The 57,671-nt window shown below is 40.6% G+C and carries 51 protein-coding genes and 2 pseudogenes (1 of these 53 running past the window's edge); 29 read left to right on the top strand and 24 right to left on the bottom strand.

The genetic code is table 11. The annotated features are described in order from the left end of the window. Positions 1-163 (top strand): annotated as a pseudogene (locus BGP78_RS05985) (integrase core domain-containing protein); the annotation flags it as partial. 32 nt (positions 164-195) lie between these two features. On the opposite strand, the gene BGP78_RS05990 reads toward BGP78_RS05985, so the two are convergent. Next, on the bottom strand, positions 196-2,022 hold the full coding sequence (locus BGP78_RS05990) for a di-heme-cytochrome C peroxidase (protein WP_119860555.1): 1,827 nt from the start codon (positions 2,020-2,022) through the stop codon (positions 196-198). Between the two features lie 173 nt (positions 2,023-2,195). Next, the gene (locus BGP78_RS05995) at positions 2,196-4,757 is read right to left on the bottom strand and encodes a TonB-dependent receptor (protein ID WP_119860556.1); all 2,562 of its coding nucleotides are present in this window, start codon (positions 4,755-4,757) and stop codon (positions 2,196-2,198) included. A 155-nt stretch (positions 4,758-4,912) separates the two neighbouring features. On the opposite strand from BGP78_RS05995, the gene BGP78_RS06000 reads away from it, so the two are divergent. Beyond that, a complete protein-coding gene (locus tag BGP78_RS06000) occupies positions 4,913-5,437 on the top strand; it encodes a YaeQ family protein (RefSeq protein WP_119860557.1) in 525 nt (174 codons plus the stop codon). Between the two features lie 41 nt (positions 5,438-5,478). Here the strand turns inward: BGP78_RS06000 and yfaE are convergent, their stop codons facing one another. The 5 genes from yfaE to ubiG form a co-directional block, all read right to left on the bottom strand. Further along, positions 5,479-5,751: a class I ribonucleotide reductase maintenance protein YfaE gene (gene yfaE, locus BGP78_RS06005; protein WP_119860558.1), complete on the bottom strand. Its 273-nt coding sequence runs from the start codon at positions 5,749-5,751 to the stop codon at positions 5,479-5,481. Continuing rightward, complete coding sequence (nrdB, locus tag BGP78_RS06010) at positions 5,751-6,881, bottom strand: class Ia ribonucleoside-diphosphate reductase subunit beta (RefSeq protein WP_119860559.1); 1,131 nt, start codon at positions 6,879-6,881, stop codon at positions 5,751-5,753. Before nrdB ends, yfaE begins: the two co-directional genes overlap by 1 nt. Positions 6,882-6,928: 47 nt before the next feature. Further along, complete coding sequence (gene nrdA / locus BGP78_RS06015; RefSeq protein WP_119860560.1) at positions 6,929-9,214, bottom strand: class 1a ribonucleoside-diphosphate reductase subunit alpha; 2,286 nt, start codon at positions 9,212-9,214, stop codon at positions 6,929-6,931. 374 nt (positions 9,215-9,588) lie between these two features. Then, entirely contained in the window at positions 9,589-10,236 is a 648-nt protein-coding gene (locus BGP78_RS06020) for an HAD family hydrolase (RefSeq protein ID WP_119860561.1), read from the bottom strand. Further along, the gene (gene ubiG, locus BGP78_RS06025) at positions 10,233-10,943 is read right to left on the bottom strand and encodes a bifunctional 2-polyprenyl-6-hydroxyphenol methylase/3-demethylubiquinol 3-O-methyltransferase UbiG (protein WP_119860562.1); all 711 of its coding nucleotides are present in this window, start codon (positions 10,941-10,943) and stop codon (positions 10,233-10,235) included. The genes BGP78_RS06020 and ubiG overlap by 4 nt, the downstream gene beginning before the upstream one ends. A gap of 194 nt (positions 10,944-11,137) precedes the next feature. Here ubiG and gyrA point away from each other — a divergent pair, with 194 nt between their 5' ends. The 9 genes from gyrA to pyrF all read left to right on the top strand — a co-directional run bounded on the left by gyrA (position 11,138) and on the right by pyrF (position 21,457). Next, positions 11,138-13,831, top strand: a complete 2,694-nt coding sequence (gyrA, locus tag BGP78_RS06030; protein ID WP_119860563.1) for a DNA gyrase subunit A — start codon at positions 11,138-11,140, stop codon at positions 13,829-13,831. A 68-nt stretch (positions 13,832-13,899) separates the two neighbouring features. Then, positions 13,900-14,982: a 3-phosphoserine/phosphohydroxythreonine transaminase gene (serC, locus tag BGP78_RS06035; RefSeq protein WP_119860564.1), complete on the top strand. Its 1,083-nt coding sequence runs from the start codon at positions 13,900-13,902 to the stop codon at positions 14,980-14,982. Next, positions 14,982-16,262: a 3-phosphoshikimate 1-carboxyvinyltransferase gene (gene aroA / locus BGP78_RS06040; protein ID WP_119860565.1), complete on the top strand. Its 1,281-nt coding sequence runs from the start codon at positions 14,982-14,984 to the stop codon at positions 16,260-16,262. The genes serC and aroA overlap by 1 nt, the downstream gene beginning before the upstream one ends. A gap of 161 nt (positions 16,263-16,423) precedes the next feature. Continuing rightward, entirely contained in the window at positions 16,424-17,137 is a 714-nt protein-coding gene (cmk, locus tag BGP78_RS06045; RefSeq protein WP_119860566.1) for a (d)CMP kinase, read from the top strand. A 93-nt stretch (positions 17,138-17,230) separates the two neighbouring features. Next, positions 17,231-18,898, top strand: coding sequence for a 30S ribosomal protein S1 (rpsA, locus tag BGP78_RS06050; RefSeq protein ID WP_119860567.1), 1,668 nt, complete (start codon positions 17,231-17,233; stop codon positions 18,896-18,898). 60 nt (positions 18,899-18,958) lie between these two features. Next, on the top strand, positions 18,959-19,249 hold the full coding sequence (gene ihfB / locus BGP78_RS06055) for an integration host factor subunit beta (RefSeq protein WP_010362991.1): 291 nt from the start codon (positions 18,959-18,961) through the stop codon (positions 19,247-19,249). Between the two features lie 27 nt (positions 19,250-19,276). Beyond that, the gene (locus tag BGP78_RS06060; protein WP_119860568.1) at positions 19,277-19,540 is read left to right on the top strand and encodes a lipopolysaccharide assembly protein LapA domain-containing protein; all 264 of its coding nucleotides are present in this window, start codon (positions 19,277-19,279) and stop codon (positions 19,538-19,540) included. A gap of 2 nt (positions 19,541-19,542) precedes the next feature. Next, the gene (locus BGP78_RS06065) at positions 19,543-20,679 is read left to right on the top strand and encodes a lipopolysaccharide assembly protein LapB (RefSeq protein WP_119860569.1); all 1,137 of its coding nucleotides are present in this window, start codon (positions 19,543-19,545) and stop codon (positions 20,677-20,679) included. A 73-nt stretch (positions 20,680-20,752) separates the two neighbouring features. Then, a complete protein-coding gene (pyrF, locus tag BGP78_RS06070) occupies positions 20,753-21,457 on the top strand; it encodes an orotidine-5'-phosphate decarboxylase (RefSeq protein ID WP_119860570.1) in 705 nt (234 codons plus the stop codon). A gap of 246 nt (positions 21,458-21,703) precedes the next feature. On the opposite strand, the gene BGP78_RS06075 is transcribed toward pyrF, so the two are convergent. From BGP78_RS06075 to BGP78_RS06085, 3 genes are all read right to left on the bottom strand, one after another. Next, a complete protein-coding gene (locus tag BGP78_RS06075; RefSeq protein WP_119860571.1) occupies positions 21,704-22,759 on the bottom strand; it encodes a metallophosphoesterase in 1,056 nt (351 codons plus the stop codon). Positions 22,760-22,929: 170 nt separating this feature from the next. After that, complete coding sequence (sbcB, locus tag BGP78_RS06080; RefSeq protein ID WP_119860572.1) at positions 22,930-24,399, bottom strand: exodeoxyribonuclease I; 1,470 nt, start codon at positions 24,397-24,399, stop codon at positions 22,930-22,932. 581 nt (positions 24,400-24,980) lie between these two features. Next, positions 24,981-26,234, bottom strand: coding sequence for a hypothetical protein (locus BGP78_RS06085; RefSeq protein WP_119860573.1), 1,254 nt, complete (start codon positions 26,232-26,234; stop codon positions 24,981-24,983). A gap of 107 nt (positions 26,235-26,341) precedes the next feature. Between BGP78_RS06085 and BGP78_RS22615 the strand changes: the two genes are divergently transcribed. Further along, positions 26,342-26,509 carry a hypothetical protein gene (locus BGP78_RS22615; protein WP_182912233.1) on the top strand — a complete coding sequence of 56 codons (168 nt, stop codon included), beginning with the start codon at positions 26,342-26,344 and terminating at the stop codon, positions 26,507-26,509. A 543-nt stretch (positions 26,510-27,052) separates the two neighbouring features. Here BGP78_RS22615 and BGP78_RS22620 read toward each other — a convergent pair. Both BGP78_RS22620 and BGP78_RS06090 read right to left on the bottom strand, forming a co-directional pair. Then, entirely contained in the window at positions 27,053-27,217 is a 165-nt protein-coding gene (locus BGP78_RS22620; RefSeq protein ID WP_182912234.1) for a hypothetical protein, read from the bottom strand. Between the two features lie 197 nt (positions 27,218-27,414). Beyond that, positions 27,415-28,179, bottom strand: coding sequence for a hypothetical protein (locus BGP78_RS06090; protein WP_119860574.1), 765 nt, complete (start codon positions 28,177-28,179; stop codon positions 27,415-27,417). 993 nt (positions 28,180-29,172) lie between these two features. Between BGP78_RS06090 and BGP78_RS06095 the strand changes: the two are divergent. The 6 genes and pseudogenes from BGP78_RS06095 to BGP78_RS06120 all read left to right on the top strand — a co-directional run bounded on the left by BGP78_RS06095 (position 29,173) and on the right by BGP78_RS06120 (position 35,291). Then, a pseudogene (locus tag BGP78_RS06095) lies at positions 29,173-30,209 on the top strand (IS110 family transposase). 823 nt (positions 30,210-31,032) lie between these two features. Further along, entirely contained in the window at positions 31,033-32,514 is a 1,482-nt protein-coding gene (locus BGP78_RS06100) for a S8 family serine peptidase (RefSeq protein WP_119860575.1), read from the top strand. Between the two features lie 74 nt (positions 32,515-32,588). Beyond that, positions 32,589-33,719, top strand: a complete 1,131-nt coding sequence (locus tag BGP78_RS06105) for a hypothetical protein (RefSeq protein ID WP_119860576.1) — start codon at positions 32,589-32,591, stop codon at positions 33,717-33,719. A 321-nt stretch (positions 33,720-34,040) separates the two neighbouring features. Further along, positions 34,041-34,205 carry an HAD family hydrolase gene (locus BGP78_RS23045; RefSeq protein WP_119860577.1) on the top strand — a complete coding sequence of 55 codons (165 nt, stop codon included), beginning with the start codon at positions 34,041-34,043 and terminating at the stop codon, positions 34,203-34,205. 105 nt (positions 34,206-34,310) lie between these two features. Then, a complete protein-coding gene (locus BGP78_RS06115; protein ID WP_119860578.1) occupies positions 34,311-34,892 on the top strand; it encodes a YdcF family protein in 582 nt (193 codons plus the stop codon). Between the two features lie 123 nt (positions 34,893-35,015). After that, positions 35,016-35,291 carry a hypothetical protein gene (locus BGP78_RS06120; RefSeq protein WP_182912235.1) on the top strand — a complete coding sequence of 92 codons (276 nt, stop codon included), beginning with the start codon at positions 35,016-35,018 and terminating at the stop codon, positions 35,289-35,291. Positions 35,292-35,513: 222 nt separating this feature from the next. Here BGP78_RS06120 and asnS read toward each other — a convergent pair whose 3' ends face one another. After that, positions 35,514-36,911, bottom strand: coding sequence for an asparagine--tRNA ligase (asnS, locus tag BGP78_RS06125; RefSeq protein WP_119860580.1), 1,398 nt, complete (start codon positions 36,909-36,911; stop codon positions 35,514-35,516). Positions 36,912-37,220: 309 nt separating this feature from the next. On the opposite strand from asnS, the gene BGP78_RS06130 reads away from it, so the two are divergent. Next, positions 37,221-37,655 carry an AAA family ATPase gene (locus BGP78_RS06130; protein ID WP_119860581.1) on the top strand — a complete coding sequence of 145 codons (435 nt, stop codon included), beginning with the start codon at positions 37,221-37,223 and terminating at the stop codon, positions 37,653-37,655. A gap of 89 nt (positions 37,656-37,744) precedes the next feature. Here BGP78_RS06130 and BGP78_RS06135 read toward each other — a convergent pair whose 3' ends face one another. The 3 genes from BGP78_RS06135 to BGP78_RS06145 form a co-directional block, all read right to left on the bottom strand. After that, a complete protein-coding gene (locus tag BGP78_RS06135; RefSeq protein ID WP_119860582.1) occupies positions 37,745-38,530 on the bottom strand; it encodes a DUF1963 domain-containing protein in 786 nt (261 codons plus the stop codon). 200 nt (positions 38,531-38,730) lie between these two features. Next, the gene (locus tag BGP78_RS06140) at positions 38,731-38,991 is read right to left on the bottom strand and encodes a methylated-DNA--[protein]-cysteine S-methyltransferase (RefSeq protein ID WP_259386186.1); all 261 of its coding nucleotides are present in this window, start codon (positions 38,989-38,991) and stop codon (positions 38,731-38,733) included. Between the two features lie 183 nt (positions 38,992-39,174). Further along, complete coding sequence (locus BGP78_RS06145; RefSeq protein ID WP_119860584.1) at positions 39,175-39,528, bottom strand: hypothetical protein; 354 nt, start codon at positions 39,526-39,528, stop codon at positions 39,175-39,177. A 730-nt stretch (positions 39,529-40,258) separates the two neighbouring features. Here BGP78_RS06145 and BGP78_RS06150 point away from each other — a divergent pair. Together BGP78_RS06150 and BGP78_RS06155 are read left to right on the top strand one after the other, a co-directional pair. Then, on the top strand, positions 40,259-41,050 hold the full coding sequence (locus BGP78_RS06150; protein ID WP_119860585.1) for a hypothetical protein: 792 nt from the start codon (positions 40,259-40,261) through the stop codon (positions 41,048-41,050). Positions 41,051-41,237: 187 nt separating this feature from the next. Continuing rightward, positions 41,238-41,582 carry a hypothetical protein gene (locus BGP78_RS06155; protein WP_147386062.1) on the top strand — a complete coding sequence of 115 codons (345 nt, stop codon included), beginning with the start codon at positions 41,238-41,240 and terminating at the stop codon, positions 41,580-41,582. Here the strand turns inward: BGP78_RS06155 and BGP78_RS06160 are convergent. From BGP78_RS06160 to BGP78_RS06170, 3 genes are all read right to left on the bottom strand, one after another. Continuing rightward, positions 41,566-44,610, bottom strand: a complete 3,045-nt coding sequence (locus BGP78_RS06160; protein WP_259386187.1) for a hypothetical protein — start codon at positions 44,608-44,610, stop codon at positions 41,566-41,568. The two genes, BGP78_RS06155 and BGP78_RS06160, sit on opposite strands and share 17 nt — an antisense overlap. Positions 44,611-44,748: 138 nt before the next feature. Beyond that, positions 44,749-45,513 carry a hypothetical protein gene (locus BGP78_RS06165; protein ID WP_119860588.1) on the bottom strand — a complete coding sequence of 255 codons (765 nt, stop codon included), beginning with the start codon at positions 45,511-45,513 and terminating at the stop codon, positions 44,749-44,751. A 114-nt stretch (positions 45,514-45,627) separates the two neighbouring features. Continuing rightward, positions 45,628-46,134, bottom strand: a complete 507-nt coding sequence (locus tag BGP78_RS06170; protein WP_010362972.1) for a hypothetical protein — start codon at positions 46,132-46,134, stop codon at positions 45,628-45,630. 614 nt (positions 46,135-46,748) lie between these two features. Here BGP78_RS06170 and BGP78_RS06175 point away from each other — a divergent pair. Then, on the top strand, positions 46,749-47,186 hold the full coding sequence (locus BGP78_RS06175) for a GNAT family N-acetyltransferase (RefSeq protein ID WP_119860589.1): 438 nt from the start codon (positions 46,749-46,751) through the stop codon (positions 47,184-47,186). Positions 47,187-47,265: 79 nt separating this feature from the next. Here the strand turns inward: BGP78_RS06175 and BGP78_RS06180 are convergent, their stop codons facing one another. Together BGP78_RS06180 and bioA are read right to left on the bottom strand one after the other, a co-directional pair. Then, positions 47,266-48,603, bottom strand: a complete 1,338-nt coding sequence (locus tag BGP78_RS06180) for a KamA family radical SAM protein (protein WP_119860590.1) — start codon at positions 48,601-48,603, stop codon at positions 47,266-47,268. Positions 48,604-48,754: 151 nt separating this feature from the next. Then, positions 48,755-50,044, bottom strand: a complete 1,290-nt coding sequence (gene bioA, locus BGP78_RS06185; protein ID WP_119860591.1) for an adenosylmethionine--8-amino-7-oxononanoate transaminase — start codon at positions 50,042-50,044, stop codon at positions 48,755-48,757. A gap of 122 nt (positions 50,045-50,166) precedes the next feature. On the opposite strand from bioA, the gene bioB reads away from it, so the two are divergent. From bioB to bioD, 4 genes are read left to right on the top strand one after another with little or no spacing between them, the layout of a single operon-like run. Continuing rightward, positions 50,167-51,204, top strand: coding sequence for a biotin synthase BioB (bioB, locus tag BGP78_RS06190; protein WP_404936036.1), 1,038 nt, complete (start codon positions 50,167-50,169; stop codon positions 51,202-51,204). After that, a complete protein-coding gene (locus BGP78_RS06195) occupies positions 51,204-52,337 on the top strand; it encodes an 8-amino-7-oxononanoate synthase (RefSeq protein WP_119860593.1) in 1,134 nt (377 codons plus the stop codon). The genes bioB and BGP78_RS06195 overlap by 1 nt, the downstream gene beginning before the upstream one ends. Then, the gene (locus tag BGP78_RS06200) at positions 52,334-53,116 is read left to right on the top strand and encodes a methyltransferase domain-containing protein (RefSeq protein WP_119860594.1); all 783 of its coding nucleotides are present in this window, start codon (positions 52,334-52,336) and stop codon (positions 53,114-53,116) included. Before BGP78_RS06195 ends, BGP78_RS06200 begins: the two co-directional genes overlap by 4 nt. Next, positions 53,113-53,796 carry a dethiobiotin synthase gene (gene bioD / locus BGP78_RS06205; RefSeq protein WP_119860595.1) on the top strand — a complete coding sequence of 228 codons (684 nt, stop codon included), beginning with the start codon at positions 53,113-53,115 and terminating at the stop codon, positions 53,794-53,796. The genes BGP78_RS06200 and bioD overlap by 4 nt, the downstream gene beginning before the upstream one ends. Positions 53,797-53,868: 72 nt before the next feature. Here bioD and BGP78_RS06210 read toward each other — a convergent pair whose 3' ends face one another. Both BGP78_RS06210 and BGP78_RS06215 read right to left on the bottom strand, forming a co-directional pair. Further along, positions 53,869-55,380: a Calx-beta domain-containing protein gene (locus BGP78_RS06210; protein WP_119860596.1), complete on the bottom strand. Its 1,512-nt coding sequence runs from the start codon at positions 55,378-55,380 to the stop codon at positions 53,869-53,871. Between the two features lie 203 nt (positions 55,381-55,583). Beyond that, entirely contained in the window at positions 55,584-55,784 is a 201-nt protein-coding gene (locus tag BGP78_RS06215) for a hypothetical protein (RefSeq protein WP_119860597.1), read from the bottom strand. Positions 55,785-55,860: 76 nt separating this feature from the next. Between BGP78_RS06215 and BGP78_RS06220 the strand changes: the two genes are divergently transcribed. After that, positions 55,861-56,397 carry a GNAT family N-acetyltransferase gene (locus BGP78_RS06220; RefSeq protein ID WP_119860598.1) on the top strand — a complete coding sequence of 179 codons (537 nt, stop codon included), beginning with the start codon at positions 55,861-55,863 and terminating at the stop codon, positions 56,395-56,397. 10 nt (positions 56,398-56,407) lie between these two features. On the opposite strand, the gene BGP78_RS06225 is transcribed toward BGP78_RS06220, so the two are convergent. Next, positions 56,408-56,932: a TetR/AcrR family transcriptional regulator gene (locus tag BGP78_RS06225; protein WP_119860642.1), complete on the bottom strand. Its 525-nt coding sequence runs from the start codon at positions 56,930-56,932 to the stop codon at positions 56,408-56,410. A 121-nt stretch (positions 56,933-57,053) separates the two neighbouring features. On the opposite strand from BGP78_RS06225, the gene BGP78_RS06230 reads away from it, so the two are divergent. After that, complete coding sequence (locus tag BGP78_RS06230; protein WP_119860599.1) at positions 57,054-57,266, top strand: hypothetical protein; 213 nt, start codon at positions 57,054-57,056, stop codon at positions 57,264-57,266. 81 nt (positions 57,267-57,347) lie between these two features. After that, positions 57,348-57,671, top strand: the start of a protein-coding gene (locus tag BGP78_RS06235; RefSeq protein ID WP_119860600.1) for an ABC-F family ATPase. 1,266 nt of this gene lie beyond the right edge of the window; the window shows 324 of its 1,590 coding nt (coding positions 1-324); its start codon is at positions 57,348-57,350; its stop codon lies off the right edge, out of view.

Genomic DNA, 57,671 nt, shown 5'->3' on the forward strand with positions numbered 1-57,671 from the left:
GTTTCTATTGTATAAATGTTGCAACATCGCAGAGTTAAAACAGCTCGTTGAAGAATCGATATTTATATACAATGAAATACGACCGCACTTAAGTTTGGATATGAAAACACCAAATCAAGTGCATAAAAAAGACCTGGCGCTTTCGCACCAAGTCTTTCATTAAAACCGTCAACCTATTTCAGGACGGGACATACACTATAAGGTTTTCATATACTCGACTAATTGCCATTTTTGACTATCGGTTAGGGCTGTGCCGTAGTTATGCCCGAGGTTAGAGTTGCCTTTTTGAGGTTGTCCGCTTTTATCATTGACCCGAAATAAGTTCAAACCTGTATGTGTCTCGTATCCTACATTAACAGGATCGAATTCACGGCTTCCGACCCAGAACTCAGTTAAGCGCTTTTCAGGTATTTGTAATAGCTCCCATAAATTTGCAACAGATCCGTTGTGTAAATAAGGTGCTGTCGCCCAAATGCCATTGAGAGGCCTACCTTTGTAAACACCATTGTCTAGTGTGCCATCTTTACAGTCAGTCTCAATAACCTGTGCTTTTTTATTACGCGCCGCTAAGTGTTCCGATATTAACTGTTTGAATTCTGCTAGCGCGCTGATTTTCTTGCCTTCGTCAGTTGTACGCTCTGCAATATTACCGGCTTTAAGTGCGAGTGGAATGTCCTTGAGCACTAACCCAACGACGCCATTCACTGGAATATCAATCGCATTGTCGATTTCGTCGAATTTATCACCAATCAAGATGCGTTCTTTCGTGCCTTCTAGAATATGCGTTTTTGCCATATGACATGACGCATTGTAGGCCGTCACTGGATCTGTTTTAAGCTCAGAGATAAGGGTTTGGTTTGCGATGTATCTTTTTAATTCATCTTCTCGCGGGATCACCTGATGGCAACTAGCACACTGTGTTTCATAAAGAACCGCGCCTTTCGCTGCTTTGTTATTGTCTATGGCAGGAAAATAATCTAATGGCCATTGTGGAGAGCGAAGTGTTTTGACCCAAGATTCTAAATATCCTAATCCCATAATATCAACCGTTGATGAGTAGCGTATTTCCTTGCCCCATAAACGCTGCCAAAAGGGCGCTTCTTTGATCTCAAGACTGCCAAATACTCCGACAACTTCACCTATGTTACGTACCAAGGGGCCAATTATGGGTGTGTTAGGTGCTGAGGCATTCCATTGAACAACATCAGATTGATGTGTTCCCCATAGAAATGGATAAGACACAGGACCTGTTGGCGTATTTTTGTTACTTAAGTCGTGCAGCGCAAACGCGGTGCCTGCATTTTGTATATTACCAAATGCGTCTAACCGAGCATAGCTGGTGAAGTCTTCAGGGTAACCAGACGGAAGCTGATTCACATTTTGTCTATTAGTAGAGGCGAGCGCCACATTTTGTAAGCGGTTTTTTAGCTCAGTGATGTCGCTAGCGGTACTATTTTTTCCTAATACATTTACAGCAAAGCGTTGAAACTTATCATCGTCTGCTAGTGTTTTATCCATGGCCTCTATGAGCTTTTTAAAGAAAAGTACAAAGTTACCTAAAGTAGGTGCGCCTTCAATTAATATTTTTGTGCCTTGGTAGTCTAACTGGTTAGTGTGACATGCAGCACATGTCATACCTACCCAGTTCTCACCGGTCGTTTGATTGCTATGCAGTGCGAAGCCGATGGGAAGACCACCAGGGTTCGCTTCTGAGGCTTGCATAGGCAGGTAGCGAAGCATTTCCATATGTTCTGAGTGGCGAAATAATTGTTGGCTATCGGCTTGTTCAAGCCATACAAACCAGTCATAGGGGATGATCTGCGCGCCTTGATTAGTGAACCAAAAATTTTGTCTGGTTTTTTCACTCCAGCCTTGGTCTAGCCATACTCGCTGAATGTCATCACCTTGTGCAGGGGTGATCTTAGGGGGCGAACTCGGTGCTTTAGGTGGCTGTGTGCTGCAACCAATGGCCGTGACGAGGCCAATTAAGCTGAAAGTAATAACCAAGCGTAATTTGCTCATTGCGTATTTCCTTACTTGACGAAGTTCGCAGAGCATAGAAGGGGATACTAAAATATGCCATTACAGCAAATTACAGGGTGTTAACGTTGAGGTACTTAAAAATGAAAAAGGCGTAGGAAGGAGATTTAAGAAAGCGCAAGCCAAGCATTGCTTGGCTTGCGTGTCGCGTTTATTTAAAAGTAAGCGCGTAAACCCAGTTTAAGGTTGCGACCAGGAAGAGGTGCCTGATCTTTAATAAACGAGCTGTGCACAAAACCAAGCTCATCAGTTAAGTTATCGATATTTGCATATCCTACAAAGTCTATACCTTGCGCTTCAAAATCATATTGAAGGCTGGTATCGACTAGGGTATACCCGTTAGTTTGGGTCTCATAACTGGTAATATTAGACTGACTATTGTAACGAGTAATAGTCATATTTGCCTTCCAACCTGCATGTTCAAATTCGTATTTTACACCAAACTTGTTACTAGGAATGCGCGGTAAATATTGGTCATTATCTAGTTTGGCAGTCAGTGAATCAGCAAATACTTTTACGCGATTTTTATCGTTAATTCGATAGTGCGCATCAAGTTCAATACCATACAATTCTGCATCGTTACTTACAAATTTAAAGACAGGTGACGCACCTTCATGGAAGTGGTCTGCTTCTTCTAAACCATGCTCCGCGGTATACATTAAACCAGTATTTTGCTGGTAGTAGTAGTTGGCGATATCATTGTAAAAAACATTAACGGTATAACCAAAATCGCCCATGAAACGTCTAACGCTAAAGTCGATATTTGTTGCTGTTTCTTGCTCTATGGTTTGTGGTTCAAAGTGGATTTCACCCTCTTCAATTTCATACCCTAGACCTAGTTCGTAGGTGCCAGTCGCAATGTGTGTGCCATTTGACAGTAGTTCAGCAGTTAGTGGTGCACGTTCTGAGCGAGAAAGGTTAACTGCAAAGTTATGCCCTTCAGCAAAGTTATATACGCCGCCAATTGAAGCGCTGAAGTTAGTCATGTCTAATTCATAGGCAACTGTTTCAAACTCGCCGTGGTCGTCATGATCATCGTGTCCGTGGTCGTCATGATCATCGTGTCCATGGTCGTCATGATCATCATGTCCATGGTCGTCATGATCATCGTGATGCGATTCATTTGTTACTAAGCTAGACAGCTGAAAATCTTCAATACGTGCGCCAATCTCTAGGGTAAAGTCACCAAATGTACGTTCTTCAAGTAAGAAAAGAGCGTGAGATTTAGTTTCAGTCGCTGGAGTGAATGCTTCGGCACCTTGCGCTTCATAATCACTGTCTGAGTAATGGTAACCAATAATACCATGCCACTCACCAATACGATGCTCTACACCTGTGCGTAATTCAGTGGTTTTGTTTTTAAATGTTGTACCAATAGCACCATGTTCAATTTCACTGTGCTCATAATCGGTATAGCCAGCTCTTACATTAATTGATTCAATCCACTGATTATGTAGAGAGTAATTGAATAGAGCCTGCCAGCGGTCTTGTTTTACACGCGCATAGACAGCTTCTTCAGTATGCTCATCGTGGTCGTCATGTGCATCATGATCGTGGTCATCGTGGTCATCGTGGTCATCGTGGTCATCGTGGTCATCGTGGCCGTGGTCATGACCTTCATGACTGTGAGCAGGGATCCCATAATCAGTTTCAATGCGCCCGAATGCAAGCCCCAATGTTAAATGGTCATTTACGTAGCTTGTACCAAAGTTCACTTGCTGTGAATCAATATACGTATTATCTACTTTATTGGCTGTTTCTGGTGCTTCTTCATGGTGATCGTCATGATCTGCTTCAGAACCGTGGTCATCATGTGCGTCGTGATCATGATCGTCATGGTGATCATCTTCACCGTGCTCGTCGTGTGGCAGGTTAAACTGCGGCGTCTCGTAATCTCCGCCTTTTCTACTTACACCATCAAAGTGAAAGTTGAACCCTTCATGACCGGCCTCAAGCACTGCAGCGTATGTATTGGTATTTGATACCGTATCGTGGCTATACTCGGCTGCACCAGATAGTGATTCAATGACATCGGTAGGAATACGGTTATCGACAACGTTGACAACACCACCAATGGCACCAGAGCCATATAGTAATGTGGCTGGGCCGCGTAATACTTCAATTTGTTGTGCAGATAAACTATCGTTAGTGTTTGCGTGATCAGGACCTACACGTGACGCATCGCTGCTATCTAAACCATTTTGCGTAATTTTTACACGTGGACCATCTAAGCCACGAATAATTGGGCTTGAAGAAACCGGGCCAAAATAGCTTGAGTTGATACCTGGTTGACCTTTTAAGGTTTCGCCAAGTGTTGGTTTAGCTGCATTTTTTAGTTCGTCGCCTGCCAGTACTGTTACTGGAGAAGCCATTTCAACGTTATTTTTGTGCAACGCTGATGCATAAACCACAATACTTTCAACTGCACTTGGCTTAAGTGCAACCGTAACGTAGCCGTTGTTTGTGGTAACATCTAAACGAGCATCTAAGTAATTATTTTTTGTAATATGAAGTTGTGAGTCTGCATCTACGTTTATGGTAAATTGACCACTTTTATCTGTTGTCACCGATTGACTTTTACCATGCAAGTGTACCTTTGCACCGCTTACTGGCTGGTTATTTTGGTCGAGTACTTTACCTTTAATATCTGCGGCAAATACGTTACTAGAGAATAGCGCAGTAAGAATTGCACTGCTGATCAGGGATTGCTTCATCATAATTTATTAGACACTAACTTTGGGGTTGAAATAACTTGCGATAATATAACACCACATATATGACAGTTCAATGATGTTATACTATAACCTGAAAGATTTTTGCTAAAATCGACACAAAGTCTATAGTTAATTCGTGGCAGGTTAGGAAAATTGACATGACTAAACCTTTCGTCTTTAAAGCACGTGTTAATGTGGCTGATCTATTTCATCATGCTAATCATCAAGAGGTGTTTACTACGGCACTACAAAAGTCAGAATCGCTTTCGCATTTTGTGTTAAAAATAGTGGGTTTGTGTGCCATTTCTTATGAACAAAGTGCGCATTTAAACGCACACTCCGACAGACAAAAGCCAGATGTATGGCTTGAAGATGATACTGGGTATATAACCCTTGCATTGTATGCCAGTGAGTTAGAACTAGAAGAGATCGCACGGGTGGCAAAGTTGTTTGGCAAAGTGGTGATATTGTCGCAGGAGAACCCAACCTGGTTTAGTGAAATATCTGAACGTATACACGTAGTTGAAAACGTGAGTATCTTCTCTTTAGAGTCGCAATTTGTCGAGTCATTAAGCGACGCTTTGAGTCGCAGCTTGCATTGGGATGTTGTAATTGAGCAAAACCAACTGAGTGTGAGTGATAAAAATGAATATTACGAAACACAGGTAACTCAGCTGGTGTAATTGCTCAATTTATTGACAGACTATTTAGTACATACTCGGTTTTAAAGGAGCGTAATCTTTATATCTGTAAGAGGGCGCGAGCAACATAGTAATACTTCACCTTCTCTAACGAATGCTAATGGCTCTTGAATATATGCAATTTTCCCGTCATTGAGTTGCGCTCGACAGGCGCCACAAAACCCTTCACGACATTGGTATTGTACGTCAATATTAGCGGCTTCTAGAGTATGCAGTAAAGTAGGGGATTGAGCCGCAAATTCTAGCGGCTCATCAACATCATTTATCGTGATCTTTGAACAAGGCTTTTCAACCATTATAAATCAAAATCACCAAAATCAGATGCGTCTACTTTAGAGTCGATTTGACCAACAAGGTAAGAACTAATCTCAGCCTCTTGCGGAGCAACTTGCACGTTATCAGAAATTAACCAAGCGTTGATCCAAGGGATTGGGTTTGACTTGTTTTCAAACTGTGTGGGTAGTCCAACAGCCGTCATACGTGTATTTGTAATATACTCTACATACTGGCACAAAATGTCTTTGTTCAAGCCGATCATAGAGCCGTCTTTGAATAAGTATTCTGCCCACTCTTTTTCTTGCTCGGCGGCTTCAACAAACATTGCAATGGCTTCTTCACGACACTGCGCTGCTACAATGGCCATTTCTGGGTCATCTTTGCCTTCTTGCATAATATTAAGCATATGCTGCGTACCAGAAAGATGCAGGGCTTCATCACGTGCAATAAGCTTGATGATTTTTGCATTGCCTTCCATTAATTCACGTTCAGCAAAGGCAAAAGAACAAGCGAAGCTGACGTAAAAACGAATTGCTTCTAAAATGTTTACTGACATGACGCAAAGGTAAAGTAACTTCTTCAGCTCAAATAGACTAATAACAACGGTCTTGCCATTGATCTCGTGTTTACCCTCACCATATAAGTTAAATATAGAAACCTGCTCAATTAATGCATCGTAATAACGTGTAACCGCGTCAGCACGTTCATTAATTTTGTCGTTACTTACTATGTCATCAAATATAAGCTCAGGCGACTGAGTGACATTACGAATGATGTGCGTGTAAGACCGGCTGTGAATTGTTTCGCTAAATGCCCATGTTTCAATCCAAGTCTCTAACTCAGGAATAGAGACGATAGGAAGCAAAGCTACGTTAGGCGAGCGACCTTGAACACTGTCTAGTAGCGTCTGGTATTTCAGGTTACTTAAAAAGATGTGTTTTTCATGCTCAGGGAGCGCTTGAAAATCGATTTTATCTTTACTAACGTCAACTTCTTCAGGTCGCCAGAAGAATGAAAGCTGTTTTTCAATTAGCTTTTCAAAAATCGGGTATTTTTGTTGATCGTAACGAGACACGTTAACAGTCTGGCCAAAAAACATTGGCTCCTGTAATTGGTCGTTGTGTTTTCTGCTAAACGTAGAATAGGACATAGTTAATACTCAATACTAAAGAGAGCGGGCCGAAGGCCCGCTAAAACTTAAATTTTACACGCGCCGCCTTCACAGCCATCATCTTCAACTTCTGGCTTCATCTCGTCATGAGAGTCAGAAGCACCATCACGGGTGTTATGATAGTAAAGCGTTTTCACACCTAGTTTGTATGCGGTTAGCAAATCTTTGAGCAACAATTTCATTGGTACCTTGCCGCCTTCAAATTTATTCGGATCGTAATTGGTGTTAGCTGAGATAGTTTGGTCAACAAACTTTTGCATGATCCCGACAAGTGCAAGGTAACCATCGTTAGACGGAATATCCCAAAGCAACTCGTAGTTATCTTTTAATCGTTCATACTCTGGTACTACTTGCTTTAAGATCCCATCTTTACTGGCTTTAACACTGATATGTCCACGAGGTGGCTCAATACCATTAGTCGCATTTGATATTTGCGATGATGTCTCAGATGGCATTAGAGCTGATAGTGTTGAGTTACGCATGCCATGTTCTTTAATGCTGGCACGTAGCGCGTCCCAATCAAGTTGTAATGCCTCATCACATACTTTGTCTAGATCACGTTTATAGGTGTCTATTGGCATAATGCCTTTAGAGTAGGTGGTTTCATTAAATAATGGACATGCACCGCGTTCTTTTGCCAGCCCATTTGACGCTTTCATTAGGTAATATTGAATGGCTTCAAATGTTTGGTGTGTTAAGCCGTTAGCGCTACCATCAGAGTATTTTACGCCATTTTTAGCAAGGTAATATGCATAGTTAATTACCCCTATACCAAGTGTTCTTCTACCCATTGTAGCAGTATGCGCTGCAGGGACAGGGTAGTCTTGGAAATCAAGGAGGTTATCCAGTGCTCTTACTGCTAAATCGGCAAGTTCTTCAAGCTCATCTAATGATTCAAGTGCGCCTAGGTTAAATGCTGACAATGTACATAACGCGATTTCGCCTTCTGCATCATTGACGTTATTAAGTGGCTTGGTTGGTAACGCGATTTCTAAACATAAGTTAGATTGACGAATTGGTGCAACCTTGGAATCAAACGGACTATGCGTATTACAGTGATCTACATTTTGTAGGTAAATACGGCCTGTACTCGCGCGCTCTTGTGCAAACATAGAGAACAGTTCAATCGCTTTAATACGCTTTTTACGAATTGACTCATCTTGCTCGTATTGAACGTATAGCGACTCAAATTTATCTTGGTCTTCAAAGAATGAGTCGTATAACCCTGGTACGTCTGATGGGCTAAATAATGTAATGTAGTCGTCTTTGATCAAGCGACTGTACATTGTCTTATTAAATTGCACACCGTAGTCAAGGTGACGAACGCGGTTTTCTTCTACACCACGGTTATTTTTCAGAACCAGTAAGTTTTCAACTTCTAAATGCCACAGTGGATAGAATAATGTTGCCGCTCCACCACGCACACCACCTTGCGAACAACTCTTAACTGCTGTTTGGAAGTGCTTATAAAATGGGATACACCCGGTGTGGTAAGCTTCGCCATTACGGATTGGGCTACCTAAAGCACGAATACGGCCTGCATTAATACCAATTCCTGCGCGTTGACTTACATATTTTACAATTGCTGATGACGTTGCGTTGATAGAATCAAGGCTGTCACCACATTCAATGAGTACACATGAGCTAAACTGACGCGTAGGGGTGCGTACACCTGCCATAATAGGTGTCGGTAATGATATCTTGAATAAAGAAATAGCATCGTAAAAACGTTTGATATAGCTAAGGCGCGTTTCTTTTGGATAATCAGAGAACAGGCTTGCTGCAACTAAAATATAAAGAAACTGAGCACTTTCATAAATTTCACCAGTTACGCGGTTTTGAACTAGGTATTTACCTTCAAGTTGCTTTACTGCGGCATAGCTAAAATTTAAATCGCGAGCATGATCTAAATATTCATCTAATTGGTCTATTTCTTCTTTGGTGTAATCAACCAAGAGGTGTTGATCATAGCGCTTATCTTCCACCAGCTTTGTAATGTGATCATAAAGGCGAGGAGGCTCAAATTGTCCATATGCCTTTTTACGTAGGTGGAATATAGCCAATCTGGCAGCAAGATATTGATAGTCTGGTGACTCTTTATCAATAAGGTCTGCGGCAGCTTTGATGATTGTTTCATGAATATCTTCAGTACGAATACCATCATAAAACTGAATATGTGACTTAAGTTCAACTTGTGACACAGATACATTATTTAGACCTTCCGCAGCCCACGTGATAACGCGGTGGATTTTATCTAAATCGAGCGGCTCTTTACGACCGTTTCTTTTACTGACAGATAGCTGTTGGTTCATAGTTGCGCCTGTATTCTCTCGGAATGTGTATTTTTATATTAATGGCTGAGACAAATGAGTATAGAAAGCATTGCTTAGCTTTTAACCACTATATATGGTGGAAGTGCCCCTGCGGATCACAAGATAGTGGGGTTATCGCAATTTTGCAATAGAACAACTCACTCTCAATTGTGGATAACTTAGGGATAATTGCATTGTGTTAGTGCTCATTAACCTTTGAGGTTTTATACGCTAAGCCACCATAAAAAAATCAACCAAGAGAGGACTATTTTTTCTTAAATTGAAAAAAAAACCTGACTGATTTTTTTATATGCAGCTTGGTGTAAAAATACAGACAAGGCACAACATATGGTGCCTTATCTGTTTTAGTACTACTAAATATGCTTAAGTAGTGCTTCTGGGTTAGTAAGATTTAGATCTGCACCCCACGACAATGCAATCGTCTTACTGGGAATATAGCCCCACAACGCTGCAACTGATCGCATTTCTGCGGCACGGGCTGCTTGAATGTCTCGTTCTGCGTCCCCAACATATATACAATCACGTGCATTAATCTTTAATTGTGCAGCTGCATGCAATAATGGTTTGGGGGAGGGCTTCGCTTCATCCAAAGTATCACCGCATACGATCACTTGAATGTGAGCTAACTCAGGTATTTTGGTGAGCAAAGGGAGGGTGAGAAAGGTCGGCTTGTTGGTCATGATTGCAACTTGAATACCTTTGCTTTTTAGCCCGTCAAGCAATGCGTTTACACCATCAAAGCAATGGCTATTGACGGCAATATTTTGAGCATAATGATCTAAGACTTGTTGACGAAGTAACGCTTGGTCAAACTTCTCTAGCTCTGTGCCAAAGCCCACTTCCAATAACGCTTTTACGCCATTAGAGATTGCAGGGCTATAGCGTGCTTTATCTACTTGGGCAAAGCCGTGTAAGCTCAGCGTGTGGTTTAACGCAGCACCTAAATCATCGCAAGTATTGAGTAAGGTACCATCTAAATCAAATATTACGGCTTCGGTCATGTTAGCTTCTCAAAATGAAGAATGTAATTAACACTGACATCATTGGTGAGTGTAAACGTTTGGCCGATTGGGTTGTAATTAATACCAGCGCTTGCGCGTACTTTAAGGTCGTTTTGCTCTGCCCAGCTGATGAGTGTCGAGGGGCGAATAAATTTGTCGTGGTCGTGTGTCCCTTCAGGGACCATTTTAAGCACTTTTTCTGCCCCGACGATGGCAAGTAAATAAGCTTTTGTGGTTTTATTCAATGTCGAAAAGAAGACGTTAGCGCCGGGTTTAGCCAATTGTGCCACGGCCTTAATGATTGATTCTGGATCTGGCACATGCTCAAGCATCTCCATGCAGGTTACAACATCAAATTTTTCAGGGTTTTGCTGTGCAAATGTTTCTGCCGGTACTTTTTGATAATCGACGCGAACACCGGCTTCTAGACTATGTAGCTTCGCGACATTTAGCGGTTCTTGCCCCATATCGATACCAGTTGCATTTGCTCCGAGCTTGGCCATGCTTTCTGTTAGTATGCCGCCGCCACAGCCTACATCGAGTACTGTTTTACCAAATAAACCTTGGCTTTTATCGTTAATAAAGTCTAATCGTAGCGGGTTTATTTCGTGTAATGGCTTAAACTCACCTTGGGTATCCCACCATTGTTGAGCGATCTCTTCAAATTTAGCTATTTCTTGTGGATCTACATTTTGATGTTCGGTCATAAAAAACTTCCTCGTTAATCTGAGCGCATTATAAGCTGGGTCAGATTAAAATCACTAAAATCTTGCGCCTGTAAATTATTAAAAAGTGTGTTAGCATAGCTATTCAGAAATTAATAATAACTCAATCTCTTTGTCATACTTAGTCTGACTAGTTTGACATAAAAGAGGTAGACACTGAAGGAAAGTGGAATCGAATGACTGATCTCGCCAATGAAATCCTGCCAGTCAATATAGAAGATGAACTCAAAAATTCATACCTTGATTACGCAATGAGTGTAATTGTAGGGCGTGCATTACCTGACGTACGTGATGGCTTAAAGCCTGTTCACCGTCGTGTATTGTTCGCGATGAACGAGTTGAAAAATGACTGGAATAAGCCTTACAAAAAATCGGCTCGTGTAGTCGGTGATGTGATCGGTAAATATCACCCACACGGTGATAGCGCGGTATACGATACGATAGTACGTATGGCGCAACCATTTTCTCTGCGTTATATGTTGGTTGATGGCCAAGGTAACTTCGGTTCTGTAGATGGTGATTCAGCCGCTGCGATGCGTTACACCGAAGTACGTATGGCAAAAATATCCCATGAGTTACTGGCTGATTTAGAAAAAGAAACGGTTGATTATGTTCCTAACTATGATGGAACAGAGCAAATCCCAGACGTGTTACCAACAAAAGTGCCAAGCTTACTAGTGAATGGCTCTTCAGGTATTGCGGTTGGTATGGCAACGAATATTCCGCCGCATAACTTAACAGAGGTTATTAATGGGTGCCTAGCACTTATTCAAAACCCAGATTTAACCATTGAAGAGTTAATCGACTATATTCCTGGTCCAGATTTTCCAACTGCTGCCATTATTAATGGTAAGAAGGGTATTGAGCAGGCGTATAAGACTGGCCGAGGCAAGATATATGTTCGAGCACGTGCGGAAGTTGAAGTTGATGAGAAGACCAACAAAGAAACGATCATCGTTCATGAGTTACCTTACCAAGTTAACAAAGCACGTTTGATTGAAAAAATTGCTGAGCTTGTAAAAGATAAAAAAGTTGAAGGGATCAGTGCGCTACGTGATGAATCTGACAAAGATGGCATGCGTATCGTTATTGAAGTTAAGCGTGGTGAAGTTGGTGAAGTAATACTTAATAACCTTTACTCGCAAACGCAGTTGCAAACTGTGTTTGGTATGAACATGGTCGCGTTGGATAACAACCAGCCTAAATGTTTCAACCTCAAAGAAATGCTAGATGCATTCATTATTCACCGCCGTGAAGTGGTTACCCGCCGTACCGTTTTCGATTTAAGAAAAGCGAGAGACAGAGCGCATACGCTTGAAGGTCTTGCGATTGCATTGGCGAATATCGACCCGATCATTGAGTTAATTAGAAAATCACCAAGCCCATCTGAAGCGAAACAAGCACTTGTTGCACGCCCTTGGGAGTTAGGTACTGTTAAGTCTATGCTTGAAAAAGCAGGTGAAGACAATGTAGCACGCCCTGATTGGTTAGAAGCTGAGCTAGGTATTCGCGATGGTCAGTACTACTTATCAGAACAGCAAGCTCAAGCTATTCTTGACTTACGTTTGCATAAGCTTACTGGCTTAGAACATGAAAAAATCTTAGCTGAATACCAAGAGCTATTAGAAGTTATTGCTGAGTTACTCTTCATTTTGTCATCGCCTGAACGTCTAATGGAAGTGATCCGTGATGAGTTAGTTGAAATAAAAGAGACTTATGGTGACGAACGTCGTACTGAGATCAGTGCTGCCGCTCACGATATTAGCCTTGAAGATTTGATCAACGAAGAAGATGTTGTTGTGACGTTATCTCACGAAGGGTATGTAAAATATCAGCCATTGTCAGACTACGAAGCACAGCGTCGTGGTGGTAAAGGCAAAGCAGCAACTAAGATGAAAGATGAAGATTTCATCGAACGACTCTTGGTTGCGAATACGCACGACACCATTTTATGTTTCTCTACAGCGGGACGCATGTATTGGCTGAAAGTGTATCAGTTACCGCTTGCTTCACGAACAGCACGTGGCAAGCCCATCGTGAACTTGTTGCCGTTAGAAGCGGATGAACGAATTACCACGATATTGCCTGTTCGTGAATACGAAGAAGACAAATATGTATTGATGGCGACAGCTAATGGTACAGTTAAGAAAACACCATTAACTGCGTATAGTCGTCAACGTGCAAGCGGGATCATCGCGATCAACTTAAACGAAGGTGATAACTTAATCGGTGCCGATATCACAGATGGCAGTAATGACATCATGCTATTTACCGACCACGGTAAAGTTGTTCGATTCAATGAAAAACTACGCGACTCTGAAACAGGTGAAGTTAAAATTGATCCTGAAACAGGCGAAGACATGTTAGCACTTCGTCCTATGGGTCGTACCGCAACCGGTGTCCGTGGCATAAAAATGCCAGATGATGTGAAAGTTGTATCGTTAATCGTACCAAAAAATGATGGTGCAATACTGACGGTGACTGAAAACGGATATGGTAAACGTACACCGCTTGAAGAATACCCTGCGAAGAGCCGAGCGACGCAAGGTGTTGTATCAATTAAGGTTAGTGACCGTAACGGAAGCGTTGTTGGCGCTGTTCAGGTTGAAGATAACAACGAAATCATGTTAATTTCTAACCGCGGTACGCTTGTGCGTACTCGAGTGAGTGAAGTGTCTACGGTAGGTCGAAATACCCAAGGGGTCATTTTGATCAGAACAATTGAAGATGAGCAGGTAGTGGGTTTACAGCGCATTGAAGAAATTGAGGTGGATGACTTGCCCGAAGGTGAGGATGGTAATGCAGACGTCGCAGAGAATGCTGACGTAGAGCAAAACACGCAAGTGAACGACGATTCACCGAGTGAATAAAGTAAACTAAAAAGCGGCTGTGGCCGCTTTTTTTATCTGTAAATTATTGTTGTTTAGGAATGAGGAAAATGACGGTATATAACTTTTGTGCAGGGCCAGCAATGTTGCCCCCTGAAGTAATGAAAAAAGCACAAGCAGAGTTTTTAAACTGGCAAGGCTTGGGTGTGTCTGTGATGGAAGTAAGCCATCGCGCGAAACCTTTTTTGGCGATGGTAGAAGAGTGCGAAGCATCTTTACGTCGTTTAATGAACATCTCAGACGACTTTGAAGTTTTATTTATGCACGGTGGGGGACGAGGTCAGTTTGCGGCTGTGCCATTAAACTTACATCAAAATGATGCGCCAGGTTTCTATATTGAAAATGGTATATGGTCTAGTGGCGCCACCAAAGAGGGTGCCAAGTTTACCGACGTAGCATCGTTGAATATTCGTTGCGATGAACAAAGTACATTTGATATTCAACCTGTAAATGATTGGCAGCTACCAGAAAAAGCGTCATTTATTCATTATTGTCCAAATGAGACAATCGACGGTATTGAAATATTTGATGTGCCAAAACACCAAAGCGCACCTATTGTCGCTGATATGTCTTCAATGATTTTATCACGTGAAATTAATGTTGATGACTTTGATCTCATTTATGCAGGCGCGCAAAAGAACATAGGGCCGTCGGGTTTATGTATTGTTATTGTGCGTAAAACATTACTTGAAAGAGACGGGCTACCTCGTCCTGCCATACTTGATTATGCAATTGAAGCTAAGCAAGGCAGTATGTACAACACGCCTCCAACATTTGCATGGTATTTAGCTGCTGAAGTCTTTTCATACTTAGAAGCCCAAGGTGGCGTGCCAGCTATGGAAGCGCATAATAAAGAAAAAGCCGCACTTTTATATAATTATATCGATAGTTCAGATTTTTATAGTAATAAAGTTGCTGCGCATTGTCGTTCATTGATGAATGTACCCTTTTGGTTACAGGATGATGACTTAAATACTGCGTTTCTTGCCCAAGCAGAAGCTGCTGGGCTAGTTGCTTTAGAAGGGCACAGGTTTGTCGGTGGAATGAGAGCGAGTATTTATAATGCTATGCCAATCGAAGGGATTAAGGCACTTATTGCATTTATGGATAAGTTCGCAAAGGAGCATAGCTAATGGAGCAACTTACCTTAAAACCGATTTCAAAAGTATCCGGTTCAGTCACATTACCAGGCTCTAAAAGTTTATCTAATCGTATTCTGTTATTGGCAGCATTGTCGAAAGGAACGACAGAGGTTCACAATTTACTTGATAGTGATGATATTCGCTATATGTTAGGCGCATTAGAGCAAATGGGCGTGACGGTTACTTTAAATGCAGATAAAACAGTCGCAACGGTCGAAGGGTGCGCAGGGCAATTAAAAACGCCAAAAGAAGCACTGTTTTTAGGTAACGCAGGCACTGCCTATAGGCCCTTAACGGCTGTTTTAGCCGCAACTGCAGGTCAATTTGAGTTGGTTGGTGAGCCGCGTATGGAAGAGCGACCTATTGGTCACTTAGTAGATGCTATGGCCAAGTTAGGCGCAGACATTCGTTATTTAAAAAATGCTGATTACCCGCCGCTATTGATTGAAGGTAAACCGTTAAGTGGTGGCCAGGTTGAAATTGACGGCAGTATTTCTAGCCAGTTTTTAACCGCATTACTGATGGCGGCACCACTTTTTACAGGCGATACTCATATCCGTATTAAAGGTGATTTGGTATCTAAACCGTATATTGACATTACGATTGGTGTGATGGCCCAGTTTGGTATTGAAGTGGTTAATGATAACTACCAAACATTTATGGTTAAGGGTCAGCAAGTGTATCAATCCCCAAGCCGGATCATGGTGGAAGGAGATGCGTCTTCAGCGTCTTACTTTATCGCAGCAGCCGCTATTTCAGGTGGCGAAATAGAGATTAACGGTGTCGGTAAAAAAAGCGTACAAGGCGATATTGGATTTGCCAATGTGATGGAGCAAGTGGGCGCTAAGATTGATTGGTACGATGAAAAACTGGTGGTCAGTAAAGGTGAGTTAAAAGGCGTTGATATTGATGCCAACGCGATCCCTGATGCAGCGATGACGCTCGCAACCGTAGCGTTATTTGCTAAAGGGCCGACGGCTATCCGTAATATCTATAATTGGCGAGTCAAAGAAACTGACCGTTTAGCGGCTATGGCGACTGAGTTACGAAAAGTGGGCGCGGAGGTGATAGAGGGGCACGACTTTATCGAAATTACGCCGCCGTCGACTATTAACTTGACGGATATTGACACTTATAATGATCATCGTATAGCGATGTGCTTTGCTATGGTTGCTGTAGGTGGTTATGAGGTGATCATAAATGACCCTGGCTGTACTGCAAAAACATTCCCCACGTTTTTTAATGTTTTAGAGTCAATAACTACCCACTAATACTTACCGTATAATTGTAATAGAGCCTCTATAGTATGGCTCTATTCTTTTCTAACTTAGTACCTATTTAACAAAAAGTTACAGGTAAGTAAGGATATATTCATTAAACTTGCGTATAATGCACGCGGTAAATTTAAGGTGGGCATTTCAGGAGGTTTTAAATGCAGGCATCGATGCCAGTTATCACCGTAGACGGCCCAAGTGGTTCAGGCAAAGGAACGGTTTGTCGCTTGTTAGCTGAAAAATTAAATTGGGATGTATTAGACAGCGGTGCGATTTATCGTGTTCTTTCTCTCGCTGCGTTACACCATCAAATTGCACTAGACAATGAAGAAGCGCTCGTGCCATTGGCGGCCAATTTAGACGTACAATTTTTAATTGATCCTGTTACTAAAAACGGCAGAGTCATTCTTGAAGGAGAAGATGTAACAACCACTATTCGTAATGAAGACGTGGGCGCTGCTGCTTCAAAAGTAGCAGCACTACCTCGAGTGAGAGAGGCATTGTTACGCAGGCAACGCGCATTTAGAACTGAAGCGGGCTTAATTGCAGATGGAAGGGATATGGGAACGGTTATTTTCCCAGAGGCCGAAATTAAATTGTATTTAACCGCCAGTGCTGAAGAGCGTGCGAACCGTCGATTCTTAGAGTTGAATGGTCGAGGACTAGATGTTACACTAAGTGGTCTGCTAGAGGACATAAAAGCCCGTGATGATCGCGATATGAATCGCGCAGTTGCGCCTTTGGTCCCAGCAAGTGACGCGATAACGATTGACACGAGTGAGCTAAATGCTGAGCAAGTATTTGCCACTGTTATGGAAATCCTAGAAGATGCGGTACGTACCGGTAAACTAGAAAAGTCGCGTTTGACCTAATTTATTAATGCATTGGCAGGAAGCTGATGTTTATTTAACTACCCCATGCAGCATGGTTGCTAATTGGAATATACTTTATGAGACGTATTTAGTATGTCAGAAAATTTTGCGCAGTTATTTGAAGAAAGCCTAAAAGGTTTTGAAGCAGAGCAAGGCTCTATCGTTAAAGGTACAGTAATTTCAATCGAGAACAACATCGTTCTTGTTGATGCTGGTCTTAAATCAGAAAGTGCTATCCCTGCTGAGCAATTCAAAAATGCTGCTGGTGAACTAGAAGTTGCTGTTGGCGACGAAGTAGATGTAGCGCTAGACGCAATTGAAGACGGTTTCGGTGAAACTATCCTTTCTCGTGAGAAAGCGAAGCGTCACGAAGCTTGGATCCGTCTTGAAAAAGCATGTGAAGAGCAAGAGACTGTTGTTGGTATTATCAACGGCAAAGTTAAAGGCGGTTTCACTGTTGAAGTTGACACAATTCGTGCGTTCCTACCTGGTTCACTTGTTGATGTTCGTCCAGTACGTGACACAGCACACCTTGAAGGTAAAGAGCTTGAGTTTAAAGTAATCAAGCTTGATCAAAAGCGCAACAACGTTGTTGTTTCACGTCGTGCAGTTATCGAATCAGAGAACTCACAAGAGCGTGAAGAGCTTCTTGCTAACCTTGTTGAAGGTCAAGAAGTTAAAGGTATCGTTAAGAACCTTACAGACTACGGTGCGTTCGTTGACCTTGGTGGTGTAGACGGTCTACTACACATCACTGACATGGCGTGGAAGCGTGTTAAGCACCCTTCAGAAATCGTTAATGTTGGCGACGAAATCGCAGTTAAAGTTCTTAAGTTCGACAAAGAGAAGACTCGTGTTTCTCTAGGTCTTAAGCAACTTGGCGAAGATCCATGGGCAGCTATCGCTGGTCGTTACCCAGAAGGTGCTAAGCTTTCTGGTCGTGTAACTAACCTTACTGACTACGGTTGTTTCGTAGAAATCGAAGAAGGTGTTGAAGGTCTAGTACACGTTTCTGAAATGGATTGGACTAACAAGAACATCCACCCTTCAAAAGTTGTTAGCCTAGGCGACAGCGTTGAAGTTATGGTTCTTGAAATCGACGAAGAACGTCGTCGTATTTCTCTAGGTCTTAAGCAGTGTATTGCTAACCCTTGGCAAGAATTTGCTCGTCTTCAAAACAAAGGCGACCAAGTTACTGGTAAGATCAAGTCTATCACTGACTTCGGTATCTTCATCGGTCTTGACGGCGGCATTGACGGTCTTGTTCACCTTTCTGACATCTCTTGGAACACTCCAGGTGAAGAAGCTGTACGTGAGTACAAGAAAGGCGACGAAATCACAGCAATCGTATTGCAAGTTGACCCAGAGCGTGAGCGTATCTCTCTTGGCGTTAAGCAAATCGAAGCTGACCCATTCAATAACTACCTAGACGTAAACAAAAAAGGTGCTATTGTTAAGGGTAAAGTGACTGAAGTTGACGCGAAAGGCGCAACTGTTGAGCTTATCGAAGGTGTTGAAGGTTACATCCGTGTAGCTGACATCGCTCAAGAGCGTATCGAAGATGCAACTACTGTTGTTTCTGCTGGTGACGAAATTGAAGCTAAATATGTAGGTGTTGATCGTAAGAACCGTACTATCAGCCTTTCAGTTAAAGCTATGTTCGAAGCTGAAGAGAAAGAAGTTCTTGAGAAGTTGAAGAAAGAAGAGCCTGCGTTCGAAAACGCAATGGCAGCAGCTTTCAAAAACGCTCAAAAAGACTAATATTTAAGTCTTATCAGGAAGGGCGCTTTAGCCCTTCCTTTTTATATTAAAGGAAACACTATGACAAAGTCAGAATTGATAGAACAACTTGCCGAGCAACACGCACATGTTCCTGTAAAAGATGTGGAAAATGCTGTGAAAGAAATTCTTGAACAAATGGCAGGTTCATTATCATGCTCAGATCGTATCGAGATCCGCGGGTTTGGTAGTTTCTCATTGCACTTCCGTTCACCTCGCACTGGCCGTAATCCAAAAACAGGTGATACAGTAGAATTGGATGGAAAGTATGTACCTCACTTTAAACCTGGTAAGGAATTACGTGACCGCGTAAACGCCAGTATAGCTGACTAATATACCTGTACATTGACGGAGTAGCACTTGGTAAAGGTAGTAAAAAAAGGATTCATTTTAGCACTAATATTATTAGCGTTTGTAATTGGCACACAAAACCCTGAAGTGGTTAACGTTAATTATTTAATTGCTACTAGCGAAATACCTTTAGCAACATTGATGAGTATTTGCTTTTTTATAGGTGTACTTGTTGGCTGTATTGTAAGTGTAAAAGTGTTCTCTCAATTAAAATGGCAAAACTATCGCCTTAGAAAGACTAACCGTCAATTATCGCCAGATACTGAACGCTGACCATGATTGAGCTGTTATTTTTACTGCTTCCTGTAGCAGCTGCATACGGCTATGTGATGGGAAAAAATAGCGCTAAAAATCAAGCCCATGAACAAAGTCGCCAAATAACTTCTCAATATAGCAAAGGTCTGAAGTTTCTATTAGATAGAGAAGAAGATCAGGGCTTAGAACACCTAATACAACTCCTCGAAGTATCTGCTGACTCAGTTGAACATTACCTCACTTTAGCCACCTTATTTCGTAAACGTGGTGAGTTAGACCGCGCCATAAAAATTCATGAATTACTTCTTAATCAACCGAATTTAAGCGATGTAAATACAGAGTCTTGTCGTTTAGAGCTTGCTAAGGATTATATTCTGGCTGGATTATTAGACAGTGCAGAAGAACACTTAATCGTGTTAGTGAAAAACGCGAATAAAGAATCACTTGACCCCATTATTAACTTGTATTCCCAAATGCGTGAGTGGCATAAGGGGATAAGTATGTATGAAGCACATAGCGACTTATTTACCAAGCCTCAGCATTGCGCAGCAGTGGCCAATTTTTATTGTGAAGCTGCATTGGCAGATAAAACGCCTAAGCTCATGGAAAAAACATCGGCATTAGAACATAAAACAATTCGTCCGTTGTATGAGTTAGGAAAAGATGCTTTTGAACAACAGGACTATGTAAAAGCAATTTATTACTGGCGCAAGTTAGTAAGCAGCTTTACGCATACTGCGCCGATATATATCGCCCAATTGGAAGAGAGTTACACACAGTTAAACTTAACAGAGCAGTTCAACGAATTAATCATCGAATTACTTCCAAAAGGGGGAGTATTAATTCGAATTAAGCACTGTCAAGCATTGCTCACGAAAGGGGAGCAACAACAAGCAATCGATTTTTTAACCGATAGCCTCAAGCGAGAGCCTTCAATACGTGGCTTTAGCTTTTTATTACAATTGCTGGGTAATAGCAATAATAGAATTCACGCGGTGCTGGCAGAAGTTGATAAGCTGGTGCAATCATATATTGCTACAAAGCCAGAGTATCAATGCAGGCATTGTGGTTTTACAAGTCATACGCTTTATTGGATTTGTCCGTCGTGCAAACATTGGGAGTCTATCGCACCAAGTAAAGGATTAGACGGTTATTAATATGTGTTTATCACAGAGTAAACACGCCTTTAAAAATGCTATTTCTGAAAATTAGGTCAACCTTAGGAATATTATGTCCCAAATAGATTCAAAGAAAGTGCTGATCGCACTAGATTACGATAATGAACAAGCAGCATTAAACTTTGTGAAACAGCTGTCACCAGATCAGTGTCGCTTAAAAGTAGGCAAAGAAATGTTCACTTATTTTGGTCCTCAATTTGTTAAGCAATTGGTTGATTTAGGGTTCGATGTTTTTCTTGACCTAAAATTCCACGATATTCCAAATACAGTCGCTAAAGCTGTAACTGCTGCCGCAGAACTTGGGGTGTGGATGGTAAATGTTCATGCCAGTGGTGGCCTAGAAATGATGCAAAAAGCCAAGCAAGCTTTAGCAAGTTATGGTGAAAAAGCGCCATTACTAATTGCTGTTACCGTATTAACCAGTATGGATCAAGCGCAGTTACTACGCTTAGGCATTGAAAAAACACCACAAGATCAAGTGGTATACTTAGCTAAATTATCTCAAGAAGCGGGACTAGACGGAGTTGTATGTTCGGCGCAAGAAGCTAAAACGTTAAAAGCCGAATTAGGTAATAATTTTAAGCTTATTACACCGGGAATAAGACCTGTTGGCGCTGATGCTGGCGATCAAAAACGTATTATGACACCACAAAAAGCCATTGATGCGGGCAGTGACTATTTAGTAATTGGTCGACCAATTACGCAGTCTGATGATCCAGTTAAAACACTTGCTGAGATCAACGCATCTATTGCATGATTTAAATTGAAATAAAAAGCAGCTATGCTGCTTTTTATTTCACCTGTGGCGTAATGCTAAAACCTTTCAAAATCGGCCACTGACTAAACTTAACAGCTCCAATTGTGATACTTGAGCGATAACCTTAAATATGTGCGTAGATCTGAGCGCCCAAGATCTCAGGGGATCGCAATGATAGGTAGGTAATCTTTAGTAAGTTAACCATCATTTAGTACTTGGAAAGTACACTGTTTTTTAAATGGCATGTTATGGTTTACTCGCCTCTTTTAGCAACCTTTCAAGCTCGCCATTATACTTGCCACGAAATAATGTATTGTCTTTGAACAAGAGTAGTTCGCCTTGTTTGCCATGCTTTATGCTACTATCTATCGCAATAATTTTTTGATTGGCAGTGGTTTTTACTCTTGATTGTGAGGTGTGTCCCACCACGATATGGTCAACTTTGTAGTATTCTAGTAAAGTGCGTACCTCTTCATCTGGTATAGAATTAAAATACCCTCTATACCAAATTGGACCATTACGACCGAATAAATGTTTTGCCGAGTCTGGGCGGTCTTGACTAACAAGGTGTTGTGAAAATACAGAATTGATTTTACTCAAGGAGGTTTTGTTATGAGCAAAGCTTACTGGGAGTCCACCATGCATAAATAAAGCATTATTGAGTTTTAAAATAACATGTTTACTGCGTAGCCATTGACCAAGTACTGTATTTCTTCCGTAAAGCTGATTAATATCTTTTTCTAAAAGACGCTCTGTTTGTTCATATTTCTTATGTAAATATCTATCATCATTATTTAGCACCATGACTTCGTGATTGCCTAATAAAAGGTGAAGTTTTCCACCATGACTCAGTGCTTGCGCCTCAAGAGAATATAAGAGCCATAAAATTTTTGTCACATCAGGGCCACGGTCGAATATATCGCCTGTTATGATTAAGTGGCCTGCACCAAATTTCCAATTGTTATTAGCATCAATAATTTGGTGATTGAAAAGTAAAGTTTGCAATACTCCCAGTTGACCATGCACGTCACTCAGTGCTGCATACTTCTTCACATTGTTATAAACAAAAGGCGTTTTGTGTGAGTGCAATGAGGTTTTGATATTCATATTGCATTCGTCGAACTTTAGAATGTTTGCTTGTTTTATGACCTTTGAATACGCCTTATTATTACAAACCCAGTCAATTGTTACTTTGTTATCGATTACTGATACGTAAGGGCCATCGGAGAAAGCAGCTAAAGCTGTTTGGCTGAAACTAGCTGTTAAGAAAGCTAATACATTGATAAATGGAAAATACGTCATAATATCCTTTTATTGCTTAAATGGGCTTATTGTTATGTTGTAATTATTCGAGCAAGTTATAAGGCGTTTCATAGTTCAAATGGTGAAGCAAGATACTGCTTCACCAAAAGGTGGCCTTTAGTAAATCACTTAGCCAGATTTACGCTCGGCGCTTCAAATGAGCGTAAATGCTACAAACTTTGCGCGTAATGATAGAGTGATTTGAGTATATTTAAGTTTTTTTCATTTCCATCATTTTCATGCACCAGATTTTCAAGCGTTAACATAAAGTCTTCAGCTGAAATTGAAGGGTTATCTTCACCGTGCATCAGTTTATTTTGGCAATATTTACGCCATGAATCGAGCTCTGAAGGGGTGAGCAGTTCAGGCCAGTTTCTCGCACGATACCTAAACAGCATGGTAGTAAATTTAGCATCTTCAAATTCAAGGTTTAGTGCACCTAATGCACTTGGCTGAGCATCTCTGACAACCGCAAACTTTGCTTTGTCAGACTTACTAATAAAGCCATTATATAACTGATAGTCAGGGTTAGTTGTAGCGCTAAAATCACCTTGCTCATTAAACACTTCAGCTACCTTGTCTCGCAGTTCAGGGTGTTCTTTCAATACTTTTAAGTGTTTTAAACATTGTTCACGGTCAATACCTAGCCGAGCTGCATTTTCAGGCAATAGTGTTTTTGCGGGTGCAAGAATAGGGCACTTATTCACATGTACTAGCTTTAAACCAACGGGTAAATCACCTTCAACCATATCAACACGTTTGGTATACAAACGTTCTCTGAGTTCTTCGACTGACAAATCGAGTAAGACTTGAGGGTTTGCTGTTAAGTTAAAACATACCACCGCATTTTTGTTACTGGGGTGAAAACTCATTGGAGCAACCCAAGTCGTACACCCTTGTGTCGCGGGAATGCGAGAAGAGGTATGCACCAAAGGCTGCATGTTGAACACATCGATAATATCGAGCAATGCTTTTTTGTTACGCAGACTAAAGAAGAAATCAAACAATTTGGGTTGTTTGGTTTTTATTAATTTGGCTAAGTCAATCGTGGCTGTCACGTCGCTGAGTGCATCGTGTGCTGCGCCATGTTCAATGCCATTGGCAACTGTTAAATGTTCTAATTTAAAACTGGGCGTACCATCTTCTTTTAGTGGCCATTCAATGCCATCAGGGCGCAGTGCATAACACGCTCTCACTAAATCTATGATATCCCAACGGCTATTTCCGTTTTGCCATTCACGTTCATAAGGGTCATAAAAGTTTCTGTATAAGCTATATCGCGTCACTTCATCATCAAAACGAATGCTGTTGTAACCTGCGACGCATGTACCCGGACGGCTAAATTGGGCATGAATTTTTGCCATAAACTCAGCTTCAATGAGACCATGCTTTTGAGCGTGTTGTGGTGTGATCCCTGTGATCAAACAAGCTTCTGGGTGAGGTAAATAGTCGGGTGCCGGTTTACAGTATTCAATTAGCGGCTCACCAATAATGTTTAGGTCATAATCGGTACGAATTCCAGCAAACTGACTCGGCCTGTCTTTTTGTGGTGTTGCACCAAACGTTTCATAGTCGTGCCAATAGATACTTGGTGTATTCTCGTTGTTTTTTTGTGTGTCTTGCTTGTTGCTATTTTTCATTAATTTAATGACTTATAATTTATTTGTTGTTTGGTTAGTTTCTGCTGTTTCTCTAAATTACGCACAATTGTGTATATGAAAAACTTTGCGTGTGTATAAAAAATAAATGGCTCTTATTGATGCAAACTGCGAAAGCTCGCAAACAAGACAGACAACCCAATTACATTATCTCATAGAGACGGCCTGCGGGTAAAACGTAATAAAAATGGCAGCGTACTTTGAGTATCGTAGGTGCTATTTAAGCAAGTTCGTGATCATGTTATTGGGGTACTATCCTGAGTTGTCGTTAGCAGGTGCATAAGAGGTTATTCACATCATATGGCTAAGTGGTTCTAAACAAGCAATAACTCTGTCTTTAATGTGCAATTTAGGGTGTGAGCAATTCAAAGTTTGCTTCAATTGATTAGAAGATCGCCTTGTTGATAAACAAGGCTGTAAATTCTATTAAAGAGAGTTATTTGTTCAATAACCAATGTCATAGTGAATGAAATACACTAAAATAGTTTAATAATTAAGCAAGGTGATAATTGTTCTTTTAGTTTGATAGAGATAAATAACCTGAATTTCTCATTTAAAAACGCTTATATTTTGCCTAACTCTAAAATGTGGTGTTTAAATTCTGATTTAAAGTGCTCAATAGAGCCTGGTTTGCCACGATAAGCCAAGGTATATCTAAATTCATTGTTAAGTGAACTGGCTACGATAGCCAGCCCAGCAGGAGGAAGTGGCACAGAGTAGTTATAAACAGCTTCGACTTCTTTGTGAGCGATGGTCTGTAAGTCGAAGTCGAGTTTTCCCAAATTTGATAACAACACATTACCTTTCAAAAAGAGCGACTGATATAACCTTGAGAGTAGCTTTAACTTTTTTTTGGGAAACAGTCTTACCAGATAGCCTTGTAGCTTCTGTAACGCAACTAAGCTGTGTATATTATTTTTAGTGATGTTAGCAAGGTGGCATGAGTAGTCCGCTATCCAGTTATTCTTACCGCCGATCACTGATGAAAAGGGGATAATTAAATTGTTATAAGCGCCATCTAAGTCGTTTTTTGCATGTGGCCTTACAGATAGAGTCTCAAATATGATATGTTGATTTTTTGAACCAAGGGCTTTACTTAATGCTTGATTCAAAGCACCGTTAACTGTTAGTCCATGTTCTTTTGCGTACTTTATTAATGAATTGAGAGCAGGTTTCCCTAGATTTATATACTCAATATAATTTGAGCTTGTATCAGGTAACACCGCTGTTTTCTTACGAGATAGTAGCGAGCGACCTAAATCAAATAGGGTGACTAGCCAGTCTTTAAATTTTGGTTTAGAAAAATTGTGCTTGTCTTCTAAGAAACTATTATCGGTATATTCACCAAGGCTTCCGCATAAAAACTGATTAATCTCATCAAGGATAATATAGCCGCTTCTTGCATCCGATGCACAATGTGCGCTGACAAATAATAGCGCTGATTTATGGTTAAACTTTATATAGTAAAGTTTTGCAGGGCTCCCTGAAAAGGGGTCAATGGCGTCTTGACTGATTAAGTTACGAGTTGCGTTATGCCAGCTGTCTTCAGAATCAAATTTATGTGACCAATCTAAGGTGATCAGTTCAGGTCTAATTGACTCATCATACTGCCAGAAATAGTTAAAGGACTTCCTGACTATTTTACTTTTTAAAATTGGGTGTCTGACAGCAATTAGGTCTATTGCTGCTTTTAAGTTGGGTGGGTCCAAATGCCCATTGATGATTGCAAGGTCGCCAGAGTTAGCATTACCGTTATTTCCAGCCGCTAGCGCTAAAAAGCTAAGTGCACGATCGCTCAATGGAATAATGTTTTTCATTATATTTTTAACTTTTATAGGTACATAGTGAAATAGACGTGTTAGTCACCAATAAATCCATAAACATTTAAATTTAACAAACAGCTTTAGAAGGGTTTATAAATGCCATGCGAGAAAGCATCGCACTATCGGCGTTTTTCAAGGTTGATGCGCACTGCCATTGTATTGTGGGTGCTGAGCTATCCATGGTCAGTGTATCAGATGGTGAAGCCCTCACCGATTTAATCAGGCCGTTGTGCAGGAACCTAGACAGGGTAATAGGTAGTGGTGTATGACATGCTCAGGTGCTGTGAATAAGTCGCAGCAAAAAAGAGATTATTTTTGCGTCACCGAGACACTGTAGTATTTATGATGTATCTGATAGGGTTATCGCAGTAGAAAGTGAATTCAGGGTACCATATTCGTTCACTTGCCGAAGCGGCGATGTATTGGTTTAAACAATTAATGGGTGATAAGCTTAGAAGCCGCGAGGTATGCCAAAATATCGACAACAGAGTTGAAAATGAGAAATTGATTGCCAGTTCACTATTTAAATACTAGAGCCTCAACAGGACATTATATGCTCCGCAATGCAATATTGAAGTCCAACACTCACTAATACAATAAAGTGTTCATTACAATTTATTTTAAAATAACTGCTGACTGTTTGAACCCTAAAAATTTTTATTGCCGTTGTTAATTCTTGATTGAATAAACTGAATATCTCCACCTGTTACCTTTTTCAATTCCATATACCTGAATTGAAAAGCATTCATTCGGATTGGTCAGAATATTTAGGCTCCTTGATTAACTAGGAGCCTTTTAAACTATATACTACATTATATACAGCATAAGCTATTAGTAGTGAATGGCGGAAGTTCAGGCATTTTAGGTGAGAGTATTTCGTTTTTCCCCCCTGCAATATTTGGTGTCATGCCCGATGGTAACGCTTTGTGGTCGTTAGACAGGTTTTTCAGTTTTTTCTTATTCAAATTAAATTTCATAATCATTCCTTTATACGTTGTGGTTTTTACTGTTGTGTAATGTGTTATTCAATAGTTAGTTAAGGTATTTACCCCCTAATTAACCGTCTCAACACGTTATTAATTTTGTTGATTCTGGCCTGTCGCGTTGTCACATTTAGAAAATGTGGTTTATGTATCACGACTGACATCAAGATAAATGTATTCATCAAGTGGTTTTAGATAGTATGAAAGTGTACCTCCCGCTGGATATTACGTTGGTTGATGTCCCATACTTCGACTCCCACTGTTGTGCCACCAGCATTCTGACAAATTATTCTGGTAACGAGATACCCGCCATTAGCGTCGTAAATTGCTTTGCCAGATGGCGCAAAATGATTGCTGTTTATAGGGGTTGAATGCTGATAGCCAGGGAGTAAATCTGGTGCTTGTCCGACGTGATTAATTGTAGAGCAGGTTCCATCATCGGCGTTGTTATTAATCAAAATCTGAGCAGAGTACTGCACGTCTGAAAAATACCCTGGGTAAGTTGGACAGTCTCGTCCCACACAAGAATTATCAGCCCAACCAGATGCTACTACATCAGAGCTCCAGGTGATTGTCGGTGCGGCAGGTACTTTGTGGTGAACAATGAAAGAGTCATTGCCTTGTGTGCAGGAGAGGCGTATAGATTTTTCTGCTTGCGCAAAACCTGTTGGTATATTGCCGTAAACTGCAGGAAAACTGACAGTAAGGTCGGTTATTTTGTTGTTAGTAGTGTCGTTGTACAGAGCAGCCTCATTACATTGTGCTTCCACGGAAGACAGGGTAACGATGGATTCGATATACGATATACTTGATGTGTTTGGCACCATTATTTGAGCTACAGGACCGTATTGATAGTCACTTACACGATTGGCTTTGGCATCTTGATCATAAATTGTTTGTGTAGCCTGTGCACAAAAGCCACATGCTGCTAAAACAACATAAAACATTGATTTCATTATACTCTATTCCTTAGTTTGATTATTGTTCGTTTTCTTTTTTTAATTTAGCAATACCACTAAACTTTAGTCAAATGTTTTTACTAATTTATTTTGATGTAGAGAAATACAGCAATGACTGATAAGGCTCTGAGTTTAGGTATTGATGTAAAGTGGGTTTTAGTTAGCCATGTTTCAAATGAGTGGCATTTTTTATTCAGCTAGTTTAGCAGAAGGTCGTTGACTAAAGCGGGTGGGCTGTACAGCACAGCTGTAATCAATACATACGATTTTGATAATTTTTAGTTGTGTAGGTTGCTGAAATTTATGTTTTTAAATCCTTACTTTTTAGTTGGTTGGTAAGCTAATTGTGGTTTTTGGTTAATCTTGATCTAGTTCACGAAAATGGAGGTTGGGAGCATATGGGAGTCATCAAGAATTTTAATTGACACCCAAGAATTTTAATTGACATCCATTTAAAATTGACTGTTTTTCAATGAATTTTAATTGACATCCATTTAAAATTGACTGTTTTTCAATGAATTTTAATTGACATATATGGACACTCACAGTGTGTCAAACAAAATAACTCTGGCGGGGTAGAATAAACTACCTCGTTTTTTCATTTCGTCGCTGCCACTGTTTGACGTTTGACCCATTTGCAATAAAGCGTTGCTCTGACATATATCCGGGCTTAACTGTTATTTCAGTGCCCCTAATGAGCTTCGAGCCTATACACCCTAATTTGAATACACCCAACCGGTTTATATACCGTGCCTTTGCCGGGTTTTGTATAGGCAGGCTAGGCCTTTTTTCATCTAACTGTAGCGAACAATGATAGGCGATTGGCAAGTGCTCTCAACACCCACGCGGGTTAAGTTACCCTTGTCATCTACGAGCTGCCTGCCAATCTAACTATTTTTTGAGTGGGTGATGAGATGGACACTCCCAAATCGGCGTCAATGCGCCAAACTAAAGGTGTGTTTATAACGATAGTTAGTAGGAGCATCCATCATGAATAACGTTAGTATATTAAGCATCGATTTAGCAAAAAATGTATTTCAACTTCTTGGAATTGATGAACACGGAAAACCTTGTTTCTCAAAGCGGGTTTCTAGAGTAAAACTCCATGAAATAATCCTTAATTTACCGCCGTGTGAAGTCGTTATGGAGGCTTGTTCATCCTCTCACTACTGGGGCAGAGCATGTTTAAATTCTGGTCATCAAGTTAATTTAATTCCTGCACAACATGTCACCCCATTTGTACGTGGTAACAAAAATGATAAGAATGATTGTTTGGCAATATATGAAGCGAGTAGAAGGCCTAGCATTCGCTTTGTTCCCGTGAAAAGTGAACAGCAACAAGCCGTACTTTGTTTACATAGAATACGAGAAAGGCTACTCGGTACTCGCACAGCTTGTATAAATCAAACTCGAAGTTTACTTCTTGAATTTGGGTTCCACATTCCCAAAGCATACTCTGTATTCAAAAAGCATATTCATGAACTTTTATCACAAGATGTTCAGCCTGTTATTCGCCTCATGTTGTTAGAAGTACAACAAGAGTTAGAAAGCTATGATAAAAAATTAAACTCATGGATACCTTGTTTCAACAAACTAACACCCACAACACCAGTGCAGAAATTATGCAATCAATTCCAGGGATTGGCCCTATCATTGCCTCCGCGTTCAGCGCCAGCATCGATAAAGGCCAAGCATTTAAAAGTGCGAAAGACTTTAGCGTCTGGCTTGGCCTTACGCCTAGGCAATATGCGTCTGGTGAAACAAATCGTTTGGGCACAATTACTAAACGTGGAGATAAATACCTCAGAAAACAACTTATTCATGGTGCTCGAACTGTTGTAAACCACGCACATAAAAAAGACGATGACCTGAACCTATGGGTCACTGCCATCAAGCAAAGGCGTGGGGTAAATAAAGCAGCGGTTGCAATGGCACATCGCATGGCAAGGTTAATGTGGATATTACTTCAAAAAAATGAATATTACCGCCCGATACATTCATGCAACCAGGTTCAAGGTGATGTTTAAATACAGAGTTAGATTGGCAAGCAGCTCGTAAATGACAAGGGTAACTTAACCCGAGTGGGTGTTGAGAGCACTTGCCAATCGCCTATCATTGTTCGCTACAGTTAGATGAAAAAAGGCCTAGCCTGCCTATACAAAACCCGGCAAAGGCACGGTATATAAACCGGTTGGGTGTATTCAAATTAGGGTGTATAGGCTCGAAGCTCATTAGGGGCACTGAAATAACAGTTAAGCCCGGATATATGTCAGAGCAACGCTTTATTGCAAATGGGTCAAACGTCAAACAGTGGCAGCGAAGAAATGAAAAAACGAGGTAGTTTATTCTACCCCGCCAGAGTTATTTTGTTTGACACACTGTGAGTGTCCATATATGTCATCTTAATCGGGCATATGTGCGAAAGTTGTTCATGATAGAAATAGCTTATCTTAAATAGTATTTGGTGCTTAGTGGACTATAAAAACACTTAATTTTCGACAGTCAACATAAGGTATACCTTTCAGCACTAAACCATATGAACGAGCTTCGAGAAGGTGGCCTTATGTAGTTAAGCAAAAACAAGTCTGCGGGGCTAAATGTCACTTGCAGTGAGCTGTTTTGATCCTGGCTCTGATCATTGACTGATAACTCACCTATGAAGATTTACAAGCATCGCTTAAAAAATATTTGAATAGATATTTATTTCACAGCCTTAACATGTTAGTTTCTTGATGTAAATTTGTTAAAAAAATAACGCCATCAAATTTATATCAAGAGTTGGCAGTCAGAAGTTTTCTGCAACCCTTAACACTTCTAGAGATAAAATATTTAAATTAAGGAAAATTTAAGATGTTTATTATCAACACTTTAAAGTGGTGTGCACTTTTTATATGCACAGCCAGTTCATTTCAGCTTCAAGCACACAAACAAATCAGAAACGAGTTGAACCACTTAGATACATACACGGGGATTACGTTTAAAATAAATGCAAAGTACGATCTCAACTTTAAGAAAGGCGAAATATCTGTTTCAAGAAATGAGCTAAATTCTGAGCATATATTGTCAGATAGCCCCTATCTTGAACAAGTTGAGTTACTCCATCCCAATTACAAGCCAGATGCAATTCAGGTTGATCTGTCTGGACTCAACATTAGACGCCCTAAACTGGAAAACTGGTTGTACATTCCAGTGACCCCCAGTCTTACCAATGCTGAGATCTTGGAAATTTACAATGCATTGGTCAGTAACAAGCTCGTTTCCCACGTTGATCTTGAAACAGCGGTACAATCCCTTGAACTGAAGGGTATTAATTACTGTGCCCTTAATGAAGCACAATGTAAGCCTGAACCCTGCACAGATGACAAAGCTGAGTGCAGTCCGACGCCTTTACCAACGCCGGATTTACAATTTCATCAGGCTTATTTGAATAACAGCCCGTATGGTATTGATGCGCTGCATGCTTGGACTTTGAACGCTAGGGGACAAGGTATTCGAATAATCGATATGGAAAATGGCTTTAACGAAAGGCATGAAGATTTACCTACCACTTTTGTGCGGGCCAATGACAATTCGAATGGGGATCATGGCACCGCTGTGATGAGTGTACTGGGTGCCAGGAATGATGGTCAAGGCGTGACAGGGATTGCACATAATAGTCAACTTGGCTTTTATGGGTGGGGAGTCAATACCTCTCGCTCAATAAGAGAAGCAGCTGGTAGGCTGCGAGCGGGCGATGTGCTATTACTTGAAGGTCAGATAAGCCGAGGTAACCTTGGTGATCGTTGTAACGACCGCTCTCAGGCAGAGTGTGTTCCAATGGAGTGGATACAGGCAAACTTCGAGGCTATTCAAGATGCAGTATGGCGTGGTGTTATTGTTGTTGAGGCAGCCGGTAATGGTAATGAAGATTTAGACAATGCAGTATACAGAGGCTTGTTCAATAGAAATGTTCGTGACTCTGGAGCCTTTTTGATTGCAGCTACAAGGAGAAATATAGACATTATCAGGTCGGGTTTCTCCAATCATGGTACCCGTATTGACTTCAATGCTTGGGGAGATAGTGTCGCTGCAGCAGGACTTTACGGTAGGACGCTATTTAACGGAGGATTTAACCGCAGGTATGGGGATGGATTTTCTGGTACCTCTTCAGCCTCACCTATAGTTGCAGGTGCAGTGGCGTTGTTGCAAAGTCACGCTGTTAATCGTATGGGCCGCAGGCTGAATGTTGCTCAAGTACGAGAAACTTTAGCGAAAACCGGTGTACAGGGTCCACAGAATGCTGGAGTAGGGGTCCGGCCAGCTCTCCGTCAGGCCTTGGATGCAATTAGGTAATCAATAGACAGTAACTTAGAGTGTTTTGTAGTCACTCTTTATCAACTAAGTGAAAATGAATACGGATATAAACTATGCTTAATCGAATTGTGATTACCTCACTATGCTTTTTCTTCCTGTCGGCTTGTGGTGCTGATAGTGACGGTAATGTGGAAGAGCAGGACAAGACACCAATAGAAGAAATGTTGGATTTGGAGTTTGATGACCATGACTATTCCGCTGTGGGCATAAAAGTTGATATTCCAGTTAAAACAGTCTCATTAATACCCGTCGATGCCCACTTTATTTCCGGTCCGAGCAGAGTCATGGCTGATAACGGTGATCGTGTTTTTTCTGGAGCTGAAACAGGACTGACGATATTCAGTCTGAACACTAATGGTTTATTTGACAGTGTTATTACAGAACATTCGGGCCTACCAGGAAACTACTTGGCAAATATAAAGATGATGCCCCCCTACTATGGTGGGCAAAGCGTAACAAATATTCAAGTATATACGCTTACAGAGCAAGGGTTTGAGCCTTACTATGAGTACTCACCCTCTCCAAGACAAATGTCTTATAGTAATTTTGAAGTGATGCAGAGTTGCTTTTACTGGGTCATTCGAAGTGAAAGTGGAAGAGATAGCACAATTGAATCCTGGTGTCCCAACCAGAATACTAGCCATCCGAATCTAGCGTATCACTATCCACAGTGGGTTCAAAAAATACAAGTAATCAATGATCAATACTTGGCGGTATCAGGTGATGGGCCTGAAAAGGGTTTTTACCTCAATTTATTTAGACCAGAAGACGGTCTATTGACATTATTGGATCAGAAAAAGCTGAAAGAAGTGGGAGGGGGATTGGATTTTGCTTATCATGATGGCCTACTATTTTTCCATACTAGTGATGAAGTAGTGTATTTTGACATACGTCAAGGCAAGCTTGATAACATGCGTCTGCTACACAACACGTACCCAGATATAGATGGTTACCATCTTACTGAAGCTCCAGGAGGGGTTATTTTAGTGAATAACCGCCAGGTTTATCGCTATTTCTTTGAGGGTCAAAAGCCAGTACGTGTAGTCACGGCCGAGCTACAAAATTCTGCAGATACAGTCCATGTATTTAAAGACTGGGTGCTCATTAATCTGGATGATCCGCCTATGCCTGATCAAGCTGGAGTTCAAGAGCTACAAGTATTTCTCTTGTCTGATTTAGAATAGTGGAATAAACCTTTACCTATTTATGGTTTGAGTAAGCCTAATAAGCAATATTAAGCATGTCTAGAGTTTCGGTAAAAGGCCTTATCCATAAAGGCTGCAAGCTAACCCTAGTTTTTCAAAACTAAAATCATGATTGCTTTGTATACAGTTCTGCTTAGGTGTACTTAAAATGAACTACATTTCCTGATACTCTTTGAGGCACTGATATCGTAGTGTTAGTTTGCTTGGCATGTAGTGAGGTGGCGTGCTCATGTACTTATAATAGGGGGTATTTTCTACACCTAATCAGTATAACCAAATTATTATGACAACCAAATTATTATGACAGCCATCTTTAATTATTCAGAAAGTTTTACGTCTGAAAAATTAGGTGTGGCTACGGAACAGTGCTTAGTATTTGAAGATTCTGATAGCGGTATTCAATCTGCGCTAGCGGCAGGCTGTAAAGTTATCTCAGTCAATAATCAGACGCCGACAGGATTATAATTAACTGAAATACGAATTTGGCTTAAGTAAAGTAGGTTAAAATTATGCGCATTAAATTAGCCAAGATCATAAGCTTATTTAAAAAAGATAATACGGACTGTTAACATGATAAAAATACCTGGTTTAGTGGTGATATTAGGCTCGCCAAATGATGATAGCGGAGAACTTTCTGAAATGGGGAAGGGCCGTGTAAGTAAAGGTTTAGAAGAATATTTAGCAAAAAGAAATTTAGGATGGAAGTTGTTGCTTACGGGAGGCTTTGGCGAACATTTCAACATGACTGATCACCCTAATGCATATTATGCAAAGCAGATTTTACTTGAAAATAATGTATCTGCAGTTGATATCGTAGAATTTGCGGAAAGTAGTGATACGGTGGATGATGCACTAAAAGCACGTCCAATAGTTGATAAATACAGCGTTGACTCTTTAATTGTTGTGTCTTCTGACTTTCATTTAAACAGGGTTAAATTTATATTCGGTGAAGTATTTCCAGATAAAAATATTGCATTTTCAGCGTCACCTTATTTGGATAATGTAGGAACCGAACAGCAGGCAATTTTATTGAACCATGAGAAAAAAGAGCTTGAAAGTTTAATTAACTTTCGACGCTCACATTTAGTAGGGGTTGATTTAGATTCTTGGAAATTACCAGATTCCGACAGCCTAACGCAATCAAAGATATGAATGTACAGGGAACGAGGCACGAATTTCCAGGATCGTGAAATTGTGTTGATTAATACTCGGATTCGTTGTGTATGAGTGTGGGTATTGAACAATAAGTGGTTTGCCTGAAATATGTTGTAAACAGTGATGCACCTATTGTTTATCTGTATTACCCTGTCCGCAGTTGCACCAAGAGAAATAGCGGCACCCACTGATTCGCCAGGCTATGCAAAAAAATGGCTTTTCACCAATAAGGTGATAACGCATTTTTTTGCTACGCCAATCACCCATGTATTTGTCGTTGGTGATTCACGGATTTGGGCTGATAAACCATATTTCTGTGATTGCTTTGATAGTTTAAATACTTTGGTCGAGCCACGAGAGAGTAAGTCGGAAATTACAAAGGAAGAAAGTGTGTAAATGTTATTCCTCGCGTGTAGCTGATTTATAGCTATCCTCTTCTAAAGTTATGTTGGTTAAAGGTAACACTAAGCAAGTCTGTTATAGCCATCAAGAATGACCGTTGTTCTAAAGCATGTATGAAAACTATGAGTATATACATAGCGTAACCGTGTAATCTGATCTCCATAAACAAAAAACCCCGTATGCTCGGGGTTTTTTATATTATACAAGCTTTACTTATTAGTAAGTTGCACTGCCTTTGGTACGAGGGAAGGCGATAACATCACGCACGTTACCCATACCGGTTACGTATGCAACTAGGCGTTCAAAGCCTAAACCAAAACCAGAGTGTGGTACTGAACCGTATTTACGTAAATCGCGGTACCAGCTGTAGTCTTCTTTGTTTAAGCCCATTTCTTCTAAGCGAGCATCAAGCACGTCTAAGCGCTCTTCACGCTGAGAACCACCAATGATCTCACCAATGCCAGGTGCAACAACATCCATTGCAGCCACTGTTTTACCGTCTTCATTTTGACGCATGTAGAATGCTTTAATGTCACGCGGGTAGTTTTTAATTACTACCGGTGCTTTAAAGTGTTCTTCAGCTAAATAACGCTCATGCTCAGACTGTAAGTCTACGCCCCACTCAACAGGGAACTCAAACTTTTTACCACATTGCTCAAGAATGGTGATCGCATCAGTGTAATCAACCTGTGCAAAATCTTTTTCTACAAACTCTTCTAGGCGAGTGATGGCTGTTTTTTCAATGCGCTGTGCAAAGAACTCCATATCATCACGACGCTCAGTTAATACAGCGTTAAATACATACTTCAGCATGCTTTCAGCAAGGTTTGCAACGTCGTCTAAGTCAGCAAAAGCAACTTCAGGCTCTACCATCCAAAACTCAGCCAGGTGGCGAGATGTATTTGAATTCTCGGCTCTAAATGTTGGTCCGAATGTATAGATTTTTGACATCGCACTTGCGTATGTTTCGCCATTTAATTGGCCTGATACTGTTAAGAACGCTTCTTTACCGAAAAAGTCTTCACTGTAGTCAACATCGCCTTTGTCTGTGCGTGGCAGGTTGTTCATATCAAGTGTTGATACGCGGAACATTTCGCCGGCACCTTCACAGTCACTTGCTGTGATAATAGGGGTACTGATCCACATGTAGCCTTGCTCGTGGAAAAAACGGTGTAACGCTTGAGACAAACAGTTACGAACACGTGTTACAGCGCCCATTACATTTGTACGCGGACGCAAATGTGCATGCTCGCGAAGGTATTCAATACTATGACGCTTTGCAGACATCGGATACGTGTCTGGGTTTTCTACCCAACCAAGTACTTCAACCGAGTTTGCTTGGATCTCGAAAGATTGTCCGTTACCTTCTGATTTAACTAAAACGCCAGTTACTTTTACAGAACACCCTGCAGTTAAACTTGTAACTTCGTCATAATTATTGAGCGAATTCGGCACAACAGCTTGAATAGGGTCAAAACAAGAACCGTCATGGACGGCTAAGAAAGAAATACCTGCTTTTGAATCGCGGCGTGTACGGATCCAACCTTTAACTGTTACTTGGCTGTCTACCGCAACGGTGCCTTTTAGTAGCTCCGTTATCGCTATGTGGCTCATCTTCACTCCAATGATATAAGTTACCTAATAATTAATCGAGTGTGCCCGCGGTCATTCGCAGGCACATAAACCATATCTTACCTTTGATACGTCAATAAAAAAACCGCCAAGAGCAACTCTTTTGCAACTTGTTCCATTTTTGTTGAAATTAACGAGTCACAAAGATGTGTTTGTGTGTATTTTGTTCAGTGATGCTTAATTTAATTTGCCGTACAGCTATAGTTCATGATTATTGATAAAATTTATGGCATTATGCTGACAATAATACTCACTTTATTTGCTCATGAGCGTAGGTAATAACAATTGTCGATGAAACAAGTTTTTATCCTTCGGGGTTTGCCGGGAAGCGGCAAAAGCCATTATGCTGAATCTTTGTCTGATGAGATGGTTGCAGGTGACGAAAGCCAGTTTTTTATCTGTTCGACCGATGACTATTTTTATAATGAAGACGGTGAATATCACTTTCAAAAATTCAAATTACCACAATATCATAATTTAAACCTAGCCCGGTTTATTAACGCATTGGCGGAAGGGATCCCTTTAATTATTGTTGATAACACCAATATTCGTAAATGGGAATTTGTTGCATATACCACAGCAGCAACCGCAATGGGTTATCAAGTTAAAGAAGTGATAGTGGGTGAAGTGAAAGATAAATCATTGCAACACCTTTATGCTAAACGCAATACACATGGTGTTGCGCTAAAAACAATTAGTAAAATGGCATACATGTTTGAGTGGTAGCTGTACTTAAATAAATGTTTAAAAAGCCGACACGCATGTGCTGGCTTTTTACTGCAATAATCTCGTATTACCTTATTAATCTAAGGTGTCTAGGTGCATTCATAAACTACTTCTGCGTTACTAAAGTCTGATAATAAGAGATCTTGTTTAGGGACATGTACATACAGTGATCCATCACCAACCGCATTTTCTATATTCAAGTAATCAAGTTGCAGCACTAACATCATTTCGTCTTCCTCAAATGGGTCTTGCACAGCAACTGAATATCCGCCGATTTTACTGTAGGAAGATAAACTGTCGAACTTCTCAATCACTTCTTCAAAGTCACGGTCGGTCATTTTATGTTCGTTTTGGATCTTGTCTAATAGATCAGACACTGTGTCACACTCTGGTACATTAATAGTGGTGTTGTTGATTGAGTTACCAAAGTCATTTTGTGTTTTGAATCGCAGTTGATGTGTTGGCGTTGCTAAGTACTCATCTTGAGCGATCTCTTCAATAAAAGAAAAGTCAGATATGGGGGCTTCTTGCATTTGCTGTGCAGAAATAAATTGAATCACTGCAGATTCATAAATCGTACAGTCATCACTTTCACTAAAAATTTGTAGCAGCCCCATTGTTGGGAGCCCGTCAAGTTCAGGGAGTTCGCTAAAATTAATCTGTGCAATAAGGTACATAGGCTTTTTATTGTACTTACCAATTGGATAGGCAAGACTATTTGGGATAAAAGGTTTACCGCAAAACTTAGATGTAAGAAGGTCTAAAGTATCCTCTTTCAAATGACAATCACGAGATATCATTTCGATACGAATTGCTTGCTTCTTAATTTGATTGAACTCGCATTCATACGCTGAAAGTAAGTCAGATAAATTCATTGATATATTCCTTTAAGGTGCCTGAAAATAGAGTGGTTATATATAACTATATATTCTATATTATAACATAATGTATTTATTAGACGGCACAAGTTGAGAATTTTTTAGTTAATAACATGGGGTGGCTGTAGTTGGTTTATTTCTTGAACGTCGCTTTTATCCAGTCAATAGGGCCACTATTTTTGTTAACGAAATAACAGTTAGCCCAATAGATTATTTTCTAACTCAAGCAGGCGCTTTTTGAGTTCTAGACCACCCCCATACCCAATAATACTGCCCGCTGGGTCAATGATACGGTGACAAGGTACGATGATAGCCAATGCGTTATCAACATTGGCCTTAGCGATACTGTTTATATAGCAAGTGTTTGGGAGTTGTTGAGCTAATTTTGAATCATCGCTTTTTTCTACAAACTGCGCGTCGAGTGATGCTTGAGTGTGTTTATCAATTGCTTTTCGCATTTTTCTGAATTTGAAGTCGCACATGCAAATTTTTGAATTATGTGACCCAAGGATAAATTCCGCGTACGGGTGTTTAAAATAGTGAATATGTATTTTTCCATCTAATTTACTCTTAATCGTGAGATATGATGTGTTTCAGTTTTATAACACATCATTGGAGACCTGTTAGTTAAAAGGCTGATGTTATGAGGGGAGGTTGGTATCACAGTATCCTACACAGAGCGCATTTCCATGGATCATACCTACCCCAAGGCTGGTAATTGCATTGTTTTTTAACCAAGTAAGGTGAAATACATCACCACTTTTTATTATTTTTAGGTCAAGGTGTGCGACTTCTAGTCCGTGCATGTCAAAATAGGTTACTTTATATGTTCCTTCAAACTCAGAACTGGCTGTTTGTGAAACTGCTATTCCTGTACCTTGCCCATAATTATTATGAACCCAAACAGCGTTTAACTTTCCCGATGTGTGGGTTTTTATATATTTAACATGTCCTATATTAGCCAAGGTAATATGCTCTCTCATTTGCTTTTCCATACCATAACCTATCGATCTTTTGTGTAAAGAGAATTGGCAAATATATGCCATAACCGCGAATTCTGGGTAGGTAAGAAAACGTTAATTATAAATTTAGTTACTGCTAGCTATCACATTTTGGAAATCGTTTTTTATTATCAACTTTTGTTATTCGCATTAGATAAATCTATCAAAATTAGGGTTTGGTACGTTCATAAAAAGAATTTTTATAAATTATTTTATAATTTATAGTGTTTTTCTTTGTTTCTATATTTATAACAAATAAAGTGGTGTTAATAGATAAAATGGTGAGTTGATTCAGGTTTTATCTACCCTAAATTTACTCATTTATGGTTTTACATTGGCAGTAACCTTGCTTAGCAGGTTACAGGAGATTACTCATTTTCATGGTTTTAACACATTAAATTTTCACTTAACTTTAATATGCCTCTTTAGTTTGCATTGTATATCTATATTTCTAGAGTTTTATAACTTTAAATCTAATTAATAATCATTATTGATGGTTGTGTTTTGTGTGACCTATAGAGCGCAAGCCAAAGATATTTCATTTAATGTGATACATAGAATGCAATTTGTTAACTTGATGTTTAATTTTTTCTTTTTTGGTGTTTTTTGTAAGTTTTATGTATTTGACAGCGCTGTCTTTAATAAATAGTATCCGCATCAACCAAGATAAATATTATTTATATCTTGAGTTCTATAGTTTGTTATTCTTACAAGGAATTATTTAATGAAAAAAACTAATGTGACAGTGGCGTTGTTTGCTGCTTTATCTGCTACCTCAAGCTTTGCATCTATCACTAATATATATGACATTGATGGATACGAGCGTGTAACGCGTTATGCTAATGGGCCGATAGCAAGTTCTGTCATTACCAGTGAACTTGCGCATAACCTGAATGTATACTTACACTCAAGTACAAGAACGAATGGCTGTAATTATGCGAACGTGTATACAGAAATTGAGGGTACATTTGTCGCACATGCACATGTTACTGACGTTGATAGCCGTTATGGTATTAAACAGGCAACCGCGTTGATCCCAGATGAATATGTTGCCGTGAACAAACGATTAGTGGCGTCATGTGACGGTGAAAATGGCGAGCAGTATAATGTGCATGCTAAAGTACCAGCAGCGCCAATTATTGATTGGAACATGACTGTAGAACCTGAAGTTGATAGTGAATTTGTTCGCCAAACTAATTCATATAGCTACCACTCTGCATACAAAGTACAAAGCACACTTCGTGTTGAAAACCAAAGCACAGATTCATATTGCCAAACCGTAACAGATAGAGGTGTCTATTTAGGGTTGTTTAATGGCCAAGGTGGCGCAAGCAAATTTAATTCTAATGTATTTTTTGCGACTAAATCTGTAGATAATACTCAGAATACACAACCTGTCGTGTATCAAACGGTTGAGTGCCAAAATGCTGCTGGGCGCACAAAGGCAGTCAAAGTATTCAGTTTGACGGATAGCGCGGGCATCGAACTGATTGAAGATCACATTATTTATAAGTAAATATGTAAATTAGTATAAAGGAAAACACAGCGATGCTGTGTTTTCTTATATGAGCGTATTTAAAACTGCATGAAGCAAGTGATCTGTTAACTGAATTCGCATTGGCGGTGTAAGGAGCTTTATTGGTACTTTATTGTTGCTAAGAACCCGCTAAACTTAATCCATCAATATGATGGATAACCAGTCTATGTCTCGTCAATCTTCAGTGTTGCTATGTTTGGGTTTAATGATGGCAAGCTTATACTTTTTAGCACCTGTACAAGGTAAACAAAGCTTTCAAGCTGGAGTAATAGCACAGGAACTACACCTCAATCATCAAATTACTCAATTGGGTGTGTTTTCGAGCTGTAAAGTGGTTAACGCCATTAAACAAGATTTAGAGAGATCAGCCTGCATGCTGTATTCAAAATCAGATAATACGTGGCAGCTAGATTCATTTGGTGCTATTTGCGAAGTCCATTGCACTAACTCAAGTCATAAGAGAAAAACGGATCCGTTGGTTATTTTTAATCGTATTAGTACAGCAAAGTAGCAAGTTCAGCCCAAGACAGCTTAGTTCTATGCTGGTTTTTAGATAAAGCTAATGCATCACATTCATTTGCATTTGACGATAGATGAGGACCTGAGAGTGCAAGGTATTGTCTGCTCTTTGATTTAACTAAAAAGGCATTATCTACCTTTGTTAGCGACGCTTGCGCGTGTTGTTTTAAAGCGGTGTGTGCATAGAGACAAAAGAAGGTTTCTTCATGTTTATTTTTTTCAAACGCCCCTAATTTTTGCCATTCTTTTGACTGGTAACGTCGAGCATCAATCATAAAACTACCGAATAAAGATGGCAGCTTATACACAGTATTGATCATCATCTGCGCGTCAGGTTGCGTTTTATAAGGTCCTGATACCAGATAATAATTGTTGTGCGTCCGATTTCTATAAAATTGTAATTTTGTTATATGCGCATTAAGTTCTTTGGCGACAACGAGGGCTGATCTAAACTTTTTAAAAACCCCAAGCTGAACGAAATAGTGAGAGGAAAGGGGATTTGGCGGCGATGTGTTTTTTGAATTTTCGACATGAGTGTTGTTTGCAGTCAGGGTTATATCTCGCAAAATTAATGTATCACCTGATTTTGGTGTAATGATTTTTTCAGGTATATTTTGAGCGGTAAACTGCGCAATATTGAGCAGGTTTGACTCTATATGCACCGTATATGTACCAGCAGGCACATTGGGAAAATAATAATATCCGTCGTATTGGGTAATCGTTTCAAGCTGTTTTTTACCATTTTGTAGCAGAAATACAGACACGCCAGCGGCGGGTTTACTTAAATCTGCATCTGCCACATAGACTGTGCCTTCTACTTCGTTAAATACCGTAACAGGCAAGTTGACGGTACTGACGCCACCACGGTGTGATATTGTTTTTATTTTTCCATGCGTTGAGTGCAGATAGGGGTTAGGCAGAGACCTAACATCAATTTCAAGTATTTGACCTCCGCTGCTGCTGGGGAGCAGCACTTTGCCAGCTTGATTGGTTTGACGTCCTTTCCAGCGATAATTTCCAGTTAAAGCGGTGTTATTCAATGGCTCATCATGTAAGTCAAATACTTGGTTATTATTCCAGTCGATAAATGAATGGACTTCTAGTTGTCCGCTATTAAGTGCTCTGGGCGCATTGAAAGTCAGGGCTTGGTCAACATAATCAAAGCTGAATGTTCCGCTTAACCCAAAAGATAATCGCCAATCGTCTTGGCTGTCATATTGTCCTGATAAGCTCATATTGAAATAAGGGTGGCGATAGGTATATTGATGACCTAGCAGCATTTTTGCCTTGGCGTTCGGGTTGTAAGATAACTGTGTTTGGTTAAAGCTATTATGTGTTTGCGGCCAGCGCAGCGTACTACGAATGTTTTTTAATGCGCCACTTTCTAGAGGGAGCCAATCTATTGCATTGGTCCAACGCCAGCGTGCAATATCTTGCGACCAGTAGATCCTATTTAAAAGCGAATCTTGAGAATCATCATATTGAAATTGATTAGACCAGGTCCCGCCTAAGTAACTGCTATTAAACCCGACGGATGTAATGTTACGTGACGCTGTATGCTTTCTGTGTTCGTGTAGCCACCGCAGATCCCAACTAATATTATCGGTATTGGCTAATTTACTGTTCATTGCCAAAGAAAAGCGACTTTTTAGGGGATGAGCTTGATCAAGAAAGACGCCGCTGGTGAAATCATCAATGATGCTGGTTTCTAGGTTAAGGCTGATGTCGTGGTCAGTCCATTGACTGATCACCCCGCGATAGCCTGCAAACATAGCTTGGCCTGCGTCAACTTGTTTTGCAATGGCTAATTTGTAGCTGCCTTGTGTCGTGATACCGTTAACGCCAGAGCGAAAATAAGGGACAAGTTTTTCGCTATTTAGCAAGGTGAGATGTGTGTCAATGGTTAATGTATCTGTAAGCCCATAAGATAGGCCTGAAGCAAGCATGGTTTTAAATGGCTGTGTATTTGATTGCTTGCTTTTAAATAAGTTGTGCTGGGCATCGAGTATGTCAAATTGGTAGTTGATCTGGCCAGCTGCAAGCGCATTTTTACCGACAGTCACTTTTTGTACTCGGGTTATTTGCTCTCCTTGTGGGCCAAATAATTTAATTTCATACACGTTATTACCATAAAATGTTTCAACATTATCAAAGCGTACAACATTTTCATTTTTAGCTTCAGAAGCGCTAATATATTGGCCATTACGATACAGTTCACCAATCCAGCCTGGCAGTGTTGGCTCCTCGATTGTAATGGAAGAAAAGCTATCAGATGACTGTGGATTTGCATTAGAAAGGGTGAACCCACGACCTTGTGTTGCAACCATTACCAATGGATCTTGACGGGCTTGAATATCGCCTAATTCATAATTAGGGCTGGTTAAAGATGTGTCATTTGATAGTAAATCAACGTGCTTGCTTAACTTGAAGAAATTGTGTGTTTGGTTGTTATTTTGATTCAACCGCCATTGCGCTTGATGATCCATCAGATCGAAGTAGCTATTGAGCCGTACAGCACTTTTCAATTTGTTTTGGCGAGCGTTATATTGCGTCGTTATATCGTACTCAGTAACCGGATACGTAAAAGTTTGATATTGGTCATTAAGGCTATGATCAAATTGTACTGTTGTTTGATGAGAGCCATTTAATTGTGTGCGCATATTTGATTGAGTGACGTCAACCAGTGTAGTGGAAAACGACACCTGCATAAGAGAGTAGTTAAACTTTGATTTTGTACCTAATATCTCATTTAAGAGCGCGAGGTCGATATAATGATCAAAGTCATCTTTCACCCATAACCAGCTGGTGGACTGCTGCGGTGTATCCATTAATAATGTGGTGGAATAGGTTTCTTCTTGTTGTGTTAAATGAGCGAGCAAAACCCCGTCATTAATGTCAATGGTAATATCGAGCGTATTATTAAGTAAGCTTACAGGCATGAGTAAGCGTTTGTTTTCGGTATAGTACGCTTCCATATCAGATGTAATAGAGCGGCCATTTAGTTTGACATTGACGATCACAAAAGCCTCCTCATTGAGAGGCCATTGAACGAGTGGATTTAAGGATTTTGTTTGAGCCAAAGCAGCAAAGCTACAAAACAAAATACCAATAACCAAAAGCAGACGCATGCTAAAAACGCGCGGGAACTATGCTTATAACTAAAGTTGCATAGGGACTTCTAGTTCGATGTTACCACCATATTGTGTGCTTTCTTGGTAGTGTATTGTAACTGGACCCTGAACCGGTGCGTACAACGGAATAAATACTTTTCTACGAGAAAGCGGGGTATATACGCCGACGTTACGCACTTCGCCTACGACCTGTTCACTCTCGTTTAATACCGTAAAGTTGCCATATAGAGACCTATCACCAGACAATGTTTGCCACAGCATCACAGTTGATCGGCCATTTTGAGTGACAAATTGTGGGTTCACTAATGTTGAGTCTGCAGTTAAACGACCATGTCTTACAATAACAGGGACACTGTAAGCAACCTTAGGTTTTATACTGATCCCTGTGGCTGATGGTTCAGACGACTCGGATGCGATAATACGTAAAACAGCACGATATTCACCGTGAGGTAAATCTGCCTTTTTACGAACGGTCATACGTATTGCTTGCATTTGCTTTGGTGCGATGGTGCCTCTGCGCGGCGAAAAACGCAGCATACTTTTTGCAGAGCGCTCAGCTACTTCAGATAAAGGGACATCTATTAATGCGCCATCTTCTGTCATGTCTTTGTGGGTTAGCATGAGTTTAAAATCAAGGCGTTTATCTGATGTGTTACGGATCATCAGGGCATTATTTTTAGTTTGATTGTCAAAATATAATCGATATTCAGACAGCGCTAAATTGGCGAATACGTTATGTGAAAAAAAGACAAGAACAAAAAGCCACAGCTTGGTGATGTTTTTTCGGATCATGATACAGCTTACCGACTCGAATAAATGAGAATAAGATAAGGTGGAGCGATACTCCACCAAATGTACTTTACTTAGTTAGCTAAACATCTAACTTATAAAGTTAATGCGGACTATTTATTGAAATGACACATCGACAGTATAATCAACGCTGTAGTCGGCACCTGCAGTTAGCGCGGTGTCTACTGACATTTGACCGTATACGTTAATTGTTATGTCAGATGCAGAGCCATCTGTTGTGAAAGCTGTTGCAACACCGTTTGCCGTTGTTTCTGTCGATGTACCATCTGTTGCGGTTGTGGCAGGTGCGAATGTTAAATTAGCACTTGAACTGCCCGATACCGTGATATTCATTGCTGAGTTAGGTGCAAGACCTGATACAGTGATCCCACCGAGTTGAATGTTTGCATCTGATGCATCACAGTCACCTGTTACTGCACCCGCATTATCCATGGTACATGTTGAGCCAGAAGCAAGACGGATCTTACCAAAATGCAGCGCATTTGTTTCTGCAAAAGTAGGTTCACTCCAACCGTTTATACTGGCTTGAAATGTTTGGTTTGATGCAAATAGCGTTGTTGATGAAAGCGCGAGTACTGCTGATACAAGTATTTTTTTATTCATATTGTTTACCACAATTATTGTTGCTCTTTAATGTTCACATCCGTGTAGTAAACTTATTGCCATTAAAAGAATAAGTTTTTGAGTCCTTAAGGTGTAATTTAACCATAACTTGATGCAGATCAAAATATTTTATTTTTACATTAAGTTTGTTTTTGAAATAATTTTGTAACAATGCGCGGGGTTTAACTCGTACTTTAATCTTAAGTTGCTGTTTTGTATGTATTCTAATAATTGTAAATGTAATTAAAAATTAGTATCTCAATTCGATAAAAATTTTACAATCAGCACCGCTTTTATTCTTTATGATGTACTTTCATTGAAATTAATCAATTAGTTGTAGATGGAAAGATCGATATTTAGCAATTAGCATCTAATTATATATAGCAATAATAAATAATTTCTAATCGTATTGGAGTACGCGAATTCGGGTGTAAATAGATGTCCTGTTTGTATCTACGATTAAGGGGGAAGGGAAAGTGCGATTTAAACTCGGTGGAGCGGAGCAACAACAGCGAATGTGTTCACTATTAAATTGCGGTGTTAATCTTTTGGAGACATATAATTATTGATAGTATTACTGCATATTGCGAACAGAATTACCACAAGGAGTGAGAATGATAAGATTGGCGATAAGAGAAGATCTAAAGGGGGTGCTAGCGCTCTATAAAGAACTACGGCCACACGATGTGGAGCTTGAAGCGCACTTTGCAAAAGCAAAATGGGGTGAATTACTTGATGATCCGAGCATGCTTCTTGTGGTTGCAGAGCGTGATGGCGAATTAGCATCGACCTGTGCGCTTGGTTTAAACCGCAGTATTGCAAATGGGGCACGACCTTTTGGGATCATCGAACATGTTGTTACCAGCCAGAATTTTCGTAAACAAGGGTTAAGTCGCAAAGTACTTGAGTATGCACTCAAACTTGCATGGCAACATGATTGTGCAAAAGTGATGGTGTTATCTGGAGAAGCACTCACATCAGCACATCGGGTTTATGAGTCGGTTGGGTTTAAAGGTGGGATAGAAAAAGGCTTTGTTATAAAACCTGCTTAATTCTATGTTTATTGACAGAGTAAAGTGACCTACGTAATGAGGTCACTTAATAGTTTAATCACGTCTTAAAACAGCGTGTTTACATCGCGTCGTATTCGTCTTGCCAGAAGAATTTTTCTTCCCCAAAAGCAGGGACTAACCCATCAAGCCAAGTGGCTTTTTCATCATATTTAGCAAAGAATGGTCGCTGAACCCAATCTGGGTTTCGAGCTTGAATGAAGCGCAGTACAAACACTTTTTCGCCATTTATTTCACTCACGCCAGACACTTCAACTTTACCAGGGCCTGCGCTCATTGAAGGGCCACGTACCGTTCGGCTTACGCCTGATACTTCTTTATAAGCCTCGCGGAAAATTTCCCAATTCTTATATAGTGGTAACTCAAAATAACGCTTAGCACCGGTATCACGTTCAATGAACATGTAATACGGGATCATGCCCATTTGTGTTTGCTCTTTCCACATTTCTGACCACATTTTAGGGTCGGTATTGATGTTGTTAAGCAGAGGGGCCTGTGTTCTGATCTGAGCGCCCGTTTGACGAATTAAGCGAATCGCTTCTTTGGTTACTTCGGTACGTAGCTCTTGCTTATGGTTGATATGAGCCATAATAGAAACATGCTTACCGGCATCTACCAACTCTTTTAATAGCACGAGTAATTCTTGTGCATCAGGGTCTGTAACATAACGGAATGGCCAGAATGTCAGAGATTTAGTCCCGATCCGAATGGTGCGAATGTGATCGAAGCGTGGCTCTTTTAATGCCTCTAGGTATTTACGTAGCTTAACAGTACGCATTACCATAGGATCGCCACCGGTCATAAGTAAGTCAGTGACCTCAGTGTGCTCAGCCAGGTAGTTATGAAGTAAGTCTTCATCATTGTTATTAAAGCGTGTTGCTTTGCCAACAAACTGCGCCCAACGGAAACAGAACGTGCAATATGAGTGACAGTATTGACCTTGTGAAGGGAAGAACAACACGGTTTCTTTATATTTATGCTGAATACCGTCAACGCGCTCGCCTTCGTATTCAGGAACATTTTTTTCCATTTGGCCAGCAGGGTGCGCATTAAATTTCTGGCGAAGCTCTGTTGCTAATTTGAATACATCTTCAGGGGTATGCTCACGTTGCAGTAAAGCGGCCATCTCATCATACGATTCATCATCAAGCATACCTCTTTGAGGAAAAGTAAGCTGAAAAACAGGATCGTTAGGGACTTTGTCCCAATCAATCAATTCTTCAATAACAAAATTGTTTACCCTAAATGGGAAGACATTAGCGACAACCTTCATTTCAAAACGAAGGTGCTCAGGTAGTTTGTCCAGTTGTTCAATCTTGTCAATTTGACGATGTTGATAAACGGTGAATCGAGGCGCTTTATACGCTTCGACTGGCTGCAATTTGACGGTTTGTTGCATATTTGCCCTTTTTTGGCTTGCTAGATTAAAAAAGGGCGTAGTCTATCAGGTTTAGGAACAAAGTTCAGTTTGAATACGAATATTTGCAATAATTTCGATTTAAGACCTGTTAGGTGTCAGTATTAATAGCCCTAACCCATAGCATAGCCTGTTAGTACTGTTGTTGCGCGATTGCCGCGTAAATACCAGTGCATAAGGCGGTAATATGTTGGTCAGAGGTAGTATACGGGGGCATGATATAAATCAGCTTACCAAACGGTCTGATCCAAAGCCCTTGGCTAATAAAGAATTTTTGAATTTTAGCCACATCAATGGTGCGATTTACCTCTACAACACCTATCGCACCAAGAATACGAACATCCTGAACGTCATCTAACTGCATACACTGGGTTAAGGCTTGCATGGTTTTGCTAATGCGGGCCACCTGTGCCTGCCAGTCATTTTCAAATAATAGTTCTATGCTGGCAGATGCAACAGCGCAGGCTAATGGATTACCCATAAAGGTTGGTCCATGCATTAATACTCCTGCACTGCCTTTACTTATTTCGAATGCAATATTGTCGGTCGTTAATGTTGCAGAAAGCGTCATCATTCCGCCAGTAAGCGCCTTACCAATACATAAAATATCAGGGCTAATATTGGCATGTTCACAAGCAAATAGTTTGCCTGTACGGCCGAATCCAGTGGCAATTTCATCTAAGATGAGGAGCACATTATATTCATCGCACAATGCTCTTAGTTTTGCTAAATAAGCGGGATGGTAAAAATTCATCCCCCCTGCATTTTGTAGGATGGGCTCTATTATGAAAGCTGCTACTTCATGATGGTATTGCTTAAAAGCCTGCTCTAATTCGAGTAGTTCTTGCTGGTTTACAGCACCCGAAATAGATGCACTCGGCGCTGGAACAAAAATATGCTCAGGTAAAAAGCCTTGATACATACTATGCATAGAGTTAACTGGGTCGCATACACTCATCGCAGCGAAGGTATCGCCATGGTACCCTTTTTTAGCAGTCATCAGTTTGCTTTTAGTATGTTGGCCTTGACTGATCCAATATTGCAGGGCCATTTTTATCGCGACTTCAACACTGACGGAACCACTGTCGGCTAAAAATACTTTTTGCAGGGGGTCAGGGGTGATCTCGACAAGCTTTTTACACAGTGTTACGGCAGGAGCATGGGTAATTCCACCAAACATCACATGGCTCATGGTGGTTGCTTGCTCTGTGATTGCATTTACCAGCTTAGGGTGATTATAGCCGTGAATGGCACTCCACCAAGAGGCCATACCATCGATCAGTTGTTCACCACTTTCTAAGTAAAGGTGAGGACCGAGTGTATGGCTAACAGGGTATACCGGAAGAGGATCGATCATAGATGTATACGGGTGCCAAATATGGTTTTTATCAAAATCCAAATCTATTGTGTTATTTTTGCTCACTTGTAAACCTTGCTGATTGCTTTGTCGTTGACAATACTACGCCACTGCGTAGACTAAGCCAATCACCGTCAAGCTAAGTGCACGTTATTTAGACACTTGTAACAAGAATAAAGAGAATTATTATGATCACAGTTCGTCACGATTGGACACATAAGGAAGTAAAAGCATTATTTGAAATGCCGTTTAATGATTTACTGTTCCGAGCTGCGAGTATTCACCGCGAAAACTTTAATCCCAATGAAGTACAAATTTCAACACTGCTTTCAATTAAAACTGGTGCGTGTCCAGAGGATTGTAAGTATTGCCCGCAATCGGGGCATTATAAAACGGATCTTGAGCGTGAACGTTTGATGGAAGTTGAAAAAGTGGTTGAACAAGCACGCTTGGCAAAAAATAAAGGTGCGACGCGTTTCTGTATGGGCGCAGCATGGTCAGACCCCAAAGACCGTGACATGCCGTACATCGAAAAAATGGTAAAAGAAGTTAAAGAGCTTGGCTTAGAGACCTGCATGACATTGGGTATGCTAGATAATGATAAAGCACACTCGTTAAGAGAGGCTGGTCTTGATTATTACAACCATAACTTAGATACATCGCCAGAATATTACCAACAAATAATTACCACTCGTACTTATCAAGATAGACTAGACACGATTGATCATGTGCGTGATGCTGGAATGAAAGTGTGTTCAGGCGGTATTGTTGGTATGGGTGAGCAAGCATCTGACCGCTTTGGTTTATTGATCCAGTTAGCAAATCTTGAACAGCAACCGGAAAGTGTACCAATTAATATGTTAGTTAAAGTAAAAGGTACACCGTTAGAAGATGTTGAAGATTTAGATCACTTCGAGTTTATTCGTACTATTGCTGTTGCGCGGATCATGATGCCATACAGTTATGTGCGTTTATCGGCGGGTCGTACCGCAATGAACGAGCAGATGCAGTCTATGTGTTTCTTTGCAGGTGCAAACTCTATTTTTTATGGCGATAAGCTACTCACTACAGAAAACCCAGAAGCAGATGCTGATATGAATTTGCTGAAGAAGCTCGGCATGAAACCTGAAGAACGCCATGACTATTCAGATGAAGCATATGAAGCCTCTCTATCATCGGCTATTGCAGATAAAGCCACATCAGAGCTATTTTACGAAGCAAATTAATGGCGTTTGATTTTATTAAACACAGTGTTCAGCAACGACGAGATGCGTCGTTGCTCAGAACACGTATTTGTGTTGAAGACGCGAATGCACGGCATATCGTTGTTAACTCAAAGCAGTATATTAACTTTGCCAGTAACGATTACTTGGGCTTAGGTGACTGTGCACTTGCAGCAAGTGGTGAGTCAGGTAGTCGCAGTTCATCGTTAGTGACGGGTTATTTAGCGATTCATAAACAGTTAGAAACAAAGCTATGTGAAGTGTTGGGCTATGATGCTGCATTACTTTTCAGCAGCGGGTTTAGTGCCAACAGTAGTGTGCTTAAATCCTTATTTAATGATAAAAATACCGTAAAAGACAGCGCCATCTTTCAAGATAAATTAAACCATGCGAGTTTAATTGATGGTGCTTTGCAAAGTGATGCGAAACATATACGCTTTAATCATAATGATATGAATCATTTACGCGCTCGATTAGAAAAGAGTCATGCCACAAACAAGCTCATAGTGAGTGAAGGTGTGTTCTCAATGGATGGAGACACTGCCCCCATAGAGCAATTAAGTGCGCTAAAAACGCAACACAATGCGTGGCTAATGATTGACGATGCGCATGCATTTGGTGTGGTTGGTGAGCAGGGGCTCGGGAGCGCCGCAAGTGCGAATAAGCCTGACATACTGGTGATCACATTTGGTAAAGCGATGGCAAGTCAAGGCGCAGCGATACTCGCTCGCCAAGACATTGTTGACTATCTATTGCAAACTAGCAGAGAGTACACATATTCAACGGCGCTATCGCCTTTGATGGCAAAGAGCGCATTGACACAACTTGATAGGCTCATCAATGCAGACGCACAACGTCATGCTTTGCAATCAAATATTATGTTGTTCAAAACACTGTGTGCAAAAAAAAGCATACCTGTATTGGCATCAAACACGCCGATACAACCGGTTGTTTTAGGCTCCTCAGAAAATGCATTGCAAGCGCAGATGGCACTTAAGTCACGCAATATATGGTTAACTGCGATAAGACCGCCTACTGTGCCTCATAATACTGCGCGTTTAAGAGTGACGATCACGGCGGCTCATCAGGCTGAAGATATAGAGCATTTGGTCAACAGTTTAAGTGACGTATTATGACTATCTTGTCTGTAAATAATGAATTTAATAACAGCGTGAAGCAACATACAGCCCAGTGTTTCTCTAAGGCGTCGGGCCAGTATGGTCAATATGCTAAAGTGCAAGCCAAGACAGCGCAGTTGTTATTCAGTATGCTGCGTACTGGTAACAAGAGTTTACTTGATTTAGGGTCTGGGCCACTTTTACACCAGCAGACATTAGCGCACTATGCTGACTCTATCGTTAATATGGATTTAAGCCACTCAATGCTCATGCAAGGAGAGGTGGGTGATCATCGCATATGTGCTGATATGGACAGTTTACCGTTCCAATCACAGGTATTTGACGTTATTTTCTCAAACTTTGCCATTCAATGGAGCCAGGATCCCGCTAAACTATTTGTTGAGTTAGCGAGGTTATGTAAACCGAATGGACAAGTTGTGTTGTCGTCGGTGTTAGCTGGATCACTATATGAGATAAATACGGCATGGCAAGCGCTTGATGGCAGAGCGCATGTTAATCAGTTCTTAGCCTTATCGGCATTAAAAGCGCATGCGATACATGCAGGCTTTGAGGTACGAGCTACTAAACAGGCCTGTTTAGTTGACGAATACCCAGATGCGAAAGCTGCGATAAAGTCGATAAAGCAAATTGGGGCAAACCAATTGCAAACTGGGCGTGCTAAAAAAGGACTGATGGGCAAAACTGCTTACACTAAAGTTCTTAATAATTACCCTGTAACAGACAGTTGTGCACCCGTTACTTATCAGGTTGCATTAATGGAGTTAAGGAAACGATGAGTGCATTTTTTATAACAGGTACTGATACTGAAGTTGGCAAAACGTATGTCACGTCGTTATTGCTAAAATTTTTGGCTAAACACAAACGCCAAGCCATCGGTTTTAAGCCTATAGCAGCAGGCGCAGAAGAAGCGTTTGGTCAGTTAGTAAATGACGATGCTTTGAGTTTGATGGAATGTGCATCGACTCACGCCAAGTATGAGCAAGTTAATCCATTTTGCTTTGAACCACCGATAGCGCCTCATATTGCGGCTAAAAGGGCTGGTATTGAAGTGACGGTAGAACAATTACAGCATCATTATCATGCATTGGCTGAACTAGGCGCTGAGTTTACATTAGTTGAAGGTGCGGGTGGTTGGGCGCTGCCTATTAACGACACTCAATATATGTATGATTGGGTTCAGACGGAGCAATTGCCCGTTATATTGGTCGTGGGAATGAAATTAGGCTGTTTAAATCATGCATTATTAACGATGCAAGTTTTAAAAATGCAAGGGGTGAAGTGTGTTGGCTGGGTCGCTAATCAAATTGACAAAGATATGGCGGAGTTTGATGAGAATTTAGCGACGCTCAGACAGCGCATCGATGCGCCATTACTGGCTGTTGCACCTTACACCGAAGACACACCTAAACTGCAAATTCATGCAGCGTTAACTGATCTGTTCGGGATAAAACTGTAAAACTATAAAAAGCCAAAGTGTTCCGTTTACTTTGGCTTTGCTTGCTACATGTCGGAGATAGGAATTACACGGTTAGTTACACCCTTTTTGTACCGTTTGAGTTGTTACTCGAACAGCAAAGTCATTGTAATCACTGTCGTTTTCATCTTCCCAGTATTGAACATTACCGCTTTGTCTCATATTGGTCGTCAGCTGGTTACTATTCCCTTTTATGGCTAATACATAAGTAATAGAGCTTGACTGCAATACGTCGTAACTGCCGCTTGCGCCATATTCGTCAAGTAACTTCACATAGCTGCCATTAACTTTAACACCCCAATCATTGTCATGAAGTGAGCTTTCAGAGACAAATTGATAGTTGATTCGAGTGTAGTTCTGTGGAGTACAGGCTTCATCGTCATTTATAATCGTACCGCCAGCGCTACTTTGACCTGTAACGCCCGTTTGTGCTGTGGCATTGACGGTTAATGTTTTGTCTGCACTGTGTACATCGTTATCAATTGTTTGAATGGTTACGGTCGCGCTTGTTTGACCCGCAGGAATGGTTACGGTACTCGTCGTTAATGTGTAATCACTAGGCGACGTTGTGCCATCTGTCACAGATAAAGCCACCGTGATATCTTCATTAAACGTCGCACTGATGGTCGCACTGTATGTGAGCGTACCACCTTCAACAACCGAGTCTGTCACTGGTTGTAACGAGAACGTCGGCTTTGGCACTGTGCCACATTGTACATTGGTGTAACAGGCAACGGGTTGGTTGGTGTTAGTTGCTAAGTCGTTTAACCTAACTGGCACGGTTGCCACAAGACATGTCGACCCTGTACTCGGTTCTAAGACATACAACTGTGATTTATTAGCGTGACCGTGGTCGTTGATCAAAGTGCGGCTGATCATCACATCGCCAGCTTGGTTAAGGGTTGCACCTGTCACTGAGGTTAGCCCATGGCTAGAAAGCAAGCTTAATGAATAGTTACTGCGGTTTATTTCATAGGTTGAGCTAGAAGTCACAAGAAGCAACTTAGAATCTTTGATAACTAGGTCGCCGCGGTATTTGCCCGATACACTGCCAAGTGAAGCAAGCTCGGTTGCTTCGCCAGTCTCCTTGTTAATTTGATACAGCTTGCTGTAGCTATTGGCGAGTAAAACGTCATTTTGGCTATCATAAACCATCCCAATGACGGATTTAGTTGTTCCCACAGTGGTATGACTTTGGCTGGTAAAGTCATAGTAGGCGAGTTTGGTTGTTCTATATTTTTTACCTTTAATTGGTAAATGCGCTAGTTCATCTGCACTGATAGCAAGTTCACTGATGTCGACTTCATATTCTGTGGGACGGGGTGAGGCCACATAGTACATTCGATTACTAGCGCTGTCGAACGCCAAAGCGCTAGAACTAAATTTAGCAACAGAGTTGGCTTGTGCAGTTTGAGCTTCTTCATTTAAGCTAAATAGTAAGCCTAAATCGCCACGACCTGCATTAATGCCGTAGAGCTCACCCTGACATTCGTTTGCATATCCTGAGGTAGAAATACCAATCGCGATCAATGAAAGTGCAGGTAAGGTTAGTGAAGTTTTTAGCATGGTGTAATACCTAAGGTAGTTCATCCCGAACAGCTAATACAACACAAAGTAATGTCACATCCGATCCATATAACAGATATGATTTCTTAATCCTTTGAGGCGAGTGCTTCCGTTATTGACTTTGCAATCTTTGGTTATTATCTACACTAAAAAACATTTTATCAACATTTATTTGGTACTAAAGGGTTGCTTTTGAGGTCTAGTTAGTCTTTATTGTTCATTTTTAGATAGTTAGGGAGCAGCTCTTCTATAATTTTTTTTGCAGTAATGGTATAGCGTACACCGTTAAACATGACCGATGTCTGTTCGTCGATACCGGTGATCCCCGTTAATGTCCAACCTTCACCTTTTTCTGGACAAAATACTTTAGTGGTAGGTTGGATCACTTTAAATTCTTCAGACATTGGGTTTCCTAGATAGACTGAGTTTGCGCGGATAGTTTATACTAATTTTAAAAATTTCCAATCTGTACAGTGTAAAATGAACCTTGAATCATCACGTTTATTATTACGGCCAATTTCATATCGAGACACAGATGTGCTATTGAGCATTCTTAATGATCCTCGGGTAGCGCAATATAACGATTATGGTATGTGTTTGTCTCGTGATGAAACTAAAGCACTGATCCAATGGGACTTAGAGCAAATGTATCGTGGTGTTGGTACACGTCACGCTATGTTGCTTAAGCCATGTAACACGTTCGTCGGTACGCTTGGTATTTATGATCATGATAAATTAAGTAATACGTGTCATATTGGCTTTGAGCTGTCCAGTATGTATTGGGGAAGGGGGCTTATGTATGAAGCATTAGACTGCCTTGTGCAAACTATACAGCACGGCAATACTCTATTTCATGGTAACTTGGTTATATCAGCCAAAGTGGCACGCAATAATACGCGGTGTGTACAGCTCTTAAACCGACTTCAGTTTTACCTTGTTGAGTCACAAGACTCTGACAAGTCAGATCACCACCATTATCAGTTAAGAATAAAGTGTAATTCTCTGACATTAGCGTAAGCGCTTTTCTTTATTTTTGAATTAAGTGTAATTTGTTGCTCAGTACACGGACCATCTCATCAGCTGTCAGCGCTTCGTTACAGAGGCCTTGTAACAACGTCATAAAATAACAATCCATCATGATATTTGCTTGGGCTGCATCATATTGCGTCTCTGAGTAAAGAGTTAGTTTAAACGCGTCTAATTGGTCGACAAAGTAAGCTTGTTGCCAAAGAATACAAACAACTAGCTCTTTACTAAATTCTCTATTTTCTAGGTAAAAAGCATATAGGTGCTTAGCGTAGTGGCGCAGCTTTAATCTTGGCGTATGGTGAGTATCTGACAAAGCTGCATTTTTAATGACATCTTCGATTTTACGATACATTGCTACTTTAAGTATTTCGGCTTTAGAAGGAAAGTGACTAAAAACAGTGCCGGTTGCTACACCGGCTTGCTGTGATATTTGCCGAGTAGTGGTTTCATGATAGCCATACTCATTAAATAAGTTCCAGCTCGCATCTAGAATAGCTAAATATGTTTTTTCTCTTTTATTCATAACATTACCCATATATGCCTACGAATATACTAGCACTATTTTTGATACAAGCACATATTCTGCTTGATTCTGAGCGCGCTCAATTACTATAATGAGCGCGCTCAATTTATAAGGACGTGTTATGTATAAGATATTAGGTTACTCACTGTTTTTACCCTTTATTGGTTTTTACTCTTTTATATTGGGACCCATTTTAAAGCTTGTCTTGCTGCCAGGGGGGATGTTGTTATTTTTACTTATTCTGGGTCCAACGGATTTTATGGCGCATATCAGGGCTGCTTACCCGCAACTGAAAAATAGCCAGAAAGAGGATAAAGCCGTAACTTCTCCCTGAACATCGTGGTTTTACGAGCGCGTTTAGTTTAAAATCAGGCTCCGATGAAATGTAAATTCAGATAAATCTGAGGAGCCTGTTATTTTAAGCGCAGCTAACGTCACCATGCAGTTTGGTGCAAAACCTTTATTCGAAAATATCTCTGTAAAATTTGGCGATGGTAATCGTTACGGCCTGATCGGGGCAAACGGTTGTGGTAAGTCTACATTGATGAAGATCCTTGGTGGCGAACTTGAAGCCAGCGCTGGTAACGTGAGTGTGTCACCTAACACCCGTCTAGCTAAACTAAATCAGGACCAATTTGCATACGAAGAATACTCTGTTGTTGACACTGTCATCATGGGTCATAAGGAGCTTTGGAGCGTAAAGGCAGAGCGAGATCGTATTTACTCTTTACCTGAAATG

Source organism: Pseudoalteromonas sp. MSK9-3, assembly GCF_003590335.1.
In the GTDB taxonomy this organism is placed as follows: Bacteria; Pseudomonadota; Gammaproteobacteria; order Enterobacterales; family Alteromonadaceae; genus Pseudoalteromonas.

What these genes read in the sequence shown, in the direction of transcription:
- BGP78_RS05990 (WP_119860555.1), bottom strand. Translation starts at nt 2,022, where the DNA reads ATGAGCAAATTACGCTTGGTTATTACTTTCAGCTTAATTGGCCTCGTC.
- BGP78_RS05995 (WP_119860556.1), bottom strand. Translation starts at nt 4,757, where the DNA reads ATGATGAAGCAATCCCTGATCAGCAGTGCAATTCTTACTGCGCTATTC.
- BGP78_RS06000 (WP_119860557.1), top strand. Translation starts at nt 4,913, where the DNA reads ATGACTAAACCTTTCGTCTTTAAAGCACGTGTTAATGTGGCTGATCTA.
- yfaE (WP_119860558.1), bottom strand. Translation starts at nt 5,751, where the DNA reads ATGGTTGAAAAGCCTTGTTCAAAGATCACGATAAATGATGTTGATGAG.
- nrdB (WP_119860559.1), bottom strand. Translation starts at nt 6,881, where the DNA reads ATGTCCTATTCTACGTTTAGCAGAAAACACAACGACCAATTACAGGAG.
- nrdA (WP_119860560.1), bottom strand. Translation starts at nt 9,214, where the DNA reads ATGAACCAACAGCTATCTGTCAGTAAAAGAAACGGTCGTAAAGAGCCG.
- BGP78_RS06020 (WP_119860561.1), bottom strand. Translation starts at nt 10,236, where the DNA reads ATGACCGAAGCCGTAATATTTGATTTAGATGGTACCTTACTCAATACT.
- ubiG (WP_119860562.1), bottom strand. Translation starts at nt 10,943, where the DNA reads ATGACCGAACATCAAAATGTAGATCCACAAGAAATAGCTAAATTTGAA.
- gyrA (WP_119860563.1), top strand. Translation starts at nt 11,138, where the DNA reads ATGACTGATCTCGCCAATGAAATCCTGCCAGTCAATATAGAAGATGAA.
- serC (WP_119860564.1), top strand. Translation starts at nt 13,900, where the DNA reads ATGACGGTATATAACTTTTGTGCAGGGCCAGCAATGTTGCCCCCTGAA.
- aroA (WP_119860565.1), top strand. Translation starts at nt 14,982, where the DNA reads ATGGAGCAACTTACCTTAAAACCGATTTCAAAAGTATCCGGTTCAGTC.
- cmk (WP_119860566.1), top strand. Translation starts at nt 16,424, where the DNA reads ATGCAGGCATCGATGCCAGTTATCACCGTAGACGGCCCAAGTGGTTCA.
- rpsA (WP_119860567.1), top strand. Translation starts at nt 17,231, where the DNA reads ATGTCAGAAAATTTTGCGCAGTTATTTGAAGAAAGCCTAAAAGGTTTT.
- ihfB (WP_010362991.1), top strand. Translation starts at nt 18,959, where the DNA reads ATGACAAAGTCAGAATTGATAGAACAACTTGCCGAGCAACACGCACAT.
- BGP78_RS06065 (WP_119860569.1), top strand. Translation starts at nt 19,543, where the DNA reads ATGATTGAGCTGTTATTTTTACTGCTTCCTGTAGCAGCTGCATACGGC.
- pyrF (WP_119860570.1), top strand. Translation starts at nt 20,753, where the DNA reads ATGTCCCAAATAGATTCAAAGAAAGTGCTGATCGCACTAGATTACGAT.
- BGP78_RS06075 (WP_119860571.1), bottom strand. Translation starts at nt 22,759, where the DNA reads ATGACGTATTTTCCATTTATCAATGTATTAGCTTTCTTAACAGCTAGT.
- sbcB (WP_119860572.1), bottom strand. Translation starts at nt 24,399, where the DNA reads ATGAAAAATAGCAACAAGCAAGACACACAAAAAAACAACGAGAATACA.
- BGP78_RS06085 (WP_119860573.1), bottom strand. Translation starts at nt 26,234, where the DNA reads ATGAAAAACATTATTCCATTGAGCGATCGTGCACTTAGCTTTTTAGCG.
- BGP78_RS22615 (WP_182912233.1), top strand. Translation starts at nt 26,342, where the DNA reads ATGCGAGAAAGCATCGCACTATCGGCGTTTTTCAAGGTTGATGCGCAC.
- BGP78_RS22620 (WP_182912234.1), bottom strand. Translation starts at nt 27,217, where the DNA reads ATGAAATTTAATTTGAATAAGAAAAAACTGAAAAACCTGTCTAACGAC.
- BGP78_RS06090 (WP_119860574.1), bottom strand. Translation starts at nt 28,179, where the DNA reads ATGAAATCAATGTTTTATGTTGTTTTAGCAGCATGTGGCTTTTGTGCA.
- BGP78_RS06100 (WP_119860575.1), top strand. Translation starts at nt 31,033, where the DNA reads ATGTTTATTATCAACACTTTAAAGTGGTGTGCACTTTTTATATGCACA.
- BGP78_RS06105 (WP_119860576.1), top strand. Translation starts at nt 32,589, where the DNA reads ATGCTTAATCGAATTGTGATTACCTCACTATGCTTTTTCTTCCTGTCG.
- BGP78_RS23045 (WP_119860577.1), top strand. Translation starts at nt 34,041, where the DNA reads ATGACAGCCATCTTTAATTATTCAGAAAGTTTTACGTCTGAAAAATTA.
- BGP78_RS06115 (WP_119860578.1), top strand. Translation starts at nt 34,311, where the DNA reads ATGATAAAAATACCTGGTTTAGTGGTGATATTAGGCTCGCCAAATGAT.
- asnS (WP_119860580.1), bottom strand. Translation starts at nt 36,911, where the DNA reads ATGAGCCACATAGCGATAACGGAGCTACTAAAAGGCACCGTTGCGGTA.
- BGP78_RS06130 (WP_119860581.1), top strand. Translation starts at nt 37,221, where the DNA reads ATGAAACAAGTTTTTATCCTTCGGGGTTTGCCGGGAAGCGGCAAAAGC.
- BGP78_RS06135 (WP_119860582.1), bottom strand. Translation starts at nt 38,530, where the DNA reads ATGAATTTATCTGACTTACTTTCAGCGTATGAATGCGAGTTCAATCAA.
- BGP78_RS06140 (WP_259386186.1), bottom strand. Translation starts at nt 38,991, where the DNA reads ATGCGAAAAGCAATTGATAAACACACTCAAGCATCACTCGACGCGCAG.
- BGP78_RS06145 (WP_119860584.1), bottom strand. Translation starts at nt 39,528, where the DNA reads ATGGAAAAGCAAATGAGAGAGCATATTACCTTGGCTAATATAGGACAT.
- BGP78_RS06150 (WP_119860585.1), top strand. Translation starts at nt 40,259, where the DNA reads ATGAAAAAAACTAATGTGACAGTGGCGTTGTTTGCTGCTTTATCTGCT.
- BGP78_RS06155 (WP_147386062.1), top strand. Translation starts at nt 41,238, where the DNA reads ATGTCTCGTCAATCTTCAGTGTTGCTATGTTTGGGTTTAATGATGGCA.
- BGP78_RS06165 (WP_119860588.1), bottom strand. Translation starts at nt 45,513, where the DNA reads ATGATCCGAAAAAACATCACCAAGCTGTGGCTTTTTGTTCTTGTCTTT.
- BGP78_RS06170 (WP_010362972.1), bottom strand. Translation starts at nt 46,134, where the DNA reads ATGAATAAAAAAATACTTGTATCAGCAGTACTCGCGCTTTCATCAACA.
- BGP78_RS06175 (WP_119860589.1), top strand. Translation starts at nt 46,749, where the DNA reads ATGATAAGATTGGCGATAAGAGAAGATCTAAAGGGGGTGCTAGCGCTC.
- BGP78_RS06180 (WP_119860590.1), bottom strand. Translation starts at nt 48,603, where the DNA reads ATGCAACAAACCGTCAAATTGCAGCCAGTCGAAGCGTATAAAGCGCCT.
- bioB (WP_404936036.1), top strand. Translation starts at nt 50,167, where the DNA reads ATGATCACAGTTCGTCACGATTGGACACATAAGGAAGTAAAAGCATTA.
- BGP78_RS06195 (WP_119860593.1), top strand. Translation starts at nt 51,204, where the DNA reads ATGGCGTTTGATTTTATTAAACACAGTGTTCAGCAACGACGAGATGCG.
- BGP78_RS06200 (WP_119860594.1), top strand. Translation starts at nt 52,334, where the DNA reads ATGACTATCTTGTCTGTAAATAATGAATTTAATAACAGCGTGAAGCAA.
- bioD (WP_119860595.1), top strand. Translation starts at nt 53,113, where the DNA reads ATGAGTGCATTTTTTATAACAGGTACTGATACTGAAGTTGGCAAAACG.
- BGP78_RS06210 (WP_119860596.1), bottom strand. Translation starts at nt 55,380, where the DNA reads ATGCTAAAAACTTCACTAACCTTACCTGCACTTTCATTGATCGCGATT.
- BGP78_RS06215 (WP_119860597.1), bottom strand. Translation starts at nt 55,784, where the DNA reads ATGTCTGAAGAATTTAAAGTGATCCAACCTACCACTAAAGTATTTTGT.
- BGP78_RS06220 (WP_119860598.1), top strand. Translation starts at nt 55,861, where the DNA reads ATGAACCTTGAATCATCACGTTTATTATTACGGCCAATTTCATATCGA.
- BGP78_RS06225 (WP_119860642.1), bottom strand. Translation starts at nt 56,932, where the DNA reads ATGAATAAAAGAGAAAAAACATATTTAGCTATTCTAGATGCGAGCTGG.
- BGP78_RS06230 (WP_119860599.1), top strand. Translation starts at nt 57,054, where the DNA reads ATGTATAAGATATTAGGTTACTCACTGTTTTTACCCTTTATTGGTTTT.